Raw genomic sequence first — 57,671 nt, 5'->3', positions numbered from 1 at the left:
GACTGACGACTGGCACCTGATCATAAAAATTACCATCCTGAATGCGAGCAGGATTCATGCTCAACTGCCTGAGCTGAGACTCCAAACTTTTGACCATTGCCTGTTGGGAACGATAATCGGCCTGGGTCTGCTGATAGTTTTTACCCGAACCCACTTCCTCTTCGTACAACCTTTTCTGACGCTGAAACTCCTGTTCCAGAAACTGCAAACTACTGTGGGCTTCCAGGTAATCGCTCTGTAATCTTGTAAGATTGGGATGGGAGAGATAGGCCAGCACCTGCCCCTTCCTTACATCATCTCCTTCTATCACCTGTATAGAAGTGATATTGGCGCCCATGATGGCGGTGACCGTAGCTTCGTTCTGGGGCGGTACTTCCAGTTGACCGTTGGCTTCTACCAGGGAAGAAAGGTTGCGCATGGGAAGCTCTCCTACCTGCATATCCAATGCATCAAACTGCTCGGTAGAGAAATGAACGCCTTCTTCTTCATGATGCTCATCTTCATGTGCTTCTTCTGCACTGGTCTGAGTACTTTCCTCACTTCCGCAGGCGCTGAGTATGTTGATCGTCACAAACAGGCTTAATATTATATATCTATTGAATTTCATGGTGTTTACTGATTAGATGAGTTGAGATAATATTCCAGCTGGAATTTGGCTTGCAGATACATATTCAGTGCTTCCTGAGCCTTGACTTCTACCTGCACGGCTTCCTTCAGATTTTGTATAAAAGAGACATAGTCAATGGCTCCCTCCTCATAGGCAAGTACACTTCCCTCCCGCTGCTCACGGGCCAGCGGTAATGCTTCCTCCTGATAAAACTGCCAGGAGGCCAGCCACTTTCTGTACTCCTGCAAAAGCGATTGATAGGCTGCCTGTAATTCATATTGGCTTTGCCGGAACTGTTGCTCAGCAATCTGCTGCTGGATTTTGCTGGCCTGAAGCTTCCCCTGCTGCGGAAAAAAGAACAGAGGAACCGATACACCTAGCTGGAACTGATAAAAACCCTGCTCACCAGCAATCTCCTGGACTCCGTATTGGGCATTGAGCTTGGGCAGATAATCAGCCGCTGCCGCTTTGCGTTCTGCTTCTGCCACTTCTATGCCCTGACTGGCTACGCTGAGCAGTGGATGATGGGTGAGGGTATCCTGCTGCACAATGGGCGTTAACCAGGAAGTTTCTTCCGTAGCCACTACATTGTATAGGGTATCACTTACCAGCCAGAGGTTAAGCTTATACAATGCTGAATTGTAATCATATTCCGCCTGTGTCTTTTGCAGCCTAATCTGCTTCACCTGATTGCTGGCGGCCAGATAGGCTAGCCGGGAAGTTTCTTCCACTTCATAGCGGATGCGGGCTGCCCTTTCAAATTCCTGATAGATAGAATCCAATTGCTCATACAGCAGTACGTTTTTCAGGGCGACATACGCTTCTCCATAAGCCTGTTTTACCTGCTTTCGCAATGCATATTCGTTGAGTTGTAAAGCAGCTTCTGCCAGGGCTACTTTCTGCTTTTGCACTTCCAGACCGGGAGCAATACCAAAAATATCCATGTTCTGCTGCTGGATACCAATAGTTGTATACACTCCTTGCCCTTCGTCTCCTACCTCTTCGCCAGCCGTAAATATTTGGGTATTTCCCAGATTCCAGGCGGTCTTTTTCAATGCCTCTTGCTGTTCTATCTCCAGTCTGGCCGCTTTGATCTTCGGATAATTAGCCAATGCCTTGTCTATTGCTCCCTCCAAAGTAATAGAAGGAAGTGTATCACTTTGCTGTACATTTTGGTTGATTTCATCAGTGTTTTGAGCACGTGATGGCAAAGAAAAAAACAAACTCATACCACTCACCAGCAACAGTACCGCTGCGCTTTTGCTCAGACTGGGACGCAAGGAATGCGTCTCTGTCCAGCGGTAGAGGATGGGCAGGATAAAGAGCGTGAGCAGGGTGGAAGTAATCAAACCTCCGATCACTACGGTAGCCAGAGGCCGCTGCACTTCGGCTCCGGCAGATACGGATATAGCCATGGGCAGAAAGCCGAAAATATCGGTGAGGGCAGTCAGCATGATGGGACGTATTCTCCTTCTAGCGCCTTGCCGGATTCTTTCTCCCAGATCGTTCAAGCCTTCTTCTTTGAGCTCATTCCAGCCACTGATCAGTACTAATCCGTTGAGTACCGCCACGCCAAAAAGCACAATAAAGCCCACCCCGGCGGAAATGCTGAAGGGCATCCCGCGTAACCATAGCGCGAATATACCCCCGATGGCTGCCAGCGGAATCGCAATATAAATCATCAGCGTCTGCTTGAAGGAACGCAGGGCAAAGAAAATCAGGATGAAGATCAGTGCAAGCGCGATAGGCACCACCACCTGCAGGCGATCCGTGGCTCTTTCCAGATTCTCAAAAGCACCTCCGTATCGGATATAATAACCGGCAGGCAGGTTTAACTGCTCGTTGAGTTTCTGCTGTATCTCTTCTACCAGCGTTTGCACATCTCGGCCTCGCACATTGACGCCGACAGAAGTCCTGCGGTTGGTATTGTCACGGCTGATCTGCATGGGACCGGGCTGATAGCTGATGTTAGCTACTTCCTTAAGGGGTATCTGAGCGCCATCCGGCGTATTGATGTACATGCTTTTGATATCATTGATATGAGTACGGTAGGCTGAGTCCAGCCGCACCACCAGGTCAAAGCGTCTTTCTCCTTCAAAGATGACGCCTGCCTTTCCACCGGCAAAGGCAGTTTCTATCACCCGATTGATGTCATTCACATTCATGCCGTACTGGGCCAGTTTGTCCCGTTCATAATGGATGGTCATCTGCGGCAGGCCGGTGGTGGCTTCTACCCTCATATCACCTACCCCCTCTACCGTAGCGATGATCTTTCCCATTTCCTGGGCTTTGTCGGCCAACACCTGCAAATCTTCCCCATAGAGTTTGATGGCAATGTCTTCCCTCACCCCGGTGAGCAGTTCGTTGAAACGCATCTCTATGGGTTGGGTAAACTCATAATTGACACCGGGTACCACGCTGATCTTTTCCTTTATTTTGGCAATCAGTTCTTCTTTGGTCTCTGCTGACACCCATTCATCTTTGGGCTTCAGTATAAGGATACAATCGCCCAGGTCCATCGGCATGGGGTCGGTAGGCACATCAGCTACCCCGAAGCGCGTCATGGCATGCTCTATCTCAGGGAAGTTTTCCAGCAGAATAGCTTCAATGCGGGAGGAAGTCTGGGTGGCTTCAGCCAGCGAACTTCCGGGTTTCAGTATCACATGAAAAGCAATGTCTCCTTCATCCAGTTGGGGGATAAACTCGCCTCCCATACGGGTAAAGGTCAAGATAGCCAGTACAAAGAGCGCTAACGCTGAGCCAAGTACAATCAGCCCTCTTTTTAAAGCTCCTCCCAGTAGTTTTTCGTACTGATTTTCTAACCAGATCACTATCCTGTCTCCCCAGGAGGGTTTCTCACTTTTAGAACCCTTGATGAAAAGCGAAGAGATCATCGGCACATAGGTGAGGCAGAGGATCATGGCACCCAGCATGGCGAATATAAAGGTAAGGGCCATGGGCTTGAACATTTTCCCTTCTACTCCCTCCAGAAAAAGGATGGGCAGAAATACAATGAGAATGATGAGCTGACCGAAGAAAGCAGCGTTCATCATCTTGCTGGACGCGCTGTAGGTCAGTTGGTCACGCGTAGTTGGGTCTATCTTTTCTCCCTGTCTGAGCCGCTGTACCAGAAAGAAAACGGTTCCTTCTACAATGATCACCGCGCCATCCACGATTATCCCAAAGTCAATGGCACCGAGTGACATGAGGTTGGCCCAGACATCAAAGGCGTTCATCAGGATAAAGGCAAAGAGCAACGAAAGAGGAATGGTAGAAGCGACAATCAGTCCGCCCCGCCAGTTGCCCAGCAGAAATACCAACACAAAGATAACGATGAGCGCACCTTCCAATAAATTTGTAGTAATCGTATCAGTCGTCTCAGCGATCAGGGTACTGCGGTCCAGAAAAGGTGCTATGGATACGCCTTCGGGCAGGGACTCCTGAATCTGTTTCATGCGTTCCTTCACCGCTTCAATCACCTCATTGGAATTGGCGCCTTTCAGCATCAGTATCATTCCGCCTACGGCTTCCCCTTTTCCATCTTTGGTAAAAGCACCGTAACGCACCGCATTGCCAAACTGCACCTGAGCGATATCCTTGATACGGATAGGGATGCCTCCTGCGTTTTTAACCACAATATTTTCTATGTCGGCAATACTGCGGGCCAGGCCTTCACCCCGGATAAAGTTGGCCTGATGGTCTCTTTCAATGTAGGCTCCCCCGGTATTCTGATTGTTGAGTTCAAGGGCTTCAAACACATCGGTGATGGTTAGATCAATAGCCCTGAGTTCTTCCGGGTCAACGGCTACTTCGTACTGCTTCAGCTTACCACCGAAGGCATTGACTTCTACCACACCCGGCACCATCGCCATTTGCCGACGCACAATCCAGTCCTGCAGGGTACGTAGATCGGTAGCAGAGTATTCATTACTAAACTCTGGTTCTACCTCCAGGGTGTACTGGTAAATCTCTCCCAGCCCGGTAGAAATGGGTCCCATAAAAGACTCGCCAAAGCCCTCGGGTATCTCTTCTTTCACCATCACCAGCTTTTCGTTGACCAGCTGGCGCGGCAGGTAAGTACCCATATCGTCTTCAAAGACAATGGTGACAACGGAGAGGCCAAATCGGGAAACAGAACGAATCTCTACCACACCCGGCAGGTTGGCCATCGCCACTTCCACCGGATAGGTGACAAACTGTTCAATGTCTTCGGTCCCAAGATTGGGGGCCTGTGTGATCACCTGCACCTGATTATTGGTGATGTCAGGCACGGCATCTATGGGCACTTGCTGCATGCTCCATATGCCCCCACCAATCAGCGCAAGTGTCAGCAGGCCTATGACAAGCTTGTTGTCAATAGAAAATGCTATGATTTTATTGATCATATATTCATGTTTAGCATCAGTAAATAGGTTATGCAGCACACCTCTTCCCCGGGAAGACCTGTGCTGTCAGCTCAATCATAAGCCTATGACGATGCTAAACCCTGGGGGGCTGGAAAATAGAGAAGGGAAAAAGATATTCTTTCTGCTGTGTATAAGGTGTATTCTTCTGGCTGTAGGGAGAAACAGGCTGTGAATGCCAGTCCATTGTTATAAAGGTGACATGCGAATGACAGCAATGGCAGTGGCAGAAAGGGGTGCAGGCTTCTTCATGGGTTTCTTCGTCTGAACCGCAATCATCCTGTAGCTGGCAAGTCTGTTCCTGGGTGTCTTCTACAGACAATTCATCTGCGCAGGGCATAAAAGCCAGCAGCAGCACATAAAAGGATAATATGGTAGCGATCAGTCGCAAGATGGTACAAACTTAGTGCATTTTTCACTTTACTTCAAATGTATCAGTGTTGTGACTGGTCCGTTCCAAGCTGTTTATCACAGGAAGTGGTAACACAGCCATTTTTGCCTGATACACACTGCTCCAGCTATGGTTCCGGATATGACAGCAGCACTGCTCTGCCTAAACCAGAGCCCCTGCCCTGTATACTCCAGGGTCCCTGGAAAATTGAAGCATTCTACATAAAAAGCCTGCCGGGCAGGTAAAAGTTCGGGAGGGATAAATAGTAAGAAGGAGAAGAAGCGTAAGCCAAGGTGCAATCAACTTATCACTTTGGATTAACTGTACCACACTTAAAAAGGCTGGTTTTCTATCATCTTTCGCTTCCCTAGTCTGTAAAATTTCTTTACTTTCTGGCTAATCCCCGGCCTGTGGCACACAGGCTGGAGGCTTTTATGCATGCCTTATCTTTCATATGATCATTATGCGCCAGTTTTTTAAAGAAAGACGAGTATCTCAAATGTCTATAGGAGAAGGTTACTTTTGGACAGATACCATAAAAGAATGGAAATACTTACTAAAACAAGACAAGTATAAACTGCTAATTATTGAATCACTAAAAAAGCTTGTAGAAAAAGATTTGATCACTGTCTACTGCTTTGTCATTATGCCCAACCATCTTCATCTTGTCTGGAAATTGAATAAGTTAAATGGTAAAGAAAAACCACATGCCTGTTTCAATAAGGAAACGGCACATCTTATTGTGAAAGACCTCAAGCAGAATCATCCGGCGGTACTGGATAAGTTTGTTGAGAACACCAAAGAAAGAAGCTTTAGGATATGGCAAAGAGATCCTATGGCTATACATATGAATCATAAGAATATGATAGAACAGAAAGTAGATTATATTCACAATAATCCATTACAAGAAAAGTGGAACCTAGCTACGAGACCAGAAGAGTATTACTGGTCTTCTGCCGGATATTACTTACTTGACGATAAGAAATTTGATTTCTTAACTGATTATAGGACATGCCTTTGATAGCAGCAGTAGGTCTGATTCCGTCTTGTGTGCCATGGCCCAGACAAGCCGGGGAGTAGATAGCAGTATCATTCCGTCCTGTGTGCCACAGGCCGGGGAACTAAATAGGAAGAAGGCGAAGAAGTATAAACTCAGATATGGTTAACTTATCACTTTGTATCAACTGTACCACACTTAAAAAGCCTGCTTTTCCTTGATCTTTCCCTTCACTAGTCTGTAAAATTTCTTTACTTTCAGGTTTTAAGCATCATATAAACAGATTATGCACAAGCAATACACAACCTTACTTTTATTATTAAGCCTTTCGTTTAGCAGTTTTAGTCAGTCGTACGACCCCATAGAAAGGGTAAAACAGAATATGGTAGATGCCAGCAATCACCTGATGAGTGTATTGTACAACGAACAACTGGAAAAGCTGAAACACTCCTTTGATGATGATGAAAGAAAGGTATGGAACAACCTCCCCACCCATAGTTTCTTAAGGGAAGGCCTTCCTCTGGGAGATTTAAATGCTGCTCAGAAGATGGCTTTACACGCACTTTTGCAAACTGCTCTGAGCGAGCAGGGCTACCTTAAGGTGCAAAATATTATTGAACAGGACCAGAACCGTAGAGAAGAAGTATTTGAGGAGTTTGGTTTTGAAACCAATATGACCATGTATGGTCACGACTACTATTACCTGACCCTTTTCGGTGAACCGAGCATGACATCCGCCTGGGGCTGGCGTTTTGAAGGGCACCATATTTCTCTTCACTTTACCGTAGCCCCTGAAGGCATCAGCGTTACTCCTATGTTTGTAGGGGTTGATCCCCGGGAAATTACCGAAGGTCCTTATGCGGGATACAGTTTTATGCATACCGAAGCCAACGTGGCCTGGGAGTTGATCAATTCGCTCAATGAGCAGCAGGCTGCACAGGCATTGATGGAAGAAAAGATGCCTGACGACGTTCTTACCCGAGAAGGTAATGAACCGCATACTCAAAAAGCATTTGGGTTGGCAGTGGCTAATATGACCGAGAGACAACGGGCAGATGTGCTGACTTTGATACGGGCCTGGGTATTCAACCTTGTTTATCCACTGGCTCAGCAGGAGATGGAGAAGATAGAAGAAGCGGGTATTGACAAATTACACTTTGCCTGGTCAGGTGACAAGGGCTTGCACAAAGCCCGCTACTACCGTATTCAAGGGCCTGCATGCATCATAGAGTATGATAACCGTTCTTATGAGTACTGGCACATTCATTCGCTATGGCGCAGCCTTTCAGAAGACTTCGGGCAGGAAGTGGTCATAGGGAAGTAAAATCAAAACCTTAAAATACTTTCACTATACTGTAGATGCCTACTCCTATAATCACTATAGCACTGAGCATAAGCGCGATGTCATAGAGCTTGCTGGGTTTTAGCTGCGGCGGCAGACGGTGATAACGAAATTGAAAGGCGGCATAGACCACAATCAGGAGTAATATGGATGTGACAAAGCCCCCTACCAGTATCATCAACACCGGCAGCTTGATGAAGATGAAAAGCAAAGCCCAGCACAGCGGAAAGGTCCAGGCCAGAATAGCTATGCTCTTTTTCCTAACCTTTGCGTCGTAGAAATTGATCCAGCCTATCTGCCCGAAAGCATCGGAAAAAATACGGGTCCAACTGGCTAAGGCAGCAAACAAGGTAGAAAACAATACGATGAGCGCACCAAACAGATAAATACTCATGGCCCAGGGTCCTAATGTTTCTGTATAGATCCGGGAGAGCGACTCTACCATTTCATAGCCTTCCGGCACCAGGCCCGACTGATGGAGTACAGCAGCGCCAAGAAGATAGAAGGCAGCCGTTACTATCGTATATACCAGCATAGAGAACAGGGCATCCATATACATCACTCTGATCCAGCCTTTGGCCCTTCTTAACCAGTCTTCGCTATCATCTCTCGGACCTGTAAAACGAGCATAACCTTTTTCCAAACACCAATAATTGTAATACATGATCTCATCTCCTCCTACCCCAGTGATGCCAAAAGCTGCAATGGCTACGCCAACTGCTGCCGGAGGCAGATTAAAGCTTAGACCTTCTATAAGATTGTCCCAACTTAGTGCAAAAGAAGTGTACTGCAAGAAGAAAAGTGAAGCAAAAGTCAGCAGCGTAAAGAGCCCTATCATGCTGATGGAAAACTTTTCTATAAAGCGGTAGTAACCTTTAAATATTAGTAAAGAAGAAAGTACAGCCGCAAATATTGCCCAAATCGTATCATTGACCTGAGGAAAAGCAATATTTAGCGTAATCGCCACGCCTCCTACTATCCCTCCTACCTGTAAAAGTTTAAAAATCTGAATGAACAACCAGGTCCACACACTCCAGTTGGTACCTCTTAGACGGGGGCCGGGCAGTCGGTTGAAAGCATACATTACCGTCTCACCGGAATAAATGGCATGCTTACCAAACTCAAGCTGTAGAGTAACTTTGACCAGACAGGAAACAATAACTACCCAAAAAGTGGCAAAACCAGCTTCAGCACCCAGAGTAGTAGTGGCAATGAGTTCACCGGAACCTACTATGGCGGCGGATAAAATAAAACCAGGTCCCAGTTTTTTTAAGCGGTCTTTGAAGCGAGTTGGGGGCTCCTGAATACCTGATGAATCCAGCACATAGGGATTATCTAACAATTCTTCGTTTTCTTGAGTAAGCAAGTTAAGGTCGTTGTTTGTTGTCAAAAAAATATTTAGCAGGCTTTAATATAGAAAATTATATTATCTCTTAACTTTATTTTGCAGGATTGCACAGACAACCAACATATTATTTTTTCAATTTTCCTTTACCTCAGCGTGGTAAACCTTGTCAAGATGACAAAGGAATATCAAAAAACTGATTTCAAGTATCTTGACCGACACCTCTACTTGTACCTATGAAGCTCATGTTAACTTCTCCTACAAATGCTTACTCACACTTTCAATAAGGGCAAATAATGCTTAATATAATTTTTAGCTGCTCACTAGCGCAAAAGATAATGACTATTTTGTATCGGTAGCTGTAAAGTTAGGTTACCTGCATTGAAATACCCAATGAAGCTAATACGTGGGGTAACCCTGGCCAACATGGCCCGATAAACTCCTGTGGTAAGCTTTTTTTATACTCATTCACCAAGTTAGGTAAGTCTTTAACGGCCCTTTCTGTATGTTGACAAATATTAAACACCACTAACTGTTAAAATAGACTTAATCTTATCGTAACGTTAATTTAATATTCTACAGGCATCTTAAGCACAAAATATATTTAATTTTACTCAACCTTTTTTATGCAAAAAAAAAGGTTGAAATTAGGTAAGTATGTTTAATGGTAGGCCAAATTTTTATTACCACTAAATCTACTACTCAACTTTAAACAAGCATTCTATGAATCTCCTATCAACGCTTAAGTTTAGGTGGATATGCTATAAAATACTGCATGTCACACTTACTCTGTTTTTGCTATGTTCCCTCAAGGTACAGGCTCAGGACCAAACCATCCAAGGTAAAGTCACTGATGTCAGCGGTGGTGATCCTATACCAGGTGCAAACATTGTAGTGAAGGGTACCAATACTGGTACCGTAACTGATGCCGATGGTTTTTACAGGATCAATGTCCCTGCTAACAACAATACGCTCATCTATTCCTTCATTGGATATGAAGCTCAGGAAGTAGACATCAATGGCCGTTCCGAGATCAATGTCAGTCTTAGCGAGGGAGTCACCTCTCTTTCTGAGGTGGTGGTGGTAGGCTATGGCACACAACAAAGAAAAGATGTCACCGGTGCAGTGTCTTCGGTTAAAGGAAATCAGATTCAAAATCTGCCCGTTTCGGGCGCTTCCCAGGCCCTGCAGGGAAGGGCTGCCGGAGTAAACGTGGTCAGAAACGGAGGAGCGCCAGGAGATGGCGGTTCTATCCGTATCCGGGGTACTGGAACAGTGAACAATGCAGACCCATTGGTGATCATTGATGGTTTTCCAGCGGGAGGAATCAACGATGTTAACCCCAATGACATTGAATCCATAGAAGTATTAAAAGACGCTTCTGCTTCTGCCATTTATGGAACACGTGCCGCCAATGGCGTAGTCATCATCACAACCAAGCGCGGTGATTTTGGAGAGCAACTTAGCTTTTCTGTGAATGGCTATACCGGGGTATCCAATGCTGTGAACACCATAGATGTGCTGGATGCTCCTACTTTGGCGCAACTTAAAAGAGAAAGGTATAGCAATGATGGAAATCCCATAGACCCCATTTGGGAAGATCCCCAGTACCAGACACAGCTTACCAACTGGCAGGATGAGCTTTTAGGTACAGGTACCGTCAATAACATTGATGTGTCTTTAAGAGGTGGTGGAGAAAATTCTTCCTTCCTTATCTCAGGAGGCTATTTTGACGATCAGGGAATGATCAAAAACTCCTATTTCAGAAGGTTAAGTCTGCGCCTTAATTCTGATCATACTGTAGGGGAAAGACTTAGGATTGGACAAAGTTTACAGATCACCAGCCAGACAGGGAGTGGAGTCAATACCACTTCAGCCCAAACGGGTGTATTGTGGAGTGCCATTCGTTTTCACCCCGGCTTACCGGTAAGGTATGAAGATGGTAGCTGGGGTTCTTCTCAGATCAGTGGAGAATTTGGTGATATCAACAACCCTATTTTCACTGTAACTACACAGGACAACGAAACCAGCAGGCAAAGGCTTTTGGGTAACATCAATGGTGAATTTGATATTACCGAAGGATTATCTTTTAAAGCAAATTTTGGACTGGATGCTACCATACTGGATGAGTATAATTTTGACATCATTATTGACGAACAAATACGGCAAAGAAGCAGAAATTCACTGAGAAGGAGGTACGAAGAAAACTATTCCGTACTGATGGAATACTTCTTAAACTACAATCAGATTTTTGCTGAAAAACATACTGTCAATGCAGTGGCAGGTTATACGCGTCAAACGTTTAACGTGGATGGCTTCTCAGCGCAAAAATTAGACTTCCCTGACGAATCTGATCCGCAACGCTACCTTGATGTAGGTAGTACCCTGGATAATATCGGGGGCAATCGTACCGAGGATGCGCTGATATCCTGGTTTGGCAGAGCCAATTACAATTATGATGAACGTTATCTGCTTACCGCTACATTCAGGGCGGATGGTTCTTCACGCTTTGCTGAAGGTAACAAGTGGGGTTATTTCCCTGCCTTCTCTGCTGGTTGGCGTATTTCAGAAGAAAGTTTTTTCCAAACTAACGGACTTATCAGTAACCTGAAACTTACTGCCGGCTGGGGACAACTAGGTAATCAAAACGTTTCCCGTCTGCAATACCTGGCGCTGATCAGCCGAGGTGTACGCTATTCCTTCGGGGGCAATCAGATCGTAGGTGCCGCCCAAAGCAGAATACCCAACCCCAATATCTCCTGGGAAACTGCTCAAATGACCAACATAGGACTGGAGGTAGGGATGCTGGACAATAAACTGCTTGCCAACTTTAATTACTTCATCAAAGACACCCGTGATATGTTACTTGCTCCTCCCACCATTGGTAGCATAGGTTTAGCCCAGGTACCAGATCAGAACGTAGGTGAGTTACGTAACCAGGGACTTGAGATAGAACTGGGCTACAATGGTTCATCAGGAGATCTGACCTATAGCTTTAGTGCCAATGCTTCTTTCATTAAAAATGAAGTCACCAAACTGTACGATGGTAATTTTCTGGCTTCTACCCGCTACGGAAGACCCAATCAGGAGATTGCCCGTACATTTGAAGGAGAACCGCTGGCAACTTTCTACGGATGGAAAACCGATGGTCTGTACCAGACAGAACAGGAAATAGAATCTGACCCTAATGTTGTAAATGACTCTCGCAGAACGAATGGACAAATTGTGCCCGGTGATGTTCGTTTTGTTGACCTGAATGGCGATGGGCAGATTAATGAAGAAGACAGAACGATATTAGGCAGCCCCCACCCCAATATGGTCTATGGTTTTAATGCAGATTTCGGTTATAAAGGCTTTGACATTTCATTGTTTTTCCTGGGTAATGCCGGGGTAGATATCTACAACGCCGACCGTATGCAGGGCCTTGACCCCACTTATCCCTTCAATATGTATGCGGAGGTCATCAACCGCTGGAATGGTCCTGGCACGAGCAATAGCATACCTCGTATGACGACCAATAGGAATAATCTGAATCATCGTACATCCGATCTATTCATAGAGTCTGGTGACTTTTTGAGACTTAAAAACCTGGTAATTGGCTATACATTGCCCACTTCTCTTACTGAAAACGTGGGAATCAGCAGAGCTAGATTTTTTGTAACAGGGCAGAATGTATTTACCATTACAAATTATTCCGGAATGGACCCTGAGCTCGGTTATATTGATGGTAACCTACAGCTTAATGTAGACTATGCTCAGTATCCTCAGGCACGTACCTGGACAGTGGGCGCTAATATTACCTTTTAACTAAAGCACTTCAATTATCATGAAAATATTTATTCAAAAACTTAGCTTCCTGATTTTGCTCGCTTCCCTTGTTTCTTGCAACAATGAAGAGGTGCTGGAGTCTACCCCTTACGGACAATCTACCTCGGTAGATTTCTGGCGAAATGGTGAAGATGCAGTGGCTGCTGCCAACGCCATGTACGAACCGCTGACGTACGAAGATTTTTACGGCCATGCCGAACATACTTTTGATATACCCTCTGATGACCAGTACCGTGCGGGAGACCATGCAGAGGACCAGGCCATTGAAGAATTTACTTTTGACGCGGATAACCCTCAGCTAGCCTTCAGTTGGAAACCTAAATATGAAATTGTTTCACGAGCCAATGCCGTACTTATCAATGTGCCTGATATAGAAATGGACCAAACATTGAAAAACCGCACCTTAGGGGAAGCTCATTTTATGAGAGGGTTTATGTACTGGCGTCTGGCGGTAATCTATGGAGGTGTACCCCTTATACTGGAAGAAGATGTTCTGAATGGTGAATACAACAAGCCGAGAGCTACACTTGAAGCAACTTATGATCAAATTGAATCTGATTGGCTAATGGCTGCTGACCTACTTCCACTTACACATGATGAAGAAAACCTAGGACGCCCTACTAAGGGTTCAGCCTGGGGATTCCTGGCTAAACTTTCCCTCTATCGTGAAGACTTCCAGAGTACCATAGAGTATGGTAACAATGTCATCAATGGTCCCTATCAGCTGGCAGATAATTTTGGGCAGAATTTCCAGATAGAAACTGAAAATAACTCGGAAATGCTCTTCTCAGTACAGGCACTGGATGGCTGGCAAGGAACCGCGCATATCATTTATACCACTCCCCGTCCCTGGGGAGGCTGGGATTTTCATGAGCCTGTACAGAATCTGGTGGATGAATTTGAAGAAGGAGACCCACGAATGGATTACACTTTGTTTACTCCGGGAGAAATGGTAGACCTGGGAGGAGATCAGGGGCTTACAGAATATACTTCTGACCTTTCTTCCACTGGTTACCACTTCCAGAAATTTGCTTCGTGGAGATCTAGCGGCGGACTGAATGATGGTCAAAATGTACCGATTCTCCGGGCAGCAGACGTTTACCTGCTGGTGGCAGAAGCTAAAATTCGCTCTGGTCAAAGTGGTGATGCTGAAATCAATGCGGTTAGAGAAAGATCAGATTTACCTCCTATTTCTAATGCCACAATGCAGGATCTGATTCATGAAAGAAGAGTAGAACTGGCAGGGGAAAACCAAAGGCATCAGGACCTGATCCGCTGGGACAAGGCAGGAATTGTGGATATTGTAGCCATCTATGCAGAAGATAGAGGTCCCTTTGATCCACCCCGCAATTTTCAGCGACCTAAACATTATCTGTTCGCAATTCCCCAGAGGGAGATAGATTTAAGTAACGGTGTATTGGAACAAAATCCTGAGTATTGATAAATGGGTTAAGCTTTTTTCTGGATAAAATAATTGCCTGATCTGGTGTGATCAGGCTTCTTTTTTAGCGTTATGCGACTAAATGGATTTTTGATAATCTTTATGCTTTTCCAGTCATGCCACCAGTATGATGCGCACGGTATTGAAGGACATTGGCAGTTAGACTCAATACATCACTTTTATAATCATTTTCACTATACCGAGATTGGAGATCAAGCAAGGCAGTACCAATATTCTGAAAATAAACTTCGGATTATTCAAGCCAATAACAAATTGGAAATGCTTTATGAAATTCAGCAGGATACACTCAAGTGGATGGCTACTCATGATGAAAAAAACATTTCTAAATATCAGATCATTTCTCTTAAGCAAAATAACATGATATTAAAAGAAGAACTGAAGCCTTTGTTTTCACAAAGTAACCAGAGCCGATACCAGCTTTATTATTTTTCCCGATTGAGATGAACATACACTGAATCCTGCGCTTCAGCTGTTTTTTCTTCTATGCTTTTCACCATTTCTGGAAGAAACCAAATGCCTCTGCCCGACTGACTTAAGTAGCCGCTACCGCTGTAGAGCTCTATTTTCTGCTGTCTCCCATCTTTAAAATAGATACTTGCGTCCTTTACCTCTTGTCCAAAACTATGGTATTCTCTGCTATTATGAGGGACTTCATACACGATAAGACTATCATTATTCTGGCTAGCCAGTATTAATTCACTTCCATCACTTAGATGCAAATGTGTAAGCGCTTTAGCATCTTCATCCACCCAAAACCCACTACTTTGGGGCGATACCGCCTGAAAATTACCATGACCATCCCCTAATAGCAATAACCCTTTCAAAGCGTCATAAGGCCCGCTGATCACTTCCGTAGCATAAGAGTTACCTGTTAGGAGCAGGTCAGGATAAGAGTCCTGGTTAAAATCATTACTCAACATTCCATATACCGGACCGATCTGCGCTTCTATAGGCAGGGGTTTGACAGCAAAGTTAAAATTCCCAAGGTTCTCCAGATAGCAGCTTCGCATTTCCCGGCTTTCAAGCCACTTAGCACTTTCCAATTGCTGAGGAGAAAAGATGTCTTCAATTTTGGCTTCAGCAAATGAAGTGTAACTGGAATACTGCCTTTTGAGATGATTGAGCTGGCGAAGCATATCATCGCGGGGATGTACCGGATAAGTCACTCCCTCCTGATCGTAAGTCATGATGGCATCTATACGCTGATCCCGGTTAAAATCACTTACAATCAGTTGTAAGGGTGATACGCTGTCTGCCTTATAACGGGAATTAAGGCCCAGGTTTCCCGCTACATAATCAATGTCTCCATCCTGATCAAAATCAGTGCCCAGTATACTGTTCCACCAGCCAGAAAGCTCGGCCAGTACCGGAACAGCTACCTTTTTTAACTTTCCCCTTTGGTTTTGATAAATCTGTGGAGCCATCCACTCTCCTACCACCATCAGATCTTCCCAACCATCCTGATCAACATCCGTCCACAATGCTGAGGTAATCATTCCAGCATTTTTCAGTTGAGGTGCAGCATGGGTAGTCACATCTACAAATTTTCCTCCCTGATTTTCCAGCAGGTAGCTAGTTCCTTCAAGAGGATATTGCTGTGGGGTATGCCTGCCTCCAATGAAAAGATCCAGGTCTCCATCATGATCATAATCCGCTGCTACTACGCAGGCGCTGGCAGTGTTTAGCATCGGCAAAGCAGTGCTGCTCAGCCTAAACTTTCCCTGTCCATCATTGAGATAAAGCCGGTCCTGATAATAGGCTGAACCACTTTTAAACTCATTCCCTCCACTGACAATATACAGATCCTGATCTCCATCACCATCTGCGTCAAAAAATATACTGCCATGATCTTCTTCGTACTTAACGGTATCGCTCAGGGGTTGAGAAGTAAACTTACCATTTATTTGTTGTATGAAAATCTGTCCACTCTGTTCAAATGCTCCTCCCACAAAAAAGTCTTCCAGGCCATCACCATTCACATCAGCTACAGTAACAGCAGGCCCCTGCTGAGAGAGTTTGTGAGGTAAAAGCGGTTGAATGTTAAAATCACCGAAATACTCCTCTTCATGTTTGTAGTGAATATTTCTCTTCTGGTTTGCCAGCACAAAAGTTTGAGCAGGTTCAGCTTTCTTAGCATCCAAAGCTTTTGGAGGTGTGGCCTCAGCACTTTTCAGGCTAAGCTGCTGGTCAACTTTAAGGTCATACAAAACCTGCCAATCTCCCGAGGGCCACGCTATCCGAAGTGAATCCACTTTTGCTGCATTTCCCAATCCAAAGTGGATACGAGGATCTATGGTAGACTGATACCCTCGGTAAGGATAATTTTCGGCAAACAGCACCTTATCAGGAAGATAACACCAGATTTTTGCCCCCAAAGCTGCCAGATTGCCCTCCTCTCCTTCCAGCAGCAATCTGAGCCAATGGTGATTCAAATTTTCTCTCGCAAGATTTTCGTATACAAAAGCAGGCGCATTGGTATTATTGGCCACATAATCCAGATCACCATCATTATCCAGGTCAACATAGACGGCACCTGTTGAATAGGAAGGCTGCTCAAAACCCCATGCGTCTGATACATTTTCAAAGCTTAAATCTGCTTTATTCCTGAAAACCATATTAGGCAGATGCGCCCCTTCTATCTGATTGATCGCCTCCACAAAACGGTCTTTCATCTCTTCGGTATAGGCAGCATTGCTAAATTCCTGCATTTTGTAAGAAGCAAAATCCCTGTTGGTGATATCTCTGGGGTAGCCATTGGTTACCAACAGGTCACGAAAACCGTCCATATCCATATCTGCCCAGAGCGCACTCCAACTCCAGTCAGTGGCCTCTACCCCTGCAAGTTGACCAATCTCACTAAATGCAGCTTGACCATTCGGCTTAAAGCCTCGGTGCCACTGCAAGGTATTCCTCATAAACTGGGGAGCATAACCATACTGTAGCTCTGAGCGGTAGCGGTTGTAGTTAGTCTCTCCAAACATCAGCTTTTTTCTCCTGTTGTCCGGAGGGAGCATGTCAAGCGTAAGAATATCCGGTAGAGCATCATTATCAAAATCAGCTACATCATTTCCCATCGCAGAATAACTCTGATGCCTGAAGTATTCTGAGGCTTTATCGCTAAAGGTTCCATTCTGATTATTAATGTACAATAGATCATTGGAGAGGTAGTCATTAGACACATAGATATCCGGCCAGTTGTCCTGATTGATATCTACTACAGATACGCCCAGCCCGTAGCCTTCAATGGTAATTCCTGCCTCAGCACTTACGTTTTGGTAAATAGGATGCCCTGCTGCCCCTGGGCCATCATTGCGATACAACCTGTCTGTATTGACCATCTCCCCTTTACGTTTTTTGGGCCGGATCACATTAGGCCCCATCTGATCGGTAATGTTGGTGAGCAGGTACATATCCAGATCACCATCCCTGTCATAATCCAGAAAGGTAGCCATGGTGCTGTGTCCGGTGTCTGCCAGCCTATATTCCTCAGCCATTTCTCTGAAGATTGGGTATCCTTCCGGACTATTTTGCTGATTCACATACAGCTCATTCTGTCTTTGTCGAGGATCTGTCTGAGGACCTGCAAAACACACGTAGATATCCGGCCAGCCATCCTGATTAATATCTACAATAGACACTCCGGTAGCCCACTTTCCCGAATTCACTATACCTGCCTGTGTCGTGATTTCTTCAAACTGAAAGTTATCCTGATTGAGATAAAGCTTGTTTTCTCCCTTATTGGAAGAGAAAAAAAGATCCTGCAAGCCATCACGGTTAAAGTCGCCTACGCCTACGCCTGCACCATTATAAAAGTATTCAAAGGTGATGATATTCAGCTCAGGGCTTTCCTGCAGCACATTGGTAAATGACAGCCCGCTTTCTTCCGGCAGTACCAGCCTTAGCATATGTTCGTCCTGCTGCTGCTCAGACTGGCAACCCAGCAGACAGATAACAAAGAGGCTAATTCTGACAATTTTATTCATAAAGGAAGAAGGCTTATTGAATATGCCAATTTGTAAACTCATGGGCTGAGATGTAAAAATTAGAAGTTAAGCTTTTATGAAGAAATGGTATATTGTTTACAGAAATTTAACAAATTTATATCTCTGGAGAAGCAAAGAGTAGTTTAAATTCAGCCTTAAAACTTTAGCTAATTCTTTCCTATGAAAAATACCTATAAACTACCCCTAGCCTTATTCCTGTCTTGCATAGTTTCAAACCTACTTGCCCAGGAAGATTCTACTTTCATAATACTAGAACCCTTTGGCGAACAAAAGCCCTGGACACATGAACGCTTTATCAATGATCCGCAGGTTTTCCAGTTTGCCATCGTCAGTGATCGTACCGGCGGGCACAGAGCGGGTATTTTTGAAAAAGCAGTAGGTAAGCTTAATCTTCTTCAACCCGAATTTGTGATGAGCGTAGGAGACTTCATTGAAGGCTACACCAAAGATGAAAAAGTGATTGAAGAAGAGTGGGATGAATTCAATGGTTTTCTTAGCACTCTGCAAGCACCCTTCTTTTACCTGCCGGGAAACCATGACATTTCTAATGAAGTCATGCGGGAAGCATGGAATGCCAGATATGGTAAAAGCTATTACGCCTTCCTCTACCAGGACGTTTTATTTATCTGCATGGATACCAACGATGGGGATGGCGTCACCTTGAGCGATGAACAGATCAGCTATGTAAAAAATGTGTTGGAAGAGAATACCGAAGTGCGCTGGACGATGCTGTTTATGCACCATCCTATCTGGGATTATCAGGACCTCAGCGGCTTTCAGGATATTGAAGCTACGCTGGAAGGTCGCGACTATACCGTTATTGCCGGGCACCGTCATCGTTATCTCTACGAAGAGAGGTATGATCAAAACTACATCACTCTGGCAACAACCGGTGGAGGCAGTCAACTCAGAGGCCCGTCCTTTGGAGAGTTTGACCATGTGGTTTGGGTAACTATGACCAAAGAAAAGGGACCGGTCATCGTAAACGTAGCCCTGGATGGGATTATTGAGAAAAACATTGTTACCATCAGAGGAAGAGCATTAGCCACTGCCCTTTTAGAGGCCTCAGATATGCCTACCGAAGTACTGCTTGACGAGAAAAATTCATCATCGGGTATGGCCAGCCTACTGGTAGCAAACCCTACGGATGTACCTATGCAGCTAAGCGCATCCCTTTTGCATCATCATCAATTGCAAGCCGATCAAAGTAAGTGGGAGATAAATGTAGCCCCTAATTCCAAAAAAGAAATCAGCTTCCACTTTACCCCTCTGGATGAAAAGCAAACTACAGCAGCATCAGATCCATTTCTGTTGAACTGGGCTTTATCTTATCAGGTAGACAGTCTTAAGGATATGGTACTACAAGGGCAGAAACTTATTGAAGTACAGGCCCATAGCGAATTGAAGATTGAGCCCGAACAATCCAGATTTTTAGAACAGCTTGAATTATCGTTTGACTACCCCTTTGCGGAAACAGAGGTGAGATACACTCTGAACGGGGAGACTCCTGATCTAAATGCTCAGCTTTATGAGAAGCCTTTGTACATTGCTCAAAGTACAAATGTACAAGTGAGGACATTTCGTGAAGGTCTGGCTGGTCCGGTGCAAACTATGGCATTTGAAAAAGTAAAACCGATTAATGCTCAAAAGCTCCGCAATCCTAAGGAAGGTTTGCAGTATCAGTATTATGAAGGCGAGTGGAAAAAGCTACCGGATTTTGACGCTTTAGCTATTGTCAGTGAGGGTGTAGCTACTGATTTTGATGTCGAGAAAATCGCCGGTGAAAGAGAGGACCATTTTGCCTTACAGTACAAGGGTTACATTAAAATTGATGAAGAAGGCATGTATACTTTTAGTATGCGATCCGATGATGGTGCGCGGTTAATCATTTCCGGTCAAAATGTAATAGACAATGATGGCTCGCACAGTACTTCCAGAAAAGAAGGCTATATAGCGCTGAAGGAAGGCTATCACCCCATTGAAATTCAATATTTTGAGGATTTTCTAGGCGAAACACTTGAAATCTTTTACAAAAAGGCTGAGACGGATAAAATGACTGACATCTCTGAAGTTTTATTTTACAAATAATGGATCTTCTTACAAATATTAACTGCCAGTGAAAGAGATAAGATATTCTTCGGCTTCTTTTGCAGAGTCAAGAAAAACTCTCGGACTAAATGGTTTTATAAGTAGGGATGAAGCAACCCACTTAAATGCACATATTTAGAAAAAATGGGTCAATGACGCATCATCAGCGTTGATTGGAGCTTGGCTGGTTGTAGAAAGCAGATTTTCTCCTGAGCAAAATACATCTGGATTAACCATGGCTTTTAGGGATGTTGGTTAACGATATAAAGCACATTCAGCTTAATTAAATTAACTCGTGAAGCGGTACAACAAAATTGTACCGCTTTACTTTTTTACCTTCAAAGGGTAAGTATTTACCAAATTCCTCTCCAATAGTCAACGTTTACTCGCCTTCCAGCTTCACGCTTTCATAGCCTACACAACTGATGTGCAGCTCGTTGGATGCATTAGCTTTCAAGCGGAAAGTACCATTCATATCGGATACAGTGCCAGTGGTGGTTCCGGCTAACAGAATATTAACTCCGGGAAGTGCACCTCCTTCTTCATCGTAGATAGTCCCCGACCATTCACCATTGTTGTAGCTGGCGTCTACTTTGAGCTTATTGTTTATGAATTCTACATCCTCCGCGATAATGATTCCCTGGGTACTATTGTCGGGATTGGTTTTACCATTATTGAGCTTGAAAGTTACCGGCATTACCATGCGTACCCTTACAGGCCGGCCTCTTTGTTTTCCGGGACTGAAAGAAGCAGCATTTTGCAATACCCTTACGGCTTCAGTGTCACAGCCTCCACCAATTCCTTTGATAGTCTTTACATCTGATAAAGAGCCATCTTTTTCAACGACAAACTGTACGAATACACGTCCCTCAATTCCCTGTTGCCGTGCCTCCAGGGGATATTTCATCTCAGTACTGACATAGCGATAGAAAGCGTCCATACCACCAGGATATTCCGGTTGTTCTTCCACCACAGTAAAAACATCTCCTTCCATTTTAGATTTGTCAGAAAGGTAGTCAAAGTTGGCTCCACTCTTTCTAAGTGCAATGTAGATGGCTTTATTAGCCTTGTCTACATTCATCAAATAAATGAGTTCAGGATCAAGGTTTTTCAATTCATCTACCTTGGACATATCATTGTCTTCAGGAATATCTACTTTCATGAATGATAATTCGTCCTGAATCTCTCCTAGCCCCTGCCGCATATCAGCAGGTAGCTGATCAAAGGTAATCGCGTTGCTTTGGCTACCCATTTCTTTGATTTCCTGGTCCAGCTCTTCTGTACACGCAAATACGATAAAAAGTATAGCGGAGAGTACCGATAGGGCCCCAAATTTCCAGGGGCTCACTTTTTTTGCTTGTTGTTTCATTGCTATTAGTCGTTTTAAAATTAAACCGTCATGAAACGAGCTGGCCAGGCTCAGTCCATTGGATTTCAAAGTTGAACTGATCAGTATAGACGAATATTGGTCAATGTTACACGACTTAAGTGCATAGGCATCAGCCTGATATTCGTGTATTTTTTTGATTTCTTTAATGATAAACCATGCGGTAGGGAGCCACCAGAAGCATACTCTGAACAGCTGAAAAAACATTAAGTCGTAAGTATGTCCCAATGATGCATGGGCTTTTTCGTGCTTCAGGATTACATTATAATCATGCTGGTCTTTATCAATTTCATCACTCAAGAATATCCAGTTGAAAAATGTAAAGCTTCCTCTAATGTTTCTGACTTTGCGAATGTACAGCTCATTAAATTTTACATAGCTACTCTGGCGCTCCAGGGAAATGAGGTAGAGTACACCGCTAATAAATTTGAGCAAAAAACATACGCTTATGAATATATATATCCAGATGAGTAGGTCTTTGTTCCAGAATGACACTTCTGCCTGAGCGGTAATGCTCATGGCATCTAATGGAATCGCTTCAAGAGGTACAGCATTTGAAGCTTCCTGGCTTGAAAAGAATAACCTGGGTAGTTTGAGAAAGGGAATCAGCAGTGCCAGGAATGTAGAACCAATAAGGTAAAACCTCAGTTTTGCGTACTGTCGTTCTTTTCTTAGAAAAAACCAGTAGCCCAGCATCAATGCTGTATGAATCACCGAAAGTTCTATTAGATAATTGCTCATGTGTTCTTGTCTTTAAGTTCTTTAAGGAGCTGCTCCAGTTCATGGAGACTAAGTTTATCCTCTTTGGTAAAGAATGAAACCATCTGCTGATATGATCCGCTGAAGTACCTTTTTACAAATCCTTTCATAAAAGACCTGGTGTAGGCCTCTTTGGTAATCACAGGATAATATTTATGTGATTTGCCATGTATTTCATGCTCCACAAACCCCTTCTGCTGTAAGATTCTGACAATTGTAGAAACAGTGTTGTACGCAGGCTTGGGTTCGGGTAATTTTTCAATAATGTCCTTCACAAATGCGGAGTTCAACTCCCAAAGTACCTGCATGATTTCTTCTTCGGCTTTTGTTAATTCTTTCATGGACAAGTCTGTTCTATCCGGGTGTAAACTAAACATTTAGTTAAAACTAAAAAATTAGTTCAAACAATCCAAACTATTTAAACTAAATATTTAGTTTATTGAAAATTGACTTTTTAAAAAGATTGATTTCACTCGCTAACATTGATGTACGCAATACTCTTTTCCAGTATCTCTTAGGTTTCATCCACTTCAGCCAAGTTCTTATATCGCTTGGCTACAGGCATTCAACTAAACTTGCCAGACAATAACCTTTGCTTTATTTTTCACGCAGAATGCGTTTCAGGAACCACTACTTCAAAACTTGTACCTTCTCCGTAGGTGGATTCTACCTGAATGCTGCCGCCTAACTTCTCCAGTGTTTCTTTTACCAAATATAAGCCTAAACCGGTTCCTGATTTACGGTCAGTAGCACGATAAAACATATTAAAAATCTTGGGTAGATGTTCTTTGTGTATACCGATTCCATTATCTACAACTTTTATCCTGACTGAAGAATTTTCAACAATTACTGAGACATGAGCAAATGGATTTTCTCTTCGCAAAAAACTGTACTTCAAGGCATTGGAAATCAAATTGTTCAAAATAATCTTTAACCGCCTGCGGTCTGAGTAGAATGGTTTTCGCTGCCTGACCTGTATTTCTATATGCACTTTGTCCGTTTCAAGCCCATATTTTTGTGACTCCGTTACTTCCTGGAGGATTTCTTTAAAATCAATATTGGTTATTTCAATATCCGTACGAACATTTTTGGAGAGGAGGATTATGTCTTGAATAAAAGCATCTAGCCTTTGAAGGTTATCATTTATAATCTTAATATACTTTTGTTGTTGATGAGGTTGTTTTTCTAATTGTAATAGAGTCAGTAAGCCCATAGCTGAAGTAAGTGGTGCTCTGAGGTCATGAGAGACACTGTAAGCAAAATGATCTAATTCGGCATTGACTTTTCTTAGATGTTGGTTTTGATTTTCCAGTTGTTCCTCATATCCTTTTTTCACACTTATGTCAAAGATTACCCCTTCCAGAACAAGACTACTCTCTTGTTTTATCGCAATTCCGTGCTCCTCTATCCAAATATAATGCCCCTGGCTGTGTTTCATGCGGTAGACAAACTGGTAAGACCTCTGACTCTGTAGTGCTTCTTTGTAATCCTTTCGCACTACTTCCACATCATCAGGGTGCATTAAGTCTTTGATATTCAATTTACCATTCGTAAACTCATCAGCAGCGTACCCTGTCAAGTGCTCCACCTGGCTGCTTATATACAAACATTCGTACTGCGGACTTAAACGGGTGATATAAACCACACCGGGGATGTTTTCAGCCAGTGCTTTAAACTGTTGCTCCTGATGCTGCGCCATATTCAAGGCTTTTCGCAAATCCGTAACGTCATGCACGTAAAAAGTGATACCCATAACTTTTTTGTAAGCATCAAAAATCGGATTTAAAGAAATACGTATGCACAATTCTTTGAACCGAAAAGGGTAAAGGATTTCAGCTGTAACCTTCTCCCCCTGAAAAGCCCGTTCTTGATACTCCTGCCATTTTTCCAAATATTGAAGCGGGTCAACATCCCTTCGGTAGGGAATAACAAACTGCTCATAAGTAACCTGCTCATGAATTTTCTGGCCAGGCAGAATATTGGCCTTATAAAGACGTTTAAGCGCTCCATAGAAGGCTGAGTTGGCCATCGTAAGCGTATTTTCATTGTCAATTGACCAGATGGCATCATCCACGTTTTCTATCAAAGATTCCAGTTGGGCTTTTTGATATTGTACCTCTGTTAAGGCTTTCTTCTGATCGGTTATATTTTGCAGTAACGCCAATATCTGATCAACTTTCCCATTTTTGAAGATCAACGGAATAGTATGAATGATGTAGGTGTTAGTATTAAAAGTTACTTCCAGCTTGCAGTTTTGGCCTTGCAGCGTTGAGTAAAGTGTTCGTTGGAGATCTTTTTCTGCAGTGGAACTTACAGGAAGCACAGTAAGGGGTTTTCCTATAAAGTCATCAGGAGTTTTTCCCAACTTTTCCAGTTCCTTACCGGCAACAAACTGATATCGCCCCTCTCTGTCTACTATCGCCAACGCGCCATTAGGAAAATTTTCAGCTACCAATTGATAAAAAGGAGATTGATCACTTGCATCAGGATTTTCTCTGTTATGACTTTGGTCAGGTGCTGAAGTATGCTCAGAGGTTGAATGGTTGTGACGATCTAAAAATAATGTAATTAATTCCTGCTTGGAAAGCCTTTCAAGCTCATCGCGAGAGTAAGGGTGTAGGTTCATATCTGAGGTTACTAATGAAAGTGGAGTGAGAAGGCAGCTACACTTTAAACCGAATATAAGAAAAAGCGTATTAATTTACTTTTTTTAAGAAACTCCTAGCCCATAGTCCTTTCTGAAAAGGATTAATTTTCATGATCTTTACCCTAATAAACCCTTATTTTTCAGGATAAGGCTATATTGCATGTAAATTCTTGTCATGATTCCAAGGCTTGGCAAATGCTCAACTTCAACGCTTATCAAACAGAAATACTATGGAAACGCTCATTAGCACTGAGTTGGCAGGTAAAGCCCTATTCAGCATGCTATCGCTCTTTTTTGTCTTGCACATTCTTATTATGCTAGGTCTTGTACCCCACGACATTGTATGGGGAGGTAAGATAAAAAGTCGGCAGCAGCTGCTCCGCATGGAATTTATTTCACTTTTCATTTTGGCGATTTTCACCATGCTGGTAGCGCTGCGCATGGGATACCTTCATTTTTTAGATAATCCGTCAGTCATCAAAGGAAGCATGTGGGTTTTGTTTGCTTTTTTTGTGCTCAATACCCTGGGAAATTTTGCCGCGAAAAGTCCAATAGAAAGATATGGTTTTGGTACGCTGACCATCCTGATGTCACTGTGTTGCCTGGTACTGGCTTTGAACTGAATTGGTATTCAGAGAGGCAGATAAATTTACCTCTAAAACATGAGAGAATAGTATGTTCAGAGCTTGAATAGTTCTCTGGCATTCTCATAAAGTAATTTTCTAGTAATGGTATTACTGGGTGCCAATCGCTTGATTGTCGCAATAGTTTGCGTTCCCTGGCACTCTTTCCCTTCACCTACTTCATCATTACAATCACTTCCGTAAAGCAATTTATCCTGATGGCGTTCCATAAATCCTATCGCATGCTCTTCATCTCTCAGCAAGGCATTAAGCCCTGAGCCAGCAGACATATCACCATACATATTGGGATAATCACTGAGCAGTCTGTCCGTAATTCCCCCGTCAGTTGCTTTTCCTTTTGGATAAAGAATACTTTGGTCCTTATGATTTTTATCAATGTTGGCCCACCAGGTTTGTGCATGTCCAATAAAGTTGACTTTGGGGTATTTTTCCAGCATTTTATAAAAGCGATCAAAGCCATAATTGTACATTTCATGCTGCCAGTGCATCAGTACCGGCACGTCATATTCCTGACCTAACGCAAAAATCTTTTGCATTTCAGGAGAATCGCATGCCACACCGAATTTGGATTCTGCAATGATTTTAGCACCTAATTTCAGATACTTTTCAATTTCGCTTACGGCTTCAGGGATATCCGGAACTTCATTAGCGGCAAAGTAAAATTCACCGGGATATTGCTGCGCCAGCGCATAACAGCTTTCATTACCACCCGCTTCGGCCTGTAATCCATTGGCAAATCCTTCATGGGTAGATGCTGAAACCACCGGACGACCAGCAGGAAGCAGTATGGTTTTGCTGATTCCCATTTTTCTCTGGTGAGCGATCATTTGTTCATGGCTTCGTCCGCTATAGTTCGTATGTTGGTGGATATCTATAATTGGCTCATCAGCAAAGCCGGAATTTTTATTTGACAATTTTTCCAGCACAGCTGGTGCTGCTGAAAAAGAAAGTGCCGCGCTCAAACCAAGCTTAGCGTTTTGCTTGATAAAAATACGTCTGGAGTGTAAAGTAGGCTTCATAGCTAATGGGTTGTACATATCAGGAGAGCAAATCGGATATGCTCACTTGAGTAAAGGGGTTATTAATAAAATCAAATTTTCAGTGTTTTGCTGCTCTTAAGCTATACTACAGGAGCCCAATAGGTACAATATCCCTCCGCTTCTACCGGTCCTTTAAAGAGCATACATCCACCACATTTTTTATCTCCCGGAGGTAAATACAAATTGCAATTATTGCACTGATTTTCCTCAATAGGAGACTCATTTACGTAGCCCAGGTTCTCCCTCTTTTGTATTTCCTCTTCACTTACCTCACTCAGTTCCTGACATGGATTGGCGGAAGTTATTTCCCTATTCTGTTCCGTTTCTGATTTTTTGGAAGTACAGTTCTGTAAAATCAATCCCCAGCTTATAAAGGTTGTAGCGAGTCCTATATGTTGGCGTATAAAAGTTCTCCGGCTACACTTTTCTAATATCATATCTAAATGGACTGTATAAAATGATTTGTCAGTTCTTCTATCACTTCAGTTGCATTCTTATCTTCATTGATTTCCATTCCTTCCACAAATGCTGAGTCTTCACTTTTCTTTAAACCTTTGAGTAGCCCCTCTACTCCTGCTCTTTTCCAGTTTGCTTCCATGTTTTCTAACCAGTTTAGATAAGTCAGTATTTCTTTTTGCTGATGCCTGCCTCCTATTACATAAGCAATATCTGCTAAAAAGCTTTGCTTCCAGTCTGCCGCTTCCTGAAAAAAAGTATGCTCTGTAGCAAGAGATAGCAGCAAATCAAAGGATGAACCAGCTTCAGAACTCAGGACAGCCTTTTGAAACCAGGAGTCTTCTCCTTTTTGGCTGATCACCTCAGCCATCGCCCGTACGGTTTCATCATCCTCATATTCACCTAAACTCAGGCAGGCCTGAAAAGCTACCCGGGCAGAGGAATCTTTCAGGCATTCAATCACACTACTCAGCATATCCGGATACCGTTCGGCTAAGATAATTCCATGTTCGCGCACAGCAGGATGAGCATCCATCATGGCCTGCTTTAGCATGTCTTCATCCAACTTATTCAGCCCTTCCAATACATAGAAGGCATGCAATCTTACTCTCGGGTCTGCATGTTGACTAAACATACTGGCTACTTCAGGCACTACCGATTCATCTTGTCTCTCCAGCAGTAATCGCTGTGCCTGCAGCCGCCACCACTGATTGGGATGGGCGAGCAAATCAACCAATTGCTGAGCACTCATAGTGCTCATATCAGGAATGATTTTTTCTTTTGCATCTGCATTCACCGGCCTGATGCGATATATTCTTCCCATCTCACTGCCATTCATAAAATCCATATCCGCTTTCAGGTCTTCGGGAATTGACAAGGGAGTTTCAATATGTTGACGATACATATCAATGACATACAAATAACCATCCGGACCTAGCGTGAAGTTTGCCGGACGGAACCAGGGGTCAGTAGAAGATAAGAACTCTTTTTCCTGCTCAGACTCATGCCTTTTGGCAATATAGGCCGGACTTTCATTTGTTAATGTCAATACATCTCTATGTACGAGATTACCTGCTACATCTCCGGTAAACACATTTCCATAAAACTCTTCTGGGAAGGCATCTCCTGCATATACGGTCCCTCCCGAAGAACCTGTAAAATAATCCTCGGCGTATTCTACCCTATCCAGCCCCTGCTCATCATATTGCTGCTGCCTTCTGCGTGTCCGCTCTGCTCTCCAGTAAGGGGGTGGCGTTTCCTGAAACATGCGCAGATCATGATCAGAAATATTTAATATGGCCGAAGCAGTCGGCATATAGGTATTTCGGTCCATATACCTTTTGGGAATTACGGCATGGCGGATATGGATAGTATTTTGGGTCATAAAACGATGCCCCCAGTCGTTGATAGCAAGCCCAAACTGCGCCGGGCCGGTGGCCAGTGCAAAAGTATCTTTGTCCAGACGAAAGCGAAAATCTCCTCCCTGCATAGCCAGGGGAGGCATATTGGGCTTTCTGCTATAGCTTACTTCACCGGCCTGTCCATGATTGGCAGCATAAACCCAGTTGTCTACACTAAAACTCAAATTGGTGATCTGTGCTTCAGAATTGTTCTCAAAAAATCCACTAAATAGGATTTCTTTTTCATCCGCTTTAAAATCTCCATCTGTATCTTTCAGATAGTAGATATGGGGGGCAGAAGTGACGAGCAGTCCACCTTGCCAGGGTAAAATACTGGTAGCTTCAGAGAGAGTATCGGCAAATATTTTGGCTTCATCAATTCTACCGTCATGATCATGATCTATGAGTAATTTAATACGCCCTTTTCCTTCACCTTCTTTGGGCTTGTAAGGATAGTCGGGCATCTCAACCACATAGATATTTCCCTGCTCATCAAATATCATTGAGACCGGGTCCATGACATACGGTTCTGCTGCAAATACCTCTATTGTGAAGTCATCATGAAGCTGAAAGCTTTGCAGTGCCTGCTCTGGTGTGAGTGCATCAGTATAGTGATCCTCCTTATTACAGGAAATACTTAAAAACACATATAGAAGCAGTGAGGTAGTAAAAAAAAATTTCATTCAGCTACTGGATATATTTCAACTTTAAGGACTGGCAAATGCCGTGTAGGTCTACCTAATGTAAATAATTATTTGCTCTTGCAAAAGAATAGCAGATGCCCTGATGGTATTTTCAAACGTTCATCTACTGCAAGTTATGGCTAACGGTATTTTTAATATCACTCATAGATGAAGCAAACTTTTTTCGTACTGCTGCTACCTCTTCAGGGCTTACTTCAGTGGCCTGATTACCAAAATTTTGCCTGACAAAGCTGAGAATTTCAGCCACTTCCTCATCACTCAAAAAGCTATGCTGGGGCATAACTCCATTATAAACCTCACCTTTCACTTCAATACTGCCTTGCAGGCCATTCAACACAATTTCAATTAATGCGCTTTTATCTCCATTTACCCGTTCAGTGCCATCTAAAGGAGGGAAACGCCCTATCACTCCCTTACCATTCTGCTGATGACAGCTGCCACAATATGTATTGTATAGTTTCTGGCCGGCCAGCAGATTTCTTTGCAGATCGTCATGCACTACATCGGGAGTTTTGATATGGGATAAAAGCTTGCGCTCTTCCATTGACGCCAGGTCCTCTTCACCAAAATTATCGCCCTCACCTTTGTACATCACGCGCCATATTTTACCCTGATTAGACTCGGTAATGTACAATGAGCCATCCGGCCCCTCTGCCAGTCCTACCGGTCGGTATTTTGCATCACTGGTATTGACTAAAGTATCGGTACCGCTAAAGCCATCGGCAAATACTTCCCAATGCCCTTGTGCCTGTCCATTTTCAAAAGGTACAAATACCACGATGTATCCTGACTGCGGATAAGGGGCGCGGTTGGTAGAACCATGAAAAGCGATAAAAGCCCCCTCTTTGTATCGCTCAGGAAACTGGCTCCCATGATAAAACAGTAAATCATTGGGTGCCCAGTGCCCGGGAAAACCCATTACCGGCAAATCCATATCGGCACACCTGCCAATGATGTTGCCATCGCCGCCATACTCTGGTGCCAGTACTTTTCTGCCCTGCATCTGATCATAATAGCAATAAGGCCAGCCATAATCCGCCCCTTCTTCTATTCTCAAAAACTCTTCTGAGGGTAGTACTGCACTTTGCCAGGCAGTAAAACGATCAGGATAGAGGCTGTGCAGATTATCCCTTCCGTGCATCATAATGTACAGATGCTCATCTACCGAATTCCAATCCATAGCCACCACCGAGCGAATACCGTTTGCATAGCGTTCACCATCCTTCTGGGTCAGGCCAGTCTGATCTGCCTTAAACCTCCATATTCCTCCATGTTCCTCAAGTTCAGGGCAAGGGTCCAGTCCCTCTCCATTGGTGGCCCCGTTAGGAGTAGCGCTTAGCTCCTGACAGGCATTGGAAGGAGCACCAAAGGGAACATACATATATCCCTGATTGTCAAAGGCTACCGGTTTGGTGATATGCCAGTGAACACCATGCTCGTGATCATCCCGCAAGACGACTTCCTTTTCACTGCTGGGAATCAGTTCGCCATCGCTTAACTTCTGTCGATAAAGTGTTGTGGCTGAGCTATAGTACAAATAATTATTATGGATAAGCATGCCTGTACCGTAAGAAGTTCTTTGGCTACCTTCAGTACCAAACCTCTGAATAATATCAGCCTTACCATCGCCATTAGTATCCCGAAGCGCGATATTACCGCCCCTCAGGCTATCTGAAGAACTCAGTTTTACATAAATATCACCATTATCGTTAACGGCGAGGTGCCTTGCTCTGCCGATGCTATCGGCCACTACCAGGGCCTCAAAACCAACGGGTAAAAATAGTCCGCCGTTATCGGGATCAGCTAATGGCAATTCATGGTATGGATTACATGCGCAAAGGCTCATGATCAGGCCTAACCAAACAAGTTTTCTCATAAAGATTAATGCGGATAATAGCTTCAAGAATTGTCACTCTTTTTCATATGCCTGTGCAGAAATACCATTCAGATCCCAGACTACTTTTCCGGCGCGAATCGTCAGTTCAGCTTCAAACTTCTGCTTACCTTCCAGCCTGTTACCTCCTGCATCTACATAACCAAATTCTCCCTCTCTTAGTCGTAAAACAGCAATATCTGCTACCGCTCCTTCACTCAAATGACCCAGGTCTTCTCTTTGGATGGACTTTGCAGGATTCCAGGTGGCACGGAGCAGCACTTCATTTAAGGGCATGCCCATGCTTAAATATTTTGACATCACATTCAGCATATCTTTCATCCCGGCATTCATGCTGAAGCGATGCAGATCGGTGCCAAAGGAATTGGGCCAAAGCCCCTGCTGCAGGGCAGGCATGGCTTCGCTATACCAGAAGCCCGCCCCTCCATGGCCTAAGTCAAACAAAACACCTCTTTCTTTGGCTTCCATCACAAAAGGCCTCACGTTTCCCTGCTCATCAATGACCGACATGCGTTCATCCACTTTTTCGTAAGCATGAGTGATGATATCCCCAGGCCTCATACGACTCAACTGATCTTGCAGGGAGTACTGCGGTAAATGACATTCTACGAAAAGAGGCTTTTCCGTTTGTTGACCCGCCAACAAGGCTCTTTCAAAAGGAGTCCATTCGCTTCCTTCGTAATGGCCGATTTTAACCCCCACAATGATATCAGGATACTGCCGCATCACCTTCACTGTCTGCTCTACTTCCATGTCCTCAATATCCTGCTGGCCAGGATTTCCGCTCATGCCCGAACCGGCGATGTTCAGAAAAGCCAGCACTCTGGTTTTGGAAGGCTCAATGACCTGTTCTTTAAATTTCGGAAAATTCCTCCATCCGGAAGTACCGGCATCTACTACTGTAGTAATGCCTGCTTTCAGGGTAAAATCATCGGGTGAGAGGCTGTAGATACCATCGGCAAACTGTCCCACTTTGCTGCCCACAAAAACATGGGTATGGATGTCTATCAGGCCGGGGCAGACATACAAACCTTTCACCTCAATTACTTTTTTCGCTTCTTTTTCGGAGATAGAGGGGGCTAGCTGATAAATTTTACCGTCAGCGATCGCCACGTCCATGAGTGTATCAATATTATTCTTAAGATCAAATACATGTCCCCCCTTAAGCAGCAAATCAATCTCCTGAGCCTGGATGAGTAGAGGAAGTATAAGAAATATTGACACCAGCAATGATTTCCTGATGCCTGTCATTATGGGATGGCTCATTTTCCTGCTTTGTTCATCTCGCTTTTCCAATCCTCCATGCTGATGCCATTCAAGTCCCATACTACTCTACCGGCACGAAGGGTAAGTTCCGTTTCCAGCTTTTCTTTTCCGGGGAGCGTTTTCCTCCTCACATCTACAAAGCCAAAATCGCCTTCTCGCAGCTTGAATACTGCCACATCCGCTTCCGCACCTACGCTGAGATGTCCCAGTTCTTCTTTGCCAATGACCTGAGCAGGAGCCCAGGTAGCTCTTGTAATAGCATCTTCCAGACTCAAGCCCATGGCCATGAACTTTGATAGTACATTGCTCAGGTCTTTCATTCCAGCATTCATGCTTTGAGTGTGCAGATCCGTACTGATGACATTGGCGACAAAGCCCTGCTCCATAGCAGGTACGGCCTGACGCCAGGAAAAGGCACCACCTCCGTGCCCCACATCAAAAACGATCCCTCTTTTCTGTGCTTCAAACACAAAAGGCTTTACCTTATCATTCTCGTCTACTATGGTTTCCCTCTGACTGGGTCCATAGGAATAGGTATGGGTGAAGATATCTCCCGGACGCAGATGCTCCATATACAAGGACTCAATAGATAAGGGAGGATCATGCTCTCCAAAATCCACCATTACCGGTACATCGGCCAGTTCACCTGCTTCCACAGCTTTATCTACCTGAGTGAAGTCACCCCAATAATGCGCTGCTTTGATCCCCACCAAGATTTCAGGATACAACTTCGTAATCATATGGGCGGTCATGACGGGATTCATATCGCTTACATCCTGCTCCTCAAATCGGCCATACATACCCGTGCCCACAATGTTGAGCAGCGCAAGCACCCTGGTATCCGCCTTATCAATGGTCTGCTCTTTGAACTGACGGAAATTTCTCCATCCAGAAGAACCGGCGTCTACTACGGTGGTGACACCTGAGCGGAAAGTAAAACCATCAGGTGCTACGCTGGTAGGCCCGTTGGCGATATACGAGCCTGGCTCATTACCCTGAAACACATGCACGTGCATGTCTATCAAACCCGGCGTAACATATAAGCCATCTACACGAATTACTTTTTCAGCATTGCTTTCCGGGATATTGGCCGCTACCTGAGCTATTTTGCTATCAGTAATACCAATATCCATGACAGCGTTTATGTTGTTTTTAGGGTCAATGACATGTCCCCCTTTCAATAAGATATCTAACTCCTGGGCAAAAGAAGAAGAGGAGAAGGTTAGACAAACAAAAAAGACGATAAAATACGCATACTTATACATTAGGTGCACGAAATGATGGTGAACACTTGATTGAGTAATTTAATACATGAATATCCATGGCCCATTGACTGCTAATCAGGTAGCTAGTGGGGGGCCACCGGGAATTACTACAGGTCTGCGTTCGTGATCGTATTTTGCACGTCTGGCAGTAAACTCAGCCGTGAGGTATTCTCCCAGATAAATAGAGCCTTTGATGGCATCTCCGGTAACCTTACCGGAAAAAAGGAAAGTGATAGAATCTCCAGATGCGCGTTGCCTGCTGCTCAGTTTTACCACATCGTTTTCCACCATACCTACCACATCCTGCATACTAAAGTCAGCTTTATGCGTTCCCTGCACCCAGTTACCATCCTGCTCCAGGAACAGCGCATGCTTACTTGTGCTGGTAAAATATTTAACTTCTACTTCCCAGTGTCCGCTCACATCCGCTTTTGCCGCGGCAAGATCAGTTTTTCTGGGACCTCTTTGTTGAGAAAGTACGCCATAAATACGATCAGCGACTACTTTCACATTTTCTTCCCTCATCTGGTTGGGCGTAATATTGACTGAGGTCATACCATCCTCATTACGACTGCCAATGGCTACCCGGGGTTTATTTCTGGCCAGTTCTTCTGCCAGTTCGTCTCCGGTGATATGTAATTGATCAGGGTCCCAGCTGAGATGCAGTACCGGAGCATGGTTAGAGAGACCGCTTGGTTCAGTAACATGGCTAGTCACACCCTCAATTTTGGTCACCTTCCTGGCGATTTCATCCAGCCAGGAGAGCCAGGTATTCCATTCCTCTTTGTGGTCTCTGATAGTCCAGGCTTCTACAGCAGCCAGCATGCCCAGCATTTCTTCTTTACCTACCTTATTATCCCGTCCCGGACCATGGTGGGGAGAGCTGGCCTGCCAGGCCGACATCAGCAGGTCTTTGTCTCCTATCAGCAAGCCTGCGCATTGGGGACCGCAAAGGGCTTTTCCCCCACTGTAAGCGACCACTGTGGCACCTTTTTCCAGATGTACGCAGGGAATGGTAAGATCTTCAGCGGCTGCATCCGCTAAGATGGGTACGTTTTTAGGTTGGGCGATGCTGGCGATTACTTCCAGCGAAAGTGGCTGGCCGGTTTCTGAATTTCTTCCGGTCATGATATAGATCATGGCAGTCCTTTCATTGATGGCTTTTTCCAGTTCTTCAGGTGTTTCTACCTCAATGACTTTTACCCCTACATTTCTTACGGCATGATCATACACATTGCGGGAATAGCGGGGAATGATCACTTCTGTTTTCTCAAAACCTGTAAGGTCAGGGATACGCACCAGCTTTTCGGGATTTCCTCCGGTAACACAAGCTGCGGTGACATGCTTAAGCCCGGCGGCGCAGCCGGAGGAAACCATACCCCAGGGAGATTTGGTAATTTCTCCCAGTCGCTTGCCTATACCATAGGCCAGTTCATCATACTGTACAAAATACCCGGAAGCGGCTTCCATGGCTTCCAGTACTTCCGGTCTTTCAATAGAGCCACCGATAATGGTGAAGGTACCCCGGCAGTTGACTATTGTATCTACTCCTATGGAATTGTAGATATTCTGTTTGGCTTTTTCTGAGCCAAGTGATGAAAGTATGCTAGGGGAAGCAGAAGCTTTAAGCATGGACTCATGGGGGAGCACTCCCCCTACCAATGGTAAAACTGAAAGTTGCTTGATAATTTCTCGGCGATTCATGGTAGTGATTGATAGATTAGGTTAGATAGAAGTAAGTATGAAGACTTATTTACATTAAATTAAAAACTAGTTTCAGTCTTCAAGACTGAAATCATGAATGAGGGCAAAGTCTCTAGCCCCGCACATTAAAAATTAATATTGCTCTCCGCTTACCCTAGGTCAAGTGTTCTCACATTTTGCTTTGCGGTTGAAATTCCATTTTGTGCGACACAAACCTGGGAATCAAGCTTATTAATTTTTAATTTGCTACCCTACAGACTTTGCTTCATTTATCCACTTCAATTAAAAACTGAAGAGAGTATCTTGCTACAAAGCAATGATTTAAACTAATAGTGTCTCCTTACTTATGATTTTTATTTTTAAGAAGACACATTTTACTCAAATCATAGCTAAAAATGAAATTCAAGCCTGTTATAATTTTTCTAATGTCCTTCCATCCAATGCTTCCTTAATCACCATATACTGTCCTACTTATGCCTTTTCTATCCAAAAAATAGCTACCAGGCCTCTTACATCTAAGCACCTGAAATATTCTGCCCTTATGAATTGATACTCGTTGGGATGACTTCTCTCTTAGTCTGAATAGCTGAAAATATCTAACTTTCAAAGCCTAATAAAAAGGATGGTTATTGCTAGCCTTAAGCGCAATAATAAAAAAAGAGTGCTTTGCCTGCATCAGGCATGGGATTACTTTTTAGAACAGGCTATTGATACGTAATCCTAAGATTGCGTAGGAGCAAGTTTGGCTAAAGAGATACAAATACCTTAATCATTTTCACTTGGCAGGAAGCCTTTCAAGTGAACACTATCCTACCGGAGCGGTTCAAACCTTACAGTTTGTATGCTCATTTTTTAAACTTAACCTATTGAATACGCTTAAAAAAGTTATTTACTACAGTGTAGCCTGTCTAAGCGTGCTATTGATTGGAGCCACATTACTCTCATTACTGTATGATGTAAATGTGTGGTGGATTAAGGCGCTTGACTTCCCCCGACTACAGTTTTTAATGCTAGGATTGGGATGCCTACTCATCTTAGCCATACTGAATTATCGCTGGTCGTTCTGGCCTGTTGCTTTGATAGTCGGCGTTACATTTACCATTGGATTGCAGCTATACTTTATACTTCCTTATACTCCACTGGCTAAAAAAACCGTTGTGTCCGTTGATTCCTCGGAAACGGTCTCGGATAATAAGGTAAAATTGCTGATCGCTAATGTGTACATGCATAATCAGCAAGACACGTCTTTTTTAAATATAGTTGAACGGATAAACCCTGATATGGTATTGGTGATGGAAACTAACCAATGGTGGATACAGGCACTTCACCCCCTCCATAGTCAGTATACTTACCACCACGAATATCCTACTGACAATACTTACGGTATGGCACTCTACTCCCGCTTTCCTTTGGTAAATATGCAAACTAAATTTTTACATCATGAGGATGTGCCTTCCTTCCATACTGATGTACAGTTACCCAGCGGGCAGTACTTTCGTTTCCACGGTGTACACCCGGTACCCCCTGTACACAGCAAGCATCCGGATAACAAGGGAGAAAAGGAGTTTGCCTTGCTAAAAGTAGGACAAATGGTTGTGCAAAACGACTCTCCCGCCCTAGTGGCAGGTGACTTTAATGATGTGGCCTGGTCTAATACCTCCCGACTTTTTCAATCAAGAGGAGCGCTAGAAGATGTACGGGTGGGCCGAGGTTTGTACAATTCATTTAATGCCCAGTCTGCGATATTTCGCTGGCCCCTTGATCATGTGTACGTGACTGATGATTTCAAATTCATCCGCCTGGCGCGCCTGGGCGAGTTTGGTTCCGATCATTTCCCAATCTATGTAGAACTGGTGCTGAGCTCAGCAGAATGATGCTCTTACTTTTTTCTGTTTAAGACTTACCCACTTTTCGCAGTAAAATTCGTTTGCTGATGCATTCAACTGCCAATTTTAAACATTGCATAAGTTCTGAACCTTCGGTATAGTCTACCTGCAGTAAGTTATCCACCTTTTGGTTCTTTTTCAGCTTGTCGTTTTCTTTCCATGCAGCAGAATTATCTTTGGCAAGTCCAATTGCAAAGCCTCCCTTTTCATGCAGAAGAGAAAAAGCCGGGCGGTCGCTGGAGCCATCACCCACGTAAATGATCTGCGTAAAAGGGATGTACATATCTTCTTCATCCACATGCTGATGCGTATCAGCCGGAACATTAGGACCATCAGTGCCGGTTCCTTTGGCCAGCTGCTGGATATATTCTCTTTTTTCCTCGTGCGTAATGATATGTTTGATAAATATGAGTTCATCATCCTCATTGAAGGCATAGGCACCTCCCCAGATTTCTTTAAACTCATGAGCGATAGAAGTTGCCTGCGGAACTTCTACAAAACCGGCAGTAAGTAAGTAAAACTCCAGGTCAATACTCTCGTGAGGGCAGAAACTGCGTAATCGGTCAAATAGTGTATCTACTCCATCATAAAGCGCTAATTCTTCTCCCACAGATTGAAACATCTCTCGGGTAATTGTAGGGCTGGAGGCCTGGCTGTATTTGATCCATGAATATGCCCGGGCCAGAATTTTCTCCCACCCCTCATTGAGCAAATGCTTCACAAAATCTTCCCGCTCCTCACCATCAATGCCCGTTTTTTCCAGCATACTGAGGTGTGTAGGGGGAGCAAGTGTCTCGTCAAAATCAAAAACAACAGCAATCTTCTCTTTTAAGGGTAAAGTAACATCTGTCATAAATCGTCATGGGTTTGAGTCAACTTCACAACGCCTAAGCAGACAATATGTTAAGCCTACACTCATGAATGGATTATCCTGTATTGTAAGTAAGCTCTGAGTTGATCATAGAAAAGGGCTCGGGATGAGCCCTTTCTCAAACCTTAAAAAAATCAATATAGATTGCTTAGCAAGTACTGGATATATTATGATGTTTACTCAAATTCAGCTGGGTTGCGATGATCACCGAAGCGGCCACCTGAGCGCTTCAGCGGAATCTGCATACCTCCGGTTCCCTCCAGCCAGTCATATACTTCAGTGGTAAGCAGCTCTATCAACTCCTGATGGTCTTCACTGCCGTATAGGTTATGCATCTCGTAAGGGTCTTCCTGCAGATCATAAAACTCATTGGTATCCCATACACCATGATAGCGGATCAACTTATAACGGTCGGTGCGTACACCATGCATGGTTGGCGTTTGCGGAAAAGCATTTTCCCAATAATATTCATAAAAGATACGGTCTCTCCAGTCCACTTCTTCTCCTTTCAGTATCGGCATGATTGACTGTCCCTGCATCTGTTCGGGTTTCTTTACACCGGCCAGTTCCAGAATGGTAGGCGCCACATCTATATTCTGTATCATCTTATCAATCACCTGATTGCCTTCCAGCACTTCAGGATACCTCACCAGGAAAGGTACTTTTACCGATTCTTCGTAAAAATGGCGTTTGTCAATCAGGCCATGCTCTCCGAAAGAAAAGCCATTATCTCCCATGTAGATCACCAACGTGGATTCGGCCAGTCCCTGCTCTTCCAGATAATCCAGCACTGCGCCTACACTTTCATCTACGCCCAGTAAGGTCTCGCAATATCTTTTGTAGAAAGTCTCAAAATCCATACTACCGTGGTACATATAATCCACCCCGTGCCAGCTCTCACGCTGCATCTTCTGCCAGTCAGGGGTTCTGAATTCTCCGTAATATTCTTCTCCGCTGGCTGGTTTAACAAAAGCACCAGCCTTAGCAGCTCTTTCGTCCAGAAAGCCCTGAGGATAATCTACTTTCTCTTCAAGATTATTGGTGGTACCGGTGTAACGAGGTAAACCGTAAGGATTGCTCTTTCCTTTGACAGGCTGGGCCGAAGTATAAAAAGAGGGGGGTAGCATTATTTTCTCATTCTCGTACTTACCCATATGGCGCTGAGCAGGCATAAATTCAGCATGAACTGCTTTATGAGAGAGATAGAGGAAGAAAGGCTTTTCTTCTTCTCTGTTTTTCAACCATTCCACTGCATGCTCGGTCAGCAGATCGGTGATGTAGGTAGAGTCGCCATAGCTTTTTCTTTCGCCATTGATGTTGAGCGTAGGATTATAGTAAACGCCCTGCCCCTTGAAGCTCTCCCAGTGGTCAAAGCCGGGACGAGGATCATCTTCATCACCTCCCATATGCCATTTGCCAAAAAAGCTGGTCTGATAACCTGCTTCCTGCAAATACTGAGGAAAGTAAACCAGGTCTTCAGGAGCGGGAGCGGAGTTATCCACCACAGTATGGGTGTGAGAAAACTGGCCGGTAAGGATCGATGCCCGGCTGGGAGAACAAAGCGAAGTGGTTACAAAAGTATTGGGAAAATAAGCGCCTTCTGATGCAAGTCGGTCCATATTGGGCGTTTCCAGCCAGGGCACCTTACCCGTAAAACCCATAAAATCAAAACGGTGATCATCACTCAGAATAAAAATCACATTTTTAGGTTGAGCATTGGGAATTCGCTCAATCGTTAATTCTTGTCCGCCTGATTGAGCCCATAAAGTAGGCAGACAAAAGAATAGGCAGCATGTCAATAAAAAAATACGATTCATAAGTTTGTCTATAAGTTAGGTTGTATCAATTTTTCAATATAAGCATTATTTCTGCATGTCCTCTGCGCGACTTTTGGGCATAGGAGCCTGATTCTCTTCTAACCATACTTCCAGTTGCGCTTGCAGCCTATCGCGTACTTCAGCCTGTTCATTGGCAATATTGTATTGCTCGCTCATATCCTGATTGAGATTATAAAGTTCAAGCCGATTCGTTTCATAAAACTTCAGCAACTTCCAGGTCCCCTGACGGATTACACTTACCGGACCGGTACGCCAGGGATTATTGGGGTAGCCCGGAAAATGCCAGTAAAGAGACTGACGTTCTAGGTTAGCCTCAGGATTTTGGAACAGAGGAAGCAGGCTAAGCCCATCCAGCAGGTAGTTCTCTTGCTTTTCAAGCCCTGCTGCCTCCAGAAAGGTAGGATAAAAATCAATGCCAATGACGGGTTCTTCAGTCTGCGCTCCTGCATCAATCACTTTCGGCCAGCGAATGATCAAAGGCACTCTTATCCCACCCTCGTAAAAGTTGGCTTTGCCTCCCTTCAAAGGAGCATTGTCGGTGATGTTATCTTTGGCGTGGTTGAGGTAATCATAACTACCTACTCCCCCATTGTCAGAATAAAAGATGAAAATGGTGTTTTCGGCCACTCCAAGCTCATCCAATCTATGCATCAACTTTCCTACGTTCTGATCCAGTGATTCTATCATGGCAGCGTAAGCTGGGTTATTATGTCCAGCTTTACCTTTTTTCTTGCTGTACTTTTCAACCAAGTCTTCTGGGGCCTGTAAGGGAGTATGAGGGGTGTAATAAGTCAACTGTAGGTAAAATGGCTGATTTTGGTGCCCTTCAATAAATTCTGTTGCCTTCCGGGTAAGATAGTCGGTCAGGTATTCACCCTCCTTTGCGTCCTCAATATAAGGGTTATTGTTCGGCTGAAAGTATCCACCCTCCCAACCTCCGGGATTGCCCATATTATAGCCTCCGATATTGATATCAAAACCTTGCTGTTCAGGACCAGTAGTGGGAGAATCACCGATATGCCACTTCCCGATAAGCGCAGTAGTATACCCGCCTACTTTCAGCGCCTCCGCTATCGTAATCTTATCAGCAGGGAGTTCATGCGCGTTGGGAGCCGATATCATTTTACCCGAAGGAGAGTTACCGACATGATAAATCGGCTGGTGCGGATAATACTGCCCGCTGATCAGCGCTGCTCGGGTGGGTGAGCAGTTGGCAGCATTGGTATAAGCCTGAGTAAATTTCATACCCTCCTGCGCCAGCCTGTCAATATTGGGTGTTTCGTAGTACTGACGATTCAAAGGATCAAAGCAGTTGATGTCAGCCCAGCCTAAATCATCGGCCAGTACAAAAATGATGTTGGGCTGCACATTGGCAGGCTGCTGGGCTTTAGCTGAAAAAGTGAACAGCAGTAGCCCGATTAGCACTGTTGCAATGCTCAGTTGAAAGGTCACTTCTACTTTTTTAAGTATAAGCATTCTCTTGTGTAGTTTGTCTAATGACTCCTGTAACATCCAGGGTAAAGCAATACCCAATATGTTATATTTTTTTAGCTCAACAAAGAGAAAATCATACAAAGCACTGATTATCAATTATTTAATTTTATACAATGTGTGTGAGGTTAGACTGATCTTTTATCTTCATAGACACTAGCCTGATTACCTGGCAAGCTGATAGTTTCTTATCCATTGCCTGCTTTTTTTTCAGCAGCTCTTTTCAAAAAGCGCTACTCAATTCTTTATAGTTTGTGTCAGGCGTAGCTAACTCCTCGTTTGGTGCTGGGTTGAAATGTTAAGCTCACGAGCATGGGGGGATATCCTCTAATTTCAGTTTTTCAATATAATCCCCGATTATTGGAGCTTCAAAAAAATTAAATCAGCCCTATGCCTCAAATGCATCAGAAAAAACCTCTAAGGTTCATTTACATACTCCTGCCCTTAATTTTCCTCACGGTTCTCATCACCTACGGGCTGGTGCTTCGCCCTCAGTTTTACGGACTTTCTCCCTTTCCCCTGGAAATCGTTTTTCTGCTGGCTGCCATATTTACCATAGGCGAACTGATGCTGCTGGGATTTCCCTGGGAAGACATACAAAAAGCCTTCATCGCCAAGCTCGCTCAGGGTTTTCCGGTTGTACTTATCCTCTTTGCCATCGGTATTATTATTGGCACCTGGATTGTCAGCGGTACCATTCCCATGCTGATTTACTACGGCATCAAACTGATTGACCCCAGCTATCTGTATATTCTGGCTTTCTTTACCCCCATCATCTTCTCTATGCTCACCGGTACTTCCTGGGGTTCGGTGGGTACCATAGGCGCGGTGGTCATGGGCGTAGCCATGGCGGTGGATGCCAACCTGGGCATCACTGCCGGAGCGATCATTGGAGGCGCTTACTTCGGCGATAAGCTTTCTCCCCTCTCCGATACCACCAATATGGCGGCGCTGGCTACGGAAATTCCTTTGTACGCCCACATTCGCTCCATGTTGTATTCTACAGTGCCATCTGCCATCATCGCCGGAATAATCTATTTTATATTAGGTTTCTTCTATCCTCCTGCCAAGACTGATATTTCCGATCCGCAGATTACCCAAACGCTGGATACCATCAGCAGTATGTTTAATTTTAATATACTCCTGCTCCTTCCTCCGCTCATCGTTCTCTATGGCTCTATCCGCAGAATCGCGACCCTGCCCACGCTGCTTACTTCTTCCTTAGTAGCCTGCCTGCTGGCCTTTATTTTCCAGCCGTATTCGGGGGGCGACATATTACTGGCTGCCTACACGGGCTTTGATGTGCAGATGGCTGACTGGCTGCCAGGCATGCCTGCTAATATGGCAGCGCTGTTTAACCGGGGCGGACTGTATGCGCTCAACGAGCCTATCATCTTTTCCATCATGGTGCTGATCTTTATCGGAGCCATGGACATGATTGAGGTCATGCCTACCATTGTGGACAAGGTTTTTGGCTTTACTCGCACCCGCCCTTCGGTAGTCATCTCTTCGCTATTGGCGACTGCGGTGACCAATGCCATCACTTCCAATCAGAACGCAACCAGTTTCATCATCGGGGATGCCTTTAAATCCCGCTACGATAAGTTTAGGATTCCGCGAAAAGTACTATCACGCTCTATTGAGGATTACGGTACCATGATAGAAAGTATCATTCCCTGGACAGCTACCAGCATTTTTATGGTTTCTACACTGGGCGTACCTTTTGGAGAATACTGGCACTGGCAATTGATGTCGCTGGTCAACCTGGTGGTAGCTCCGGTACTGGCCATCACGGGTATAGGCTGTTTTTATGGAGACAAAACTTCTGACAAAGAACACAATCAGCAGATAGAAACAGAGATTATTCAAGAGAACTAAACACTTTGTTGAGCGCAAAAGGCAGAACCCTATGACTATGGACAAACGTTTAACCAGACCCTGAAATAAATTCAGGGTAAACATTCAACCTATCTAACACATTCAGCAACAGCACTAACAAAATAAAAAATATGGAAGAGAAACTATCTTTAGAAACGCTTTTAATGCACTATGGAGAAGAGAGGAGTAAGTACGAGGGTGCGGTAGTACCTCCGATCTTTCAAAACTCCCTTTTCACCTTTGAGAGCTGGGAAGCTATTGACCAGGCTTACGAAGACCGAACCAGTCACTTTATCTATTCCAGGGGTAAAAACCCTACCACACTTATTGCTGAACGTAAACTGGCACTGCTGGCCGGAGCCGAAAAAACGCAACTCTTTCCTTCCGGCATGGGGGCAATCTCAGCAGCCATCCTCCACTGCATCAATGCAGGAGATCATGTGATTGCCATCAAAAATATCTATGGCCCGGCCAATAATCTGCTAACCAATTATCTCACCAAAAAGATGGGCATAGAAGTGACTTTCGTGGCAGGTGACAAGGTGGAGGATTTTGAGCATGCCATTCGTGACAAGACCCGTTTGATCTATCTGGAAAGCCCTTCTTCGGCGGTGTTCAGCCTGCAAGACCTCAAGGCAGTTGCGGATTTGGCAAGGTCCCGAAATATTCGCACCATCATTGACAATACCTGGGCTACGCCTATCTTCCAGCCTGCACTGGCGATGGGCATTGACATGGAGGTACATTCCTGCTCCAAATATATTGGCGGACACAGTGATGTTGTGGCTGGCGTGATCATGGGAAAAGCAGAAGATATAGACTCTATCGCTACCCGGGAGTATGAGTGGCTGGGTGCCAAAATGGCTCCTTTTGAAGCCTGGCTAATACTACGCAGCCTGCGTACCCTACCTATGCGTTTGCGGCTGCATCAGGAAAACGGCTTGCAGGTGGCTGCTTTCCTTGACAAACACCCCAAAATACGCTTGGTACGCTACCCCGGACTGGAAAGCTTTCCACAGTATGATTTGGGTAAGAAGCAGATGAAAGGTTATACTGGACTGATGAGTTTTCAGCTGGCTACCGAAGATCTGGACAGCATCAAAGCCTTCGTCAACAGCCTGAAGCTTTTCAAAATCGGCGTAAGCTGGGGAGGACATGAAAGCCTCATTTACGCGCCTGCCATTAGTTACCTGAAGGAGCTGAGTCCTGAACAGTTTGGTGCTATGGGCATTTCCCTGGGGGATATGCGTATCTCGGTGGGGCTGGAGAACGCTCAGGACCTGATCCATGATCTGGATACAGCCCTGAAAGTGATACAGTGATTATATGCGGTAATAAAAGTAAATAGCCCTCTAACTTACTTTATTAAAGGGCTATTGTTTTCTTTTGCTACTGAAGGTCCGCCAAAGGTTTCTTCAATTTCATCTCACCTTTTCAGCTTACTTTCCTTCATACAACCATACCGACATGGGGCTGATGTCTCTGTGGCTCCAGGAATAGTAAGGGATGAGTTGTACGTCCATTTTTTCACTTTCAGCGTTTACCCAGCCTTTTCCAGTGAGCACTGTTACGCCATGTAGCAGGTCTTTTTTGTACTCTACGCTGAAAGGTGATTGGCTATCCAGATGAATATCCATGGCATGACCCTTATTGTCTACGCCTTCGGCACAGTACACCAAGGGTCCTCTTTCAACCGCTACTTTTCCTCTATTGGCGGTTACTTTTTCATGGCTTTTTACTGTCTTGACTTCCATCGGGAACTGTATATCCAGCTGATCTCCTTTTTTCCACTCACCTTCCACAACAGCATAGCCGTTCTTTTTGCTAAATATATAATCTTTACCATTGACTTTGATCGTAGCTTTTTTGTTGGACTTTTTTGTAAAAGTATACAGGTCGCTGGGTACGGCTTCATTTTCTGACCAACCCGGAATCCTGATCATCAGGTTCGCTTTGACCGGCTGTTCATTATTGATTTTAATACTGATATCGCCCTCCCAGGGATAATTGGTTACCTGTTCCAGCACGAGTTGCTGGTCGTTGACCTCCACCTCAGTCTGGTTATTCATAAAGAGGTTGACATAGACATCTTCATCATCCACCGCATATACATAGCCTCCTACCGAGGGTACAAAGCGGGAAAGATTGGAAGGACAGCAGGAACAGTCAAACCACTCGCTACGGCAAACCGCTCCCTGATTAAAGGTGGATTCTCCGTTAAATTCCAGGGGGTTGGGATAAAAAAATGTCTCCCCTTCCATTGAAAGACCAGCGATCAAGCCATTATAGAGCGTACGCTCTAACACATCTATATATTTGGCGTCTCCGTGCAGTAAAAACATGCGATGATTCCAGTACACATTAGCAATGGCCGCGCAGGTTTCCGCATAAGCGTCATTGGGCAGAGCGTAAGCCACATCAAAGCCTTCTATGCCATTGCCAGCACCCAGCCCTCCGGTTACGTACATTTTTTTGCTGACAATATTTTCCCACAATTTATCGGAAGCCTCCAGATAAGCCTTATCTCCCATGATGGCAGCGATGTCCGCCATAGAAGAATACATATACGCTGCCCTTACGGAATGTCCCAGTGCTTCTTCCTGCTCCGTCACAGGCTTGTGGTCCTGAGAATAAAGGGCATAAGTTGCTAAATGCTCACCTTCATTCTCATAAGTGCGTAAACCTTTGCCCCTTCTGTCTAAAAACAACTTGGCAAGTTTCAGGTACTTTTCATTTCCGGTAACTCTATAAAGTTTTACTAAGCCAATTTCAATTTCCTGATGCCCGGGATAATAGGTTTTGCCTTCCTCTACACAAAGCTGGTAGACCAAATCCGCATTGCGGATGGCAATGTTGAGAAAATCATCTTTTCCGGTAGCTCTGTAGTGGGCCACCGCTGCCTCATACATATGTCCGGCATTATAAAGTTCGTGGCTCATGCGGGAACCTTCAAAACGTCCGGCAGGATCGTAGGAGCAGCAGATAAAGTCGTTGTACTCATTGGCTTTGAGCGTCCAGGAAGTATAGAGATAGCCATCATCTTCCTGAGCTGCTTCCAGGTAGGAGACTAGCTTATCCAGATAAGCTTCCATCTCCGGGTTTTCTTTGAGCATCAGGCTATAGGCTGCTCCTTCCATAATTTTGTACACATCGGAATCGTCAAAGCCGAAGTCTCCTTCAAATTTGCCTTCTTTCAATCCACCGGCGTAGATGAAGTTGTTGATTCTGCCGGTCTCCTCACATTTCTGAAAAGCATAGGGAATGGTCACATCCGAAACGGTGTTCAGTCGGTCTCTCCAGAAGCCTTCGGTAAGGTAGACTTCCGTAAAATCTACAGGCTGGATGGGGTAATCCGACATTTGAGCCTGTACATTCGCAGTGGGCAAAAAGGAAAGCCAACATAAGCTCAGGACAATCATTTTTGGTATTGATTTCATAGCAATAGGTGTTTTTATTGTCTTAGTAATTCTGTTTGATACATGTCTGAAGGTTGTGCTACTTCTATAAAACGGGCCTCCGCATGATTTCTGCTGATGATCAAAATTTTTTGATCGCCAATATTGACCTGCTGCATATCCCTTGCTTCCCCATAAACTGCGAATCCACTGTGACAAGCTTCTACTGCTTCAAATTCACCTCCTCCTTCTCCTTTCAGGAAGTTTCCATAAGAAGCATCATAACGGCCCAGGCTGGGCACGTTTCCATCAAAGTTACCCACTGCCAGGATATCTAGCAATCCGTCATGATCAAAATTACCTGTCTGAAAAGCATAGATGGGAGAAAACTGGGCTGGCAAGGGTAAGTCATGGATGCTGTATTCTCCACTTCCTTCATTAAGCAGATACACTGACTGTAGCATCTGCGCTTTTTTGATCACCGAATTGCTGATAAAAGCTTCGGAAAACACCTGATCAAAAGTGTGGCTGGCAAAGGAAGCGTAGTCGTTATAACGAATCCTTATGGGAGGCATCTGCTTTTTCAGGGCATCCAGTCCGGCATACACCCACTCTTTGCTCTGCCGATAATAGGTGATAATTGGGTCTACCATCAGGTTATTGTCAAAGTCTTTGACGTACAAACCCAAAGGCTCTTCTTTTGAGGCTTTGAGTTCTGTATTGAGGCCCAAATTACCGCATAGCAAATCCTGCTTACCATCAGCATTCAAATCAGCTAACGCAATGGTATTCCACCACCCTGAAGTATTGGGAATCTCTCTTTTTTCAACGCTATGCTCTCCAAAGAACAAAAATGTGATAGGCATCCACTCTCCTACTACAACCAGCTCCTGGCTATCTTCCGACCAGACTGCATCAGTGACCATGCCCAAAGCTTGTAATGTCTTTATATAGGCTGAAGTATCTTTGAGCAAACGCCCATGCCCATCATTCCAGAGCAGTTCACTATCAGGCGAAAGTCCATAAGCTCCGGCAACGGAACGACTGCCGACAAACAAATCCTGATGACCATCTTTATTAAAATCAGCCGCTACTACGCAAGCGCCATTGAGTTTGGGTAAAATTTGTGGGGATTTGGTAAAATTACCCTGCCCATCGTTGAGATACATCCGGTCTTCATTGTTAATGCTTTCGTTAAACTGTCCGCCACCGCTGACCACATACAGGTCTGCATCGCCATCTCCTTCCACATCAAAGAAAAGCGCGTCTACATCTTCTTTCTCCTGATCTTCGGCAAACACAGGATGATTACTTTTGACAAAAAGCACCAAATCTCTTTCTGTTTGAAAATATAATTCTCCTGCCTGACCTGCTGCTCCACCAATGTAAAAATCTTCCAGACCATCGCCATTAACATCTGCCACGGCCAGCCGGGGGCCTTCGGTAGATAGTTTATGAGGAAGGAGTCTTTCGGTATTAAAGTCCACATAATGGTTCTCCTGATGTTTAAAGGACACTCCTGACTGTGCTGTGATATCACGGAAAATTTTAGTAGAAGCCAGTTTTGCTTTATGCTTAGCGGCAGCTTCTTTCTCAATTTCCAGACTTTGATCTGCCTTAATATTTACCATCACCTGCAGACTTCCATCAGGCCAGATGACTGTGATTTTGTCAATGTTTTCTATCTCGCCTAAGCCGAAGTTCAGCGCATAATCTACTGACGATTGCCAGCCCCTGACCGGATAAAGTTCCTGCATTTGCTTTTGTCCATTGGCTTCTACTACCACTCTTGCTCCTACACCAAATGGGTTTTGCTGATCTCCTTTAAGTTTTATTTTGATGTAATGATGCTGCTTTACTTTTTCTGTATTATTGCGATATACTGAAGCCAGGGCGTTCAGATGATTGACCACCAGGTCCAGATCGCCATCATTGTCCAGATCCGCGTAGGCCGCACCCATAGAATATCCCACTTCATCCAAACCCCAATCGGCAGAGACATTATTAAAGCTTAGATTTCCATTGTTCTGATAAGCATAATTTGCCACAGCTCCTTCAGGCATACTGTGGGCTTTTTCCAGGGCAGATTGGCTGTTGGAGATTTTTTCATCGTACGTAAAATTGATGTAATCCAGGTCAATCGGACGACGCAAGATACCGTTGGTGATGAAAATATCTTTCCAGCCATCATTATCCAGGTCAGCCATCAAGGCAGACCAGCTCCAGTCGGTAGCATCTATGCCCGCCAGCTGGCCGATCTCACTAAACTGCACATTGTTCTCAAAAAGATTTCCCCGGTTGAGGTGCAGCATATTGCGGGGATATTGATAGTAGTAGCCAAAGCCCAGTTTGTACTCATAAATATCGTAGGGATCAGGTCCGGCAGACTTTTTCCTGATGATTTCATCCTCCGGCTTCATGTCCAGTGTAATGATATCTAATAGCTCATCATTGTTAAAATCAGCAATATCACTACCCATAGAAAATGTACTGCTATGCCCCAGTGTACCCTTGATGCCTTCTCTGAAAGTACCATCACAGTTGTTGTAATACACGTAATCATTTTCGTGAAAGTCGTTGGAGACATAAATATCGGGGCAGCCATTATCATCCAGATCACCAATGCCTACTGCCAGCCCATAGCCTAGTGCAGCACCATAGATTCCTGCTTCTTCGGTCACATCATGAAAGACACCATCATCATTTCTGAACAACTGATCTCCGGCGAGGCTGTCTCGTTTTGTGCGCAAAGCCGCTTTGATATATACATCGGGATTGTGCACCGCATGCCTGAGCTGATACATATCCAGGTCACCATCGCCATCATAATCAAAAAAAGCAGCCTGCTGGGCATAGCCTGTGATATCCAGATTATACTCCGCTGCACTCTCCGTAAAAGTCAGGTCTCCGCCGGTAGTAGCGCCGTTGTTGATAAACAGCTGATTGTGTCCCTGAAAAGATTTATACTGAGAAACCTGTGACACGTAGATGTCCAGCCATCCATCCGCATTGACATCTGCCATCACCACTCCGGTAGTCCAGTAGTTGGAGCCCGATAAACCGGCTACATCTGCCTGTTCGGTTATGTCTTCAAAGACAAAATTTCCTTTGTTGAGGTAAAGCTTATTAGGTAATTGATTAGACGTAAAATACAGGTCTGCCAGTCCATCGCGATTGACATCTCCTACCGCCACACCACCTCCATTGTGTGCATACAGATATTCATTGATGTTGATCTCCTCCGTTTCTTCCAGCTGATTGATAAAAGTCACGCCTGTTTTTTCCGAGGGTAAAGTCGTAAAAAGTTTGGGTTCCGGCTGACAGGCAGAAAATAAGCAGGCGATGAGAATAATGCCTGCCAACCATGCTGGCACATGCTTGCTTTTGATCAATATGGTAGCTAAGAAACTGCTCACAGATTGGGAGTTTGTAGTCCTTCCGCAATAGACTCTTGTTGATGAATCACTTTCAGAGCCTGCACTTTGGCATTATTTTTCACCATGAAAAGCACTTCCGTGTCCTTCATTTTCACAGAAGCAATGTCCCGTAATTGCCCTTCTACTTTCAGTCCGATGGCCCGGTTAGAAATTGCTTCAAAAGTGCCATCTCCATTGCCTTTCAGGAAAGTGCCATAGCTGGCATCATACCGCCCTACCTCCGGTTTAGCCTCGTACAGATTTCCGCCCAAAAGAATATCTGCTATGCCATCCTGATCCAAATCTTCAATATGCAGGGCATAAATCGGAGTACTCTGCGCCTCTCGGGGGAGAGGTTGTACTGCAAATGTACCATCTCCCTGGTTCAGCAACGCCATACTTTCCAGCGTAGTCACCTGATGGACAATTGCCGATGACAACTGCTGCTCACTGAATATATCGTTGATTTGCTGGAGTTTATAGCTTTCGTTTTTGAGGTATTTTTTACGCAGAGAAGGCAGTTGTTTCACCAGGTCATGCTGAAGTACCAGCGGGTATAGAGAGTCTTTATTGTAAGTGCAGACAATCTGTTCCACATTACCATTGCCATCAAAATCATTGATATAGCAGGCAATAGGTTTTTCCTCACTGGCTCTGAAACGGGAGTTCAGGCCATGATTTCCTGCCACTATATCCATATCGCCATCAGCATCCAGGTCAGCCACTTCAACCGTATTCCACCAACCTGCCAGATTTGACAGCCCAGCTTTTTCAGAAACATTTTCCAGCCTGCCTTCCTGATTCTCAAACAGCTGTATGCTCATCCATTCACCAACCACCAACAGGTCTGTCCAGCCATCGGCGTTATAATCCAGCCACTTCGCGTCCCGTATCAGTCCCAGATTGTTCAGGGCGGCAGCTTTTTCTTCATTGACATTTTCAAAATTTCCGCTACCATCATTTTCCAGCAGGTAGCCGTTCTGAGCTACACCATAAAGTCTGTCCCTAAGCCTGACGCCCACAAACAAATCCTGATCTCCATCCTGATCGTAATCCGCTGCGGCTACGCAGGAAGTGCTTTCAAAACGTGAAGTAGGTAAAAGCTGATTGGACTTGGTAAAATTTCCCTTACCATCGTTGAAATACAGCCTGTCCGATAAAGCGGAAGAGCTGATGGAGTACTCACTTCCACCACTCACCACATACAAATCCAGATCATGGTCATTGTCAGCATCAAAAAACAGGGCATCCACATCCTCATGTCGCTTATCTTCTTCCCAAATATTTTGCTGGCTTTTGATCATTTTACCATCGGAGGTCTGTAAAAACAGTTTGGCAGGAAAGTCTTTGGCTCCCCCCATAAACACATCCTCTCTGCCATCACCATTGACATCTCCTACCGCCATGCGGGGGCCTTCGGTAGAATTCATGTGGAAGAGCAGCGCGTCTTTATCAAAATCGCTGTACTCATTTTCCTGATGGGAGAAGTCATCAGGAAGATTATCACTGAGGTCATAAAAAGAGATTCCATTTGAAGTTGGAATGCTAAACTTTGTAAACATATTGATCGCTTCCGCTTCCATTTCATCTACTGTGATGCTTTGGTCAGCCGAGATATTTTGAAGCAAAGTTTTTTTGCCGGAAGGCCATTCAACTAATAAAGAGTCTAGCTTATCAATATTTCCTAAACCGAAATGCAAACCGTAGTCCACTGAGGACTGAAAACCCCGCATTGGTGTCTGTTCCAGGTAAAATTTTTGGTCATCCGCAAAAGCAGTGACTTTGGTGCCTACCGCAAAAGTGTTCCGGTCCTTTCCTTTTAGCTTTACTTTAAGGTAATGATGCTCTGGGTAGAATGCATTGGCCTGATTTTGATATACAAAGGCTGGCATATTCACATTATTGACCACCAGGTCCAGGTCACCATCATTGTCCAGGTCACCATAAGCGGAGCCGTTGGAAAAGCTGGGCTGATGCAGTCCCCAGGCCTGGGTACTATCCTCAAAAGTCATTTGCTCCTGTCCAGCATATACAAAATTGGCAATAGGTTCGGAAGGAATCATGTCTATCAACTTTTTATAGTTGACACCTTCTTCTGTGACTATACTTTTGACCACCACATCGCTGGAAATGAATTTCAGGTAATCCTGATTGAGTATATCCTGATAGATCCCATTGGTGATATAAATATCTTTGAAGCCATTATTGTCCAGATCGGCCATTAGCGCACTCCAGCTCCAATCAGTAGCCTCTACGCCACTCAGTCTACCTATTTCGCTGAAGGAAATATCCTTTTTAGCCAATGGTTTTAAAGTTGTGTTTGCAGGACCATTATTTAGGTGCAACATATTGCGGGTATACTGATGATAATAGTCGTTCTTGACATTATAGCGGTACTTATTCCAGTTTTCAAAGGTCATACTGGTCTTGAGCCTCTCTTCGCTTTGGGGAAGCATCTCGGTGACAAAGATTTCGGGATAGCCATCCCCGCTGAGGTCGGCCACATCCGCTCCCATAGAAGCCATGCTGATGGAAGGCATCTGTGCTGGCAATGCTTCGCGGAAGGTGCCATCTCCATTATTCATGTAGATGTAATCACGCTCAAAAAAGTCGTTACACACATAGATGTCGGTCCAGCCATCCTTATCCAGATCGGAGGTTAAAATACCAAGCCCAAAACCGATTACGCTACTATAAATGTTGGCTGATTCACTTACGTCAGAGAAGCGACCACCATTATTTTGATACAATTTATCCCCACCCATAGGGTCACGCTGGGTACGCTCGTTTTCCTTCAGGTTGAAAGAGCCGATAGAGCGAAAAGAGTTGTTGAGCAGATATACATCCAGGTCACCATCTTTGTCATAGTCAAAAAAAGCGGCCTGGGTTGAATAGCCCATATCGGCCAGCCCATAAGCTTCTGCTTCTTCAGTGAAGCTGGGGATACCCTGTGCATCACTTCCCTGATTGATAAAAAGTTCGTTCTGTCGGTCGTCCCCTTCCACATCTCCGGAATTGCAGACATAAATATCCAGCAGGCCATCGCCATTGATATCAACCATGCTTACCCCGGTAGACCAGGCTCTGCTACCTGCCACTCCTGCACTTGGCGTGATATCTTCAAATGTAAAGTCGCCATGATTGAGGTAAAGCTTATTTTCACCCATGTTGGCCGTAAAATAAAGATCAGGCAGCCCATCATTATTTACATCTCCTATGGCGACACCCCCTCCGTTGTAGAAATTACGGTAGGTATAAATATTAAATTCACGACTATTTTCCACCGTATTCTGAAAATCAATGTGCGTTTCCTCTGCGCTCATCAAACGAAACAAAGAATGCTCCTGGGCAGAAGATTCTTCCTCAGTCTCGCAGGCAGTAGTCACTAATAAGCCCAAAAAAATAATTGTCCAGATTGCATTCCTCATGATTCACCCTCCTTATTTTTCACTGTCAAATCCACATACCAAATATTGATCATGTGCTTGCTAATATCTTTGTATACCGTAATCCGGCGGTTTCCGTCTACTTTTACATAGACATCATCTTTATAAAAGTAGGGGCTGTTGATTTTCATAAAACCTTCTCCATACCATCTCTCCAGCAGTTGTAATACATCGGATAAAAGAAGCTCTCCCCGCTGATCATCCACGGCAATATTTTCATAGTAAATCGCGGCTTCCATTTCCGTGATCACATCATTTTTGAACTTGGGAAAAAAGTTAATGGCAGCAGGGTATTTCAGTTCATCCTTCAATTTGCACTCCACCCAGTTGCCACTCCTCAATCCTCCCTGCTTAAACTTTCCTTCTAAGTTTTGATTGAAGCAGTAGTCCTTAAAAGCTTCTCTGGACATGTTAAAATATATTCCCCTGAAAAGGCTGTCGTAGCGCAAGCCACTGGCTAATTCTTTCTCTTCCAATTCAATATACCGTTCTTCCGGACTTTCCTGGCAGGCAGTCAGACCAAAAAAGCCTAATAAAAAAAGCAGATATTTGTACTTTTTAAGCCACTTCATACTTCGGTCTATTGCCTATTTTTTTCAAGTAACACCATACAATCATTATTTCTAGAAATCAAAAGAAGAGATCTATTTCCGGCTTTGATACTCTCTATAGCTCGTATCTCTCCTTTAATATTTACTCCTGAAACTTCTGCGCGTAAAGCCTGAAAACTTCCTTTACCATCTCCTTCAAGCAGCAGTCCCTGTAAGGCATCGTAAATCCCAACCTGCGGTTTTGACCAGTGGAAATTACCTCCGATCAGCACATCGGCCAATGCATCACCATCAAAATCATCTATTTCAATCGCATAAACAGGAGCCAACTGTGCTTCCAGGGGTAAGGCTTTTCTGCTAAACTTTCCTCCTTCATTGATAAAATATGAGGACTCGGTAGTCACTACCTTCTGATGTACAGATTTATCTACCAACTCCTGCCCGAAGATATCTGTTATCGTTTGCTCTTTGTAATCATGAAATTTGAGGTACTTTTTCTTCAGCGAAGGGAGCTGACCTACCAGTTCGGTACGGGTCACCATAGGATAGGCTTGCTCTCCATTATAACAGGTGATGATCTGCTCAGCCTTTCCGTTGCCATCAAAATCATTGACATACATGCTGAGCGGTTTTTCAAGGCTTGCTTTGAAGTTAGAATTGAGCCCATGATTACCTGCCACCAAATCCATGTCGCCATCCTGGTCTATGTCCGCTACTTCAATATTATTCCAAAGTCCTTCGGTATTTTGCAGGCCTGTACTTTCAGAAACTTCCTTAAAGGTTCCACCTTCATTTTCAAAAAGCTTTACGCCCATCCATTCTCCTACGATCACCAAATCCATATCCTGATCGTTATCGTAATCCAGCCATCTGGCATCGGTGATCATTCCCAGTTCTCTTAATTGGGGAGCGATTTCCAGACTAACGTCTTCAAACTCAGCTTTTCCATTATTTCTCAGCAGGTAGCCGTTCATAGGCACACCGTAGAGGAAGGGCTTTGCCCTTACCCCTACAAACAAATCTATATCGCCATCGCCATCAAAATCCGCTGCTTCTACTGTTGAAGTATTTTCAAACTGTGAAGTGGGCAGAAGCTGATCGGAAAAGCTGAAATTTCCTCTCCCATCGTTGAGGTATAGGCGGTCTCTGAGGGTGGAAGAACTGGAAGGAAATTCATTGCCACCGCTGCACACATACAGGTCTACATCGCCATCATGATCGGCATCAAAAAATACCGCATCGCTATCTTCCGCTTTATTATGCCGCGTAAAAGCATCCTGAGGCAAATTTTTAAACTGACCTCCTACGGTCTGAAGGTATAATTTTCCGGGCTGTCCTACTCCACCGCCTACAAATACATCCTCTCTACCATCCCCATTGACATCTGCTTTGCAAAGGGCTGCGCCTTCTGCGGAAAGCATATGGAAAAGCAATGGGTCACGGTCAAAATCTATGAAACTGGTTTTCTGATGCTGAAAACCCAGAGGAAACTGTTCTGTTACTTCCTGAAAGACAGGTAAAGGTTCTTCCACCACACTTGCCAGCTTTGCCTGGCTGGTTTGATCTTGCTCCTGCTGTACCACCGTGAGTAACTGATCTGCCTTTACATTTCTGAGTAGCTGCACTGTCAAATCGGGCCAGCGAATGATTACAGAATCAATGCCTGTAATCTTTCCCAGTCCAAAGTGCAGCCGTGGATCTACAGAGGATTGATAACCTCGCATGGGTGCCAGCTCCTGATAAAAGGTTTTCCCCTCACTTTTTAGCGTAATCTGTGTGCCCAGGCCTGCTGAGTTTCTTCCTTTGGCTTCCAGTTTGAAAGTCAGAAAGTGATTTTTTTCTTCAGCAGCCTCTGAATTATTTCTCAACACATAGGGAGGCATATTAACATTGCTCACCACCAGGTCCAGATCACCATCATTATCCAGGTCACCATAGGCTGAGCCATTGGAGAAGCTGGGACAATCCAGCCCCCAGTCCGCTGCCTTATTGCTGAATGTCAGGTCACCATTATTTTGAAAAGCATAGTTAGTGACAGCCTTGGAAGGGATGCTATCAATCATCTGTTTCAGGAATTTATCCTTCTCATCCAGCAGCTTTTGTATGGTGAGCGGATTCGCGTAGAAATTGATATAGTCCTGATCCGTAAGGTCTTTGTAAATACCATTGGCAACATAGATGTCTTTGTTACCATCATTATCCAAATCAGCGATCAGTGCGCCCCAACTCCAATCGGTAGCATCCACACCTGCCATACGGGAAATTTCACTGAAGGATACCTGCGCATTACTTCCATGGCTAACTTTACCTCTGTTAAGTTGCAGCACATTGCGGGGAAATTGCCGATGATAACCAGCCTTGATGTTGGCCTGGTATTTATTCCAGTCTTCAAATATGGTTTTGGTCTTGAGTCTGCCCTCATCTTCAGGCAGCATTTCGGTGACAAAAATTTCGGGAAAAGCATCATTATTGATATCCGCCATATCAGCGCCCATTGAACCTAGACTGATTTCTCCTATCATGGTTTCCAAGCTTTCACTAAAAGTCCCATCATGATTATTCAGATAGAGGTAATCCTTTTCAAAAAAATCGTTGGAAACAAAAATATCCTGCCAGCCATCTTTATTGACATCCCCGATGGTAACCCCCAGCCCAAAGCCAATGGCACTGCCATAAATTCCAGCTTCTTCGCTCACATCACTAAAGCTTTCCCCCTCGTTACGGTAGAGTTTGTTGCCTCCGTATGGATCACGGATTTCGCGCTGGTCTTTTCTCAGATCGTAGCCTCCTACCGAACGAATGGAATTGTTGAGCAGGTACATATCCAGGTCACCATCTTTATCATAGTCAAAGAAGGCGGCATGGGTGGATAAACCATAATCCGCTATTCCATAGTCTTTGGCCAATTCCTTAAAGGTGGGTACGCCATCTTCATTATTCCCCTGGTTGATAAACAGCTCGTTATGCCGCTGCTCACCTTCAGGTTTGCCTGATTTGCACACATAAATATCCAGCCAGCCATCGCCATTGATATCTACCATACTGACTCCTGTTGACCATACTTTTTCACTTTTTAGCCCGGCAGTTTCGGTAATATCTTCAAACCTGAAATCACCCTGATTCAGGTAAAGGCGATTGCTCACCATATTTCCGCAAAAGAAGATATCCGCCAGGCCATCATTGTTTACATCGCCGATGCTTACTCCCGCTCCATTGTAGAAGTTGCGATAGGTATAGGTATTAAAGGCTTCAGTATATTTCAGATC

The 57,671-nt window shown here is 44.4% G+C and carries 34 protein-coding genes (2 of these 34 cut by a window edge); 10 read left to right on the top strand and 24 right to left on the bottom strand.

Features of this window, described 5'->3' with window-relative positions; genetic code table 11:
- The 4 genes from WJR50_RS15860 to WJR50_RS15845 form a co-directional block, all read right to left on the bottom strand.
- Positions 1-607 carry the 5' portion of an efflux RND transporter periplasmic adaptor subunit gene (locus WJR50_RS15860; RefSeq protein WP_341294287.1) on the bottom strand. It extends 587 nt beyond the left edge of the window, so only the first 607 of its 1,194 coding nucleotides appear in the window; its start codon is at positions 605-607; the stop codon falls past the left edge of the window.
- A 5-nt stretch (positions 608-612) separates the two neighbouring features.
- Positions 613-4,992 carry a CusA/CzcA family heavy metal efflux RND transporter gene (locus WJR50_RS15855; RefSeq protein ID WP_341294286.1) on the bottom strand — a complete coding sequence of 1,460 codons (4,380 nt, stop codon included), beginning with the start codon at positions 4,990-4,992 and terminating at the stop codon, positions 613-615.
- A 94-nt stretch (positions 4,993-5,086) separates the two neighbouring features.
- Positions 5,087-5,401, bottom strand: a complete 315-nt coding sequence (locus WJR50_RS15850) for a DUF6660 family protein (RefSeq protein WP_341294285.1) — start codon at positions 5,399-5,401, stop codon at positions 5,087-5,089.
- Positions 5,402-5,478: 77 nt separating this feature from the next.
- Positions 5,479-5,700 (bottom strand): hypothetical protein, encoded by a 222-nt coding sequence (locus WJR50_RS15845; RefSeq protein WP_341294284.1) that lies wholly within the window; start codon positions 5,698-5,700, stop codon positions 5,479-5,481.
- A gap of 164 nt (positions 5,701-5,864) precedes the next feature.
- Here WJR50_RS15845 and WJR50_RS15840 point away from each other — a divergent pair, with 164 nt between their 5' ends.
- Both WJR50_RS15840 and WJR50_RS15835 read left to right on the top strand, forming a co-directional pair.
- Positions 5,865-6,422, top strand: coding sequence for a transposase (locus WJR50_RS15840; RefSeq protein WP_341294283.1), 558 nt, complete (start codon positions 5,865-5,867; stop codon positions 6,420-6,422).
- A gap of 262 nt (positions 6,423-6,684) precedes the next feature.
- On the top strand, positions 6,685-7,722 hold the full coding sequence (locus tag WJR50_RS15835; protein ID WP_341294282.1) for a DUF3500 domain-containing protein: 1,038 nt from the start codon (positions 6,685-6,687) through the stop codon (positions 7,720-7,722).
- Positions 7,723-7,732: 10 nt separating this feature from the next.
- Here WJR50_RS15835 and WJR50_RS15830 read toward each other — a convergent pair whose 3' ends face one another.
- Positions 7,733-9,106 (bottom strand): Nramp family divalent metal transporter, encoded by a 1,374-nt coding sequence (locus tag WJR50_RS15830; protein ID WP_341294281.1) that lies wholly within the window; start codon positions 9,104-9,106, stop codon positions 7,733-7,735.
- Positions 9,107-9,808: 702 nt separating this feature from the next.
- On the opposite strand from WJR50_RS15830, the gene WJR50_RS15825 reads away from it, so the two are divergent.
- The 3 genes from WJR50_RS15825 to WJR50_RS15815 all read left to right on the top strand — a co-directional run bounded on the left by WJR50_RS15825 (position 9,809) and on the right by WJR50_RS15815 (position 14,819).
- Positions 9,809-12,892 carry a SusC/RagA family TonB-linked outer membrane protein gene (locus tag WJR50_RS15825; RefSeq protein ID WP_341294280.1) on the top strand — a complete coding sequence of 1,028 codons (3,084 nt, stop codon included), beginning with the start codon at positions 9,809-9,811 and terminating at the stop codon, positions 12,890-12,892.
- Positions 12,893-12,911: 19 nt separating this feature from the next.
- Positions 12,912-14,354: a RagB/SusD family nutrient uptake outer membrane protein gene (locus tag WJR50_RS15820; protein WP_341294279.1), complete on the top strand. Its 1,443-nt coding sequence runs from the start codon at positions 12,912-12,914 to the stop codon at positions 14,352-14,354.
- Positions 14,355-14,456: 102 nt separating this feature from the next.
- Positions 14,457-14,819, top strand: a complete 363-nt coding sequence (locus tag WJR50_RS15815) for a hypothetical protein (RefSeq protein ID WP_341294278.1) — start codon at positions 14,457-14,459, stop codon at positions 14,817-14,819.
- Here the strand turns inward: WJR50_RS15815 and WJR50_RS15810 are convergent.
- Positions 14,798-18,400, bottom strand: coding sequence for a VCBS repeat-containing protein (locus tag WJR50_RS15810; protein ID WP_341294277.1), 3,603 nt, complete (start codon positions 18,398-18,400; stop codon positions 14,798-14,800). The genes WJR50_RS15815 and WJR50_RS15810 overlap by 22 nt on opposite strands.
- Positions 18,401-18,538: 138 nt before the next feature.
- On the opposite strand from WJR50_RS15810, the gene WJR50_RS15805 reads away from it, so the two are divergent.
- Positions 18,539-20,467 (top strand): PA14 domain-containing protein, encoded by a 1,929-nt coding sequence (locus WJR50_RS15805; RefSeq protein WP_341294276.1) that lies wholly within the window; start codon positions 18,539-18,541, stop codon positions 20,465-20,467.
- A gap of 382 nt (positions 20,468-20,849) precedes the next feature.
- On the opposite strand, the gene WJR50_RS15800 is transcribed toward WJR50_RS15805, so the two are convergent.
- The 3 genes from WJR50_RS15800 to WJR50_RS15790 form a co-directional block, all read right to left on the bottom strand.
- The gene (locus WJR50_RS15800) at positions 20,850-22,595 is read right to left on the bottom strand and encodes a TonB family protein (protein WP_341294275.1); all 1,746 of its coding nucleotides are present in this window, start codon (positions 22,593-22,595) and stop codon (positions 20,850-20,852) included.
- Positions 22,592-22,954 (bottom strand): BlaI/MecI/CopY family transcriptional regulator, encoded by a 363-nt coding sequence (locus WJR50_RS15795; RefSeq protein WP_341294274.1) that lies wholly within the window; start codon positions 22,952-22,954, stop codon positions 22,592-22,594. The genes WJR50_RS15800 and WJR50_RS15795 overlap by 4 nt, the downstream gene beginning before the upstream one ends.
- Positions 22,955-23,217: 263 nt before the next feature.
- On the bottom strand, positions 23,218-25,239 hold the full coding sequence (locus tag WJR50_RS15790; protein WP_341294273.1) for a sensor histidine kinase: 2,022 nt from the start codon (positions 25,237-25,239) through the stop codon (positions 23,218-23,220).
- Positions 25,240-25,490: 251 nt separating this feature from the next.
- Between WJR50_RS15790 and WJR50_RS15785 the strand changes: the two genes are divergently transcribed.
- Positions 25,491-25,883, top strand: coding sequence for a hypothetical protein (locus tag WJR50_RS15785; RefSeq protein ID WP_341294272.1), 393 nt, complete (start codon positions 25,491-25,493; stop codon positions 25,881-25,883).
- A 56-nt stretch (positions 25,884-25,939) separates the two neighbouring features.
- Here the strand turns inward: WJR50_RS15785 and WJR50_RS15780 are convergent, their stop codons facing one another.
- From WJR50_RS15780 to WJR50_RS15750, 7 genes are all read right to left on the bottom strand, one after another.
- Entirely contained in the window at positions 25,940-26,923 is a 984-nt protein-coding gene (locus tag WJR50_RS15780; protein ID WP_341294271.1) for an amidohydrolase family protein, read from the bottom strand.
- 101 nt (positions 26,924-27,024) lie between these two features.
- Positions 27,025-27,381, bottom strand: a complete 357-nt coding sequence (locus WJR50_RS15775) for a high-potential iron-sulfur protein (protein WP_341294270.1) — start codon at positions 27,379-27,381, stop codon at positions 27,025-27,027.
- 2 nt (positions 27,382-27,383) lie between these two features.
- Entirely contained in the window at positions 27,384-29,483 is a 2,100-nt protein-coding gene (locus WJR50_RS15770; protein ID WP_341294269.1) for a PVC-type heme-binding CxxCH protein, read from the bottom strand.
- A gap of 124 nt (positions 29,484-29,607) precedes the next feature.
- Complete coding sequence (locus WJR50_RS15765; RefSeq protein ID WP_341294268.1) at positions 29,608-31,380, bottom strand: PQQ-dependent sugar dehydrogenase; 1,773 nt, start codon at positions 31,378-31,380, stop codon at positions 29,608-29,610.
- Positions 31,381-31,413: 33 nt separating this feature from the next.
- Positions 31,414-32,664: an amidohydrolase/deacetylase family metallohydrolase gene (locus tag WJR50_RS15760; RefSeq protein ID WP_341294267.1), complete on the bottom strand. Its 1,251-nt coding sequence runs from the start codon at positions 32,662-32,664 to the stop codon at positions 31,414-31,416.
- Positions 32,661-33,929: an amidohydrolase/deacetylase family metallohydrolase gene (locus tag WJR50_RS15755; RefSeq protein ID WP_341294266.1), complete on the bottom strand. Its 1,269-nt coding sequence runs from the start codon at positions 33,927-33,929 to the stop codon at positions 32,661-32,663. Before WJR50_RS15755 ends, WJR50_RS15760 begins: the two co-directional genes overlap by 4 nt.
- A gap of 75 nt (positions 33,930-34,004) precedes the next feature.
- Entirely contained in the window at positions 34,005-35,633 is a 1,629-nt protein-coding gene (locus WJR50_RS15750; RefSeq protein ID WP_341294265.1) for an aminotransferase class V-fold PLP-dependent enzyme, read from the bottom strand.
- Positions 35,634-36,412: 779 nt separating this feature from the next.
- Between WJR50_RS15750 and WJR50_RS15745 the strand changes: the two genes are divergently transcribed.
- Positions 36,413-37,507 carry an endonuclease/exonuclease/phosphatase family protein gene (locus WJR50_RS15745; protein WP_341294264.1) on the top strand — a complete coding sequence of 365 codons (1,095 nt, stop codon included), beginning with the start codon at positions 36,413-36,415 and terminating at the stop codon, positions 37,505-37,507.
- Between the two features lie 19 nt (positions 37,508-37,526).
- On the opposite strand, the gene WJR50_RS15740 is transcribed toward WJR50_RS15745, so the two are convergent.
- The 3 genes from WJR50_RS15740 to WJR50_RS15730 form a co-directional block, all read right to left on the bottom strand.
- Positions 37,527-38,372 carry an HAD family hydrolase gene (locus WJR50_RS15740; RefSeq protein ID WP_341294263.1) on the bottom strand — a complete coding sequence of 282 codons (846 nt, stop codon included), beginning with the start codon at positions 38,370-38,372 and terminating at the stop codon, positions 37,527-37,529.
- Positions 38,373-38,566: 194 nt separating this feature from the next.
- A complete protein-coding gene (locus tag WJR50_RS15735) occupies positions 38,567-40,207 on the bottom strand; it encodes a sulfatase family protein (RefSeq protein ID WP_341294262.1) in 1,641 nt (546 codons plus the stop codon).
- A gap of 45 nt (positions 40,208-40,252) precedes the next feature.
- Positions 40,253-41,704, bottom strand: a complete 1,452-nt coding sequence (locus tag WJR50_RS15730) for a sulfatase (RefSeq protein WP_341294261.1) — start codon at positions 41,702-41,704, stop codon at positions 40,253-40,255.
- Between the two features lie 414 nt (positions 41,705-42,118).
- Between WJR50_RS15730 and WJR50_RS15725 the strand changes: the two genes are divergently transcribed.
- Together WJR50_RS15725 and WJR50_RS15720 are read left to right on the top strand one after the other, a co-directional pair.
- Positions 42,119-43,597: a Na+/H+ antiporter NhaC family protein gene (locus WJR50_RS15725; RefSeq protein ID WP_341294260.1), complete on the top strand. Its 1,479-nt coding sequence runs from the start codon at positions 42,119-42,121 to the stop codon at positions 43,595-43,597.
- Positions 43,598-43,728: 131 nt separating this feature from the next.
- Entirely contained in the window at positions 43,729-44,919 is a 1,191-nt protein-coding gene (locus WJR50_RS15720; RefSeq protein ID WP_341294259.1) for a trans-sulfuration enzyme family protein, read from the top strand.
- Between the two features lie 117 nt (positions 44,920-45,036).
- Here WJR50_RS15720 and WJR50_RS15715 read toward each other — a convergent pair whose 3' ends face one another.
- The 5 genes in view from WJR50_RS15715 to WJR50_RS15695 are tightly spaced (at most 14 nt apart) and all read right to left on the bottom strand, a layout consistent with a single transcriptional unit that may run on beyond the window.
- The gene (locus WJR50_RS15715) at positions 45,037-47,034 is read right to left on the bottom strand and encodes a glycoside hydrolase family 127 protein (protein WP_341294258.1); all 1,998 of its coding nucleotides are present in this window, start codon (positions 47,032-47,034) and stop codon (positions 45,037-45,039) included.
- Positions 47,035-47,048: 14 nt separating this feature from the next.
- Entirely contained in the window at positions 47,049-50,408 is a 3,360-nt protein-coding gene (locus tag WJR50_RS15710) for a VCBS repeat-containing protein (RefSeq protein WP_341294257.1), read from the bottom strand.
- Positions 50,405-53,836 (bottom strand): VCBS repeat-containing protein, encoded by a 3,432-nt coding sequence (locus WJR50_RS15705; protein ID WP_341294256.1) that lies wholly within the window; start codon positions 53,834-53,836, stop codon positions 50,405-50,407. The genes WJR50_RS15710 and WJR50_RS15705 overlap by 4 nt, the downstream gene beginning before the upstream one ends.
- Positions 53,833-54,426 (bottom strand): hypothetical protein, encoded by a 594-nt coding sequence (locus tag WJR50_RS15700; protein WP_341294255.1) that lies wholly within the window; start codon positions 54,424-54,426, stop codon positions 53,833-53,835. Before WJR50_RS15700 ends, WJR50_RS15705 begins: the two co-directional genes overlap by 4 nt.
- Before the next feature lie 8 nt (positions 54,427-54,434).
- Positions 54,435-57,671 carry the 3' portion of a VCBS repeat-containing protein gene (locus WJR50_RS15695; protein ID WP_341294254.1) on the bottom strand. Its footprint extends 171 nt past the window's final position, so the window shows 3,237 of its 3,408 coding nt (coding positions 172-3,408); its start codon lies off the right edge, out of view; its stop codon occupies positions 54,435-54,437.

Source organism: Catalinimonas locisalis (assembly GCF_038039535.1).
In the GTDB taxonomy this organism is placed as follows: Bacteria; Bacteroidota; Bacteroidia; order Cytophagales; family Cyclobacteriaceae; genus Catalinimonas.
Note: the sequence above shows the minus strand (reverse complement) of the source record. Positions and strands in the feature narration are given on the sequence as shown.

What these genes read in the sequence shown, in the direction of transcription:
- WJR50_RS15775 (WP_341294270.1), bottom strand. Translation starts at nt 27,381, where the DNA reads ATGATATTAGAAAAGTGTAGCCGGAGAACTTTTATACGCCAACATATA.
- WJR50_RS15765 (WP_341294268.1), bottom strand. Translation starts at nt 31,380, where the DNA reads ATGAGAAAACTTGTTTGGTTAGGCCTGATCATGAGCCTTTGCGCATGT.
- WJR50_RS15700 (WP_341294255.1), bottom strand. Translation starts at nt 54,426, where the DNA reads ATGAAGTGGCTTAAAAAGTACAAATATCTGCTTTTTTTATTAGGCTTT.
- WJR50_RS15805 (WP_341294276.1), top strand. Translation starts at nt 18,539, where the DNA reads ATGAAAAATACCTATAAACTACCCCTAGCCTTATTCCTGTCTTGCATA.
- WJR50_RS15750 (WP_341294265.1), bottom strand. Translation starts at nt 35,633, where the DNA reads ATGAATCGCCGAGAAATTATCAAGCAACTTTCAGTTTTACCATTGGTA.
- WJR50_RS15855 (WP_341294286.1), bottom strand. Translation starts at nt 4,992, where the DNA reads ATGATCAATAAAATCATAGCATTTTCTATTGACAACAAGCTTGTCATA.
- WJR50_RS15785 (WP_341294272.1), top strand. Translation starts at nt 25,491, where the DNA reads ATGGAAACGCTCATTAGCACTGAGTTGGCAGGTAAAGCCCTATTCAGC.
- WJR50_RS15795 (WP_341294274.1), bottom strand. Translation starts at nt 22,954, where the DNA reads ATGAAAGAATTAACAAAAGCCGAAGAAGAAATCATGCAGGTACTTTGG.
- WJR50_RS15800 (WP_341294275.1), bottom strand. Translation starts at nt 22,595, where the DNA reads ATGAGCAATTATCTAATAGAACTTTCGGTGATTCATACAGCATTGATG.
- WJR50_RS15715 (WP_341294258.1), bottom strand. Translation starts at nt 47,034, where the DNA reads ATGAAATCAATACCAAAAATGATTGTCCTGAGCTTATGTTGGCTTTCC.
- WJR50_RS15825 (WP_341294280.1), top strand. Translation starts at nt 9,809, where the DNA reads ATGAATCTCCTATCAACGCTTAAGTTTAGGTGGATATGCTATAAAATA.
- WJR50_RS15810 (WP_341294277.1), bottom strand. Translation starts at nt 18,400, where the DNA reads ATGAGTTTACAAATTGGCATATTCAATAAGCCTTCTTCCTTTATGAAT.
- WJR50_RS15740 (WP_341294263.1), bottom strand. Translation starts at nt 38,372, where the DNA reads ATGACAGATGTTACTTTACCCTTAAAAGAGAAGATTGCTGTTGTTTTT.
- WJR50_RS15820 (WP_341294279.1), top strand. Translation starts at nt 12,912, where the DNA reads ATGAAAATATTTATTCAAAAACTTAGCTTCCTGATTTTGCTCGCTTCC.
- WJR50_RS15755 (WP_341294266.1), bottom strand. Translation starts at nt 33,929, where the DNA reads ATGTATAAGTATGCGTATTTTATCGTCTTTTTTGTTTGTCTAACCTTC.
- WJR50_RS15815 (WP_341294278.1), top strand. Translation starts at nt 14,457, where the DNA reads ATGCTTTTCCAGTCATGCCACCAGTATGATGCGCACGGTATTGAAGGA.
- WJR50_RS15840 (WP_341294283.1), top strand. Translation starts at nt 5,865, where the DNA reads ATGCGCCAGTTTTTTAAAGAAAGACGAGTATCTCAAATGTCTATAGGA.
- WJR50_RS15730 (WP_341294261.1), bottom strand. Translation starts at nt 41,704, where the DNA reads ATGCTTATACTTAAAAAAGTAGAAGTGACCTTTCAACTGAGCATTGCA.
- WJR50_RS15760 (WP_341294267.1), bottom strand. Translation starts at nt 32,664, where the DNA reads ATGAGCCATCCCATAATGACAGGCATCAGGAAATCATTGCTGGTGTCA.
- WJR50_RS15735 (WP_341294262.1), bottom strand. Translation starts at nt 40,207, where the DNA reads ATGAATCGTATTTTTTTATTGACATGCTGCCTATTCTTTTGTCTGCCT.
- WJR50_RS15835 (WP_341294282.1), top strand. Translation starts at nt 6,685, where the DNA reads ATGCACAAGCAATACACAACCTTACTTTTATTATTAAGCCTTTCGTTT.
- WJR50_RS15790 (WP_341294273.1), bottom strand. Translation starts at nt 25,239, where the DNA reads ATGAACCTACACCCTTACTCTCGCGATGAGCTTGAAAGGCTTTCCAAG.
- WJR50_RS15725 (WP_341294260.1), top strand. Translation starts at nt 42,119, where the DNA reads ATGCATCAGAAAAAACCTCTAAGGTTCATTTACATACTCCTGCCCTTA.
- WJR50_RS15705 (WP_341294256.1), bottom strand. Translation starts at nt 53,836, where the DNA reads ATGAGGAATGCAATCTGGACAATTATTTTTTTGGGCTTATTAGTGACT.
- WJR50_RS15720 (WP_341294259.1), top strand. Translation starts at nt 43,729, where the DNA reads ATGGAAGAGAAACTATCTTTAGAAACGCTTTTAATGCACTATGGAGAA.
- WJR50_RS15780 (WP_341294271.1), bottom strand. Translation starts at nt 26,923, where the DNA reads ATGAAGCCTACTTTACACTCCAGACGTATTTTTATCAAGCAAAACGCT.
- WJR50_RS15770 (WP_341294269.1), bottom strand. Translation starts at nt 29,483, where the DNA reads ATGAAATTTTTTTTTACTACCTCACTGCTTCTATATGTGTTTTTAAGT.